Source organism: Pseudomonas sp. B12(2026) (assembly GCF_057767015.1).
Genome location: NZ_CM173430.1, coordinates 4,609,280 through 4,664,633, shown reverse-complemented (window position 1 = coordinate 4,664,633; position 55,354 = coordinate 4,609,280). Strand labels below are relative to the sequence as shown.

General features: G+C 66.3%; 56 protein-coding genes and 1 tRNA gene (2 of these 57 cut by a window edge). 35 read left to right on the top strand and 22 right to left on the bottom strand.

All coding sequences use genetic code 11. The features are described from left to right. Both AC3B6A_RS21750 and pcsA read left to right on the top strand, forming a co-directional pair. On the top strand, window positions 1-577 hold the 3' portion of the coding sequence (locus AC3B6A_RS21750; protein WP_488399175.1) for an amino acid ABC transporter ATP-binding protein. Its footprint begins 200 nt before the window's first position; the window shows 577 of its 777 coding nt (coding positions 201-777); its start codon lies off the left edge, out of view; its stop codon occupies window positions 575-577. 252 nt (window positions 578-829) lie between these two features. Continuing rightward, window positions 830-1,546, top strand: a complete 717-nt coding sequence (gene pcsA, locus AC3B6A_RS21745) for a phosphatidylcholine synthase (protein WP_488399174.1) — start codon at window positions 830-832, stop codon at window positions 1,544-1,546. A 135-nt stretch (window positions 1,547-1,681) separates the two neighbouring features. Here the strand turns inward: pcsA and AC3B6A_RS21740 are convergent, their stop codons facing one another. Beyond that, window positions 1,682-2,653, bottom strand: a complete 972-nt coding sequence (locus AC3B6A_RS21740; protein ID WP_488399173.1) for a GlxA family transcriptional regulator — start codon at window positions 2,651-2,653, stop codon at window positions 1,682-1,684. 112 nt (window positions 2,654-2,765) lie between these two features. On the opposite strand from AC3B6A_RS21740, the gene AC3B6A_RS21735 reads away from it, so the two are divergent. The 4 genes from AC3B6A_RS21735 (at window position 2,766) to AC3B6A_RS21720 (ending at window position 5,320) form a co-directional block, all read left to right on the top strand. Continuing rightward, window positions 2,766-3,248, top strand: coding sequence for a nuclear transport factor 2 family protein (locus AC3B6A_RS21735; protein ID WP_488399172.1), 483 nt, complete (start codon window positions 2,766-2,768; stop codon window positions 3,246-3,248). Between the two features lie 72 nt (window positions 3,249-3,320). Continuing rightward, entirely contained in the window at window positions 3,321-4,022 is a 702-nt protein-coding gene (locus tag AC3B6A_RS21730; protein WP_488399171.1) for a glutathione S-transferase C-terminal domain-containing protein, read from the top strand. Beyond that, window positions 4,019-4,321, top strand: coding sequence for a GIY-YIG nuclease family protein (locus AC3B6A_RS21725; protein ID WP_488399170.1), 303 nt, complete (start codon window positions 4,019-4,021; stop codon window positions 4,319-4,321). The genes AC3B6A_RS21730 and AC3B6A_RS21725 overlap by 4 nt, the downstream gene beginning before the upstream one ends. Window positions 4,322-4,384: 63 nt before the next feature. After that, a complete protein-coding gene (locus AC3B6A_RS21720; RefSeq protein ID WP_488399169.1) occupies window positions 4,385-5,320 on the top strand; it encodes a glutathione S-transferase family protein in 936 nt (311 codons plus the stop codon). Here AC3B6A_RS21720 and AC3B6A_RS21715 read toward each other — a convergent pair. From AC3B6A_RS21715 to AC3B6A_RS21695, 5 genes are all read right to left on the bottom strand, one after another. Further along, the gene (locus AC3B6A_RS21715) at window positions 5,301-6,221 is read right to left on the bottom strand and encodes a DUF4344 domain-containing metallopeptidase (RefSeq protein WP_488399168.1); all 921 of its coding nucleotides are present in this window, start codon (window positions 6,219-6,221) and stop codon (window positions 5,301-5,303) included. The genes AC3B6A_RS21720 and AC3B6A_RS21715 overlap by 20 nt on opposite strands. 336 nt (window positions 6,222-6,557) lie before the next feature. Beyond that, window positions 6,558-7,565 (bottom strand): nucleoid-associated protein YejK, encoded by a 1,008-nt coding sequence (gene yejK, locus AC3B6A_RS21710; protein ID WP_488399167.1) that lies wholly within the window; start codon window positions 7,563-7,565, stop codon window positions 6,558-6,560. A 109-nt stretch (window positions 7,566-7,674) separates the two neighbouring features. Beyond that, complete coding sequence (locus AC3B6A_RS21705; protein WP_488399166.1) at window positions 7,675-7,959, bottom strand: type II toxin-antitoxin system RelE/ParE family toxin; 285 nt, start codon at window positions 7,957-7,959, stop codon at window positions 7,675-7,677. Next, on the bottom strand, window positions 7,949-8,188 hold the full coding sequence (locus AC3B6A_RS21700) for a CopG family ribbon-helix-helix protein (RefSeq protein WP_488399165.1): 240 nt from the start codon (window positions 8,186-8,188) through the stop codon (window positions 7,949-7,951). The genes AC3B6A_RS21705 and AC3B6A_RS21700 overlap by 11 nt, the downstream gene beginning before the upstream one ends. Before the next feature lie 108 nt (window positions 8,189-8,296). After that, on the bottom strand, window positions 8,297-9,661 hold the full coding sequence (locus tag AC3B6A_RS21695) for a TAXI family TRAP transporter solute-binding subunit (RefSeq protein WP_488399164.1): 1,365 nt from the start codon (window positions 9,659-9,661) through the stop codon (window positions 8,297-8,299). 134 nt (window positions 9,662-9,795) lie between these two features. Between AC3B6A_RS21695 and sbcD the strand changes: the two genes are divergently transcribed. Both sbcD and AC3B6A_RS21685 read left to right on the top strand, forming a co-directional pair. Then, window positions 9,796-11,028 carry an exonuclease subunit SbcD gene (gene sbcD, locus AC3B6A_RS21690; RefSeq protein ID WP_488399163.1) on the top strand — a complete coding sequence of 411 codons (1,233 nt, stop codon included), beginning with the start codon at window positions 9,796-9,798 and terminating at the stop codon, window positions 11,026-11,028. Beyond that, window positions 11,025-14,474 (top strand): SbcC/MukB-like Walker B domain-containing protein, encoded by a 3,450-nt coding sequence (locus AC3B6A_RS21685; protein WP_488399162.1) that lies wholly within the window; start codon window positions 11,025-11,027, stop codon window positions 14,472-14,474. The genes sbcD and AC3B6A_RS21685 overlap by 4 nt, the downstream gene beginning before the upstream one ends. An 85-nt stretch (window positions 14,475-14,559) precedes the next feature. Here the strand turns inward: AC3B6A_RS21685 and AC3B6A_RS21680 are convergent, their stop codons facing one another. Next, window positions 14,560-14,829 (bottom strand): YheV family putative zinc ribbon protein, encoded by a 270-nt coding sequence (locus AC3B6A_RS21680; RefSeq protein WP_488399161.1) that lies wholly within the window; start codon window positions 14,827-14,829, stop codon window positions 14,560-14,562. After that, window positions 14,829-16,874 carry an oligopeptidase A gene (gene prlC / locus AC3B6A_RS21675; RefSeq protein ID WP_488399160.1) on the bottom strand — a complete coding sequence of 682 codons (2,046 nt, stop codon included), beginning with the start codon at window positions 16,872-16,874 and terminating at the stop codon, window positions 14,829-14,831. The genes AC3B6A_RS21680 and prlC overlap by 1 nt, the downstream gene beginning before the upstream one ends. 90 nt (window positions 16,875-16,964) lie before the next feature. Between prlC and AC3B6A_RS21670 the strand changes: the two genes are divergently transcribed. Both AC3B6A_RS21670 and AC3B6A_RS21665 read left to right on the top strand, forming a co-directional pair. Then, window positions 16,965-17,507 carry a gamma carbonic anhydrase family protein gene (locus AC3B6A_RS21670; protein WP_488399159.1) on the top strand — a complete coding sequence of 181 codons (543 nt, stop codon included), beginning with the start codon at window positions 16,965-16,967 and terminating at the stop codon, window positions 17,505-17,507. 33 nt (window positions 17,508-17,540) lie between these two features. After that, on the top strand, window positions 17,541-18,083 hold the full coding sequence (locus tag AC3B6A_RS21665) for a hydrolase (RefSeq protein ID WP_488399158.1): 543 nt from the start codon (window positions 17,541-17,543) through the stop codon (window positions 18,081-18,083). A gap of 3 nt (window positions 18,084-18,086) precedes the next feature. Here AC3B6A_RS21665 and rlmF read toward each other — a convergent pair whose 3' ends face one another. The 11 genes from rlmF to AC3B6A_RS21610 form a co-directional block, all read right to left on the bottom strand. Continuing rightward, entirely contained in the window at window positions 18,087-19,097 is a 1,011-nt protein-coding gene (rlmF, locus tag AC3B6A_RS21660; protein WP_488399157.1) for a 23S rRNA (adenine(1618)-N(6))-methyltransferase RlmF, read from the bottom strand. 59 nt (window positions 19,098-19,156) lie between these two features. Continuing rightward, window positions 19,157-19,735: a VTT domain-containing protein gene (locus AC3B6A_RS21655; protein WP_488399156.1), complete on the bottom strand. Its 579-nt coding sequence runs from the start codon at window positions 19,733-19,735 to the stop codon at window positions 19,157-19,159. Between the two features lie 9 nt (window positions 19,736-19,744). Beyond that, entirely contained in the window at window positions 19,745-20,041 is a 297-nt protein-coding gene (locus AC3B6A_RS21650) for a winged helix-turn-helix domain-containing protein (RefSeq protein ID WP_488399155.1), read from the bottom strand. Window positions 20,042-20,076: 35 nt separating this feature from the next. Further along, a complete protein-coding gene (locus tag AC3B6A_RS21645) occupies window positions 20,077-21,903 on the bottom strand; it encodes an SLC13 family permease (RefSeq protein WP_488399154.1) in 1,827 nt (608 codons plus the stop codon). 100 nt (window positions 21,904-22,003) lie between these two features. After that, a complete protein-coding gene (locus AC3B6A_RS21640) occupies window positions 22,004-23,665 on the bottom strand; it encodes a thiamine pyrophosphate-binding protein (protein ID WP_488399153.1) in 1,662 nt (553 codons plus the stop codon). Between the two features lie 219 nt (window positions 23,666-23,884). After that, window positions 23,885-24,238 (bottom strand): HepT-like ribonuclease domain-containing protein, encoded by a 354-nt coding sequence (locus AC3B6A_RS21635; protein ID WP_488399152.1) that lies wholly within the window; start codon window positions 24,236-24,238, stop codon window positions 23,885-23,887. After that, window positions 24,231-24,521, bottom strand: a complete 291-nt coding sequence (locus AC3B6A_RS21630; RefSeq protein WP_488399151.1) for a nucleotidyltransferase family protein — start codon at window positions 24,519-24,521, stop codon at window positions 24,231-24,233. Before AC3B6A_RS21630 ends, AC3B6A_RS21635 begins: the two co-directional genes overlap by 8 nt. A gap of 86 nt (window positions 24,522-24,607) precedes the next feature. Further along, the gene (locus AC3B6A_RS21625; protein ID WP_488399150.1) at window positions 24,608-27,457 is read right to left on the bottom strand and encodes a valine--tRNA ligase; all 2,850 of its coding nucleotides are present in this window, start codon (window positions 27,455-27,457) and stop codon (window positions 24,608-24,610) included. A 205-nt stretch (window positions 27,458-27,662) separates the two neighbouring features. Next, window positions 27,663-28,034, bottom strand: a complete 372-nt coding sequence (locus tag AC3B6A_RS21620) for a DNA polymerase III subunit chi (RefSeq protein WP_488399149.1) — start codon at window positions 28,032-28,034, stop codon at window positions 27,663-27,665. A gap of 19 nt (window positions 28,035-28,053) precedes the next feature. After that, window positions 28,054-28,482, bottom strand: a complete 429-nt coding sequence (locus AC3B6A_RS21615; RefSeq protein WP_488399148.1) for a DNA polymerase III subunit chi — start codon at window positions 28,480-28,482, stop codon at window positions 28,054-28,056. Between the two features lie 34 nt (window positions 28,483-28,516). Further along, on the bottom strand, window positions 28,517-30,004 hold the full coding sequence (locus AC3B6A_RS21610) for a leucyl aminopeptidase (protein WP_488399147.1): 1,488 nt from the start codon (window positions 30,002-30,004) through the stop codon (window positions 28,517-28,519). A 190-nt stretch (window positions 30,005-30,194) separates the two neighbouring features. On the opposite strand from AC3B6A_RS21610, the gene lptF reads away from it, so the two are divergent. After that, on the top strand, window positions 30,195-31,319 hold the full coding sequence (gene lptF, locus AC3B6A_RS21605) for an LPS export ABC transporter permease LptF (RefSeq protein WP_488399146.1): 1,125 nt from the start codon (window positions 30,195-30,197) through the stop codon (window positions 31,317-31,319). Further along, a complete protein-coding gene (lptG, locus tag AC3B6A_RS21600; protein ID WP_488399145.1) occupies window positions 31,312-32,379 on the top strand; it encodes an LPS export ABC transporter permease LptG in 1,068 nt (355 codons plus the stop codon). Before lptF ends, lptG begins: the two co-directional genes overlap by 8 nt. A gap of 67 nt (window positions 32,380-32,446) precedes the next feature. On the opposite strand, the gene AC3B6A_RS21595 is transcribed toward lptG, so the two are convergent. Continuing rightward, entirely contained in the window at window positions 32,447-32,959 is a 513-nt protein-coding gene (locus AC3B6A_RS21595) for an RDD family protein (RefSeq protein WP_488399144.1), read from the bottom strand. A gap of 696 nt (window positions 32,960-33,655) precedes the next feature. On the opposite strand from AC3B6A_RS21595, the gene AC3B6A_RS21590 reads away from it, so the two are divergent. Genes AC3B6A_RS21590 through AC3B6A_RS21565 form a run of 6 tightly spaced genes read left to right on the top strand, consistent with a single transcriptional unit; the run spans window position 33,656 to window position 39,794 of the window. Next, window positions 33,656-34,045, top strand: coding sequence for a type IV pilin protein (locus tag AC3B6A_RS21590; protein ID WP_488399143.1), 390 nt, complete (start codon window positions 33,656-33,658; stop codon window positions 34,043-34,045). 5 nt (window positions 34,046-34,050) lie between these two features. Further along, window positions 34,051-34,605: a type IV pilus modification protein PilV gene (pilV, locus tag AC3B6A_RS21585; RefSeq protein WP_488399142.1), complete on the top strand. Its 555-nt coding sequence runs from the start codon at window positions 34,051-34,053 to the stop codon at window positions 34,603-34,605. Further along, window positions 34,602-35,732 (top strand): PilW family protein, encoded by a 1,131-nt coding sequence (locus tag AC3B6A_RS21580; protein ID WP_488399140.1) that lies wholly within the window; start codon window positions 34,602-34,604, stop codon window positions 35,730-35,732. The genes pilV and AC3B6A_RS21580 overlap by 4 nt, the downstream gene beginning before the upstream one ends. Next, window positions 35,729-36,217 carry a hypothetical protein gene (locus tag AC3B6A_RS21575; RefSeq protein WP_488399139.1) on the top strand — a complete coding sequence of 163 codons (489 nt, stop codon included), beginning with the start codon at window positions 35,729-35,731 and terminating at the stop codon, window positions 36,215-36,217. Before AC3B6A_RS21580 ends, AC3B6A_RS21575 begins: the two co-directional genes overlap by 4 nt. Before the next feature lie 2 nt (window positions 36,218-36,219). Then, the gene (locus AC3B6A_RS21570) at window positions 36,220-39,285 is read left to right on the top strand and encodes a pilus assembly protein (RefSeq protein WP_488399138.1); all 3,066 of its coding nucleotides are present in this window, start codon (window positions 36,220-36,222) and stop codon (window positions 39,283-39,285) included. Between the two features lie 8 nt (window positions 39,286-39,293). Next, window positions 39,294-39,794, top strand: coding sequence for a GspH/FimT family pseudopilin (locus AC3B6A_RS21565; RefSeq protein ID WP_488399137.1), 501 nt, complete (start codon window positions 39,294-39,296; stop codon window positions 39,792-39,794). A gap of 399 nt (window positions 39,795-40,193) precedes the next feature. Here the strand turns inward: AC3B6A_RS21565 and AC3B6A_RS21560 are convergent. Further along, a tRNA-Leu gene (locus AC3B6A_RS21560) sits at window positions 40,194-40,280 on the bottom strand. A gap of 106 nt (window positions 40,281-40,386) precedes the next feature. Here AC3B6A_RS21560 and queA point away from each other — a divergent pair. The 6 genes from queA to AC3B6A_RS21530 all read left to right on the top strand — a co-directional run bounded on the left by queA (window position 40,387) and on the right by AC3B6A_RS21530 (window position 46,497). After that, the gene (gene queA / locus AC3B6A_RS21555) at window positions 40,387-41,430 is read left to right on the top strand and encodes a tRNA preQ1(34) S-adenosylmethionine ribosyltransferase-isomerase QueA (RefSeq protein WP_488399136.1); all 1,044 of its coding nucleotides are present in this window, start codon (window positions 40,387-40,389) and stop codon (window positions 41,428-41,430) included. 12 nt (window positions 41,431-41,442) lie between these two features. Further along, complete coding sequence (gene tgt, locus AC3B6A_RS21550; protein ID WP_488403664.1) at window positions 41,443-42,561, top strand: tRNA guanosine(34) transglycosylase Tgt; 1,119 nt, start codon at window positions 41,443-41,445, stop codon at window positions 42,559-42,561. A gap of 43 nt (window positions 42,562-42,604) precedes the next feature. Then, window positions 42,605-42,946 carry a preprotein translocase subunit YajC gene (yajC, locus tag AC3B6A_RS21545; RefSeq protein ID WP_488399135.1) on the top strand — a complete coding sequence of 114 codons (342 nt, stop codon included), beginning with the start codon at window positions 42,605-42,607 and terminating at the stop codon, window positions 42,944-42,946. 64 nt (window positions 42,947-43,010) lie between these two features. Then, window positions 43,011-44,873: a protein translocase subunit SecD gene (secD, locus tag AC3B6A_RS21540; protein WP_488399134.1), complete on the top strand. Its 1,863-nt coding sequence runs from the start codon at window positions 43,011-43,013 to the stop codon at window positions 44,871-44,873. A gap of 10 nt (window positions 44,874-44,883) precedes the next feature. After that, the gene (gene secF / locus AC3B6A_RS21535; RefSeq protein ID WP_488399133.1) at window positions 44,884-45,801 is read left to right on the top strand and encodes a protein translocase subunit SecF; all 918 of its coding nucleotides are present in this window, start codon (window positions 44,884-44,886) and stop codon (window positions 45,799-45,801) included. A 159-nt stretch (window positions 45,802-45,960) separates the two neighbouring features. Continuing rightward, window positions 45,961-46,497: a glycine zipper 2TM domain-containing protein gene (locus AC3B6A_RS21530; protein ID WP_488399132.1), complete on the top strand. Its 537-nt coding sequence runs from the start codon at window positions 45,961-45,963 to the stop codon at window positions 46,495-46,497. 208 nt (window positions 46,498-46,705) lie between these two features. On the opposite strand, the gene suhB is transcribed toward AC3B6A_RS21530, so the two are convergent. Then, window positions 46,706-47,521, bottom strand: a complete 816-nt coding sequence (gene suhB / locus AC3B6A_RS21525) for a type III secretion system regulator SuhB (protein ID WP_015478510.1) — start codon at window positions 47,519-47,521, stop codon at window positions 46,706-46,708. 148 nt (window positions 47,522-47,669) lie between these two features. On the opposite strand from suhB, the gene trmJ reads away from it, so the two are divergent. The 11 genes from trmJ to ndk form a co-directional block, all read left to right on the top strand. Next, on the top strand, window positions 47,670-48,449 hold the full coding sequence (gene trmJ / locus AC3B6A_RS21520; RefSeq protein WP_488399131.1) for a tRNA (cytosine(32)/uridine(32)-2'-O)-methyltransferase TrmJ: 780 nt from the start codon (window positions 47,670-47,672) through the stop codon (window positions 48,447-48,449). After that, window positions 48,442-49,221, top strand: a complete 780-nt coding sequence (cysE, locus tag AC3B6A_RS21515) for a serine O-acetyltransferase (RefSeq protein WP_488399130.1) — start codon at window positions 48,442-48,444, stop codon at window positions 49,219-49,221. Before trmJ ends, cysE begins: the two co-directional genes overlap by 8 nt. A gap of 140 nt (window positions 49,222-49,361) precedes the next feature. Then, window positions 49,362-49,853 (top strand): Fe-S cluster assembly transcriptional regulator IscR, encoded by a 492-nt coding sequence (iscR, locus tag AC3B6A_RS21510; protein ID WP_488399129.1) that lies wholly within the window; start codon window positions 49,362-49,364, stop codon window positions 49,851-49,853. A 28-nt stretch (window positions 49,854-49,881) separates the two neighbouring features. Next, window positions 49,882-51,096: an IscS subfamily cysteine desulfurase gene (locus AC3B6A_RS21505; RefSeq protein WP_488399128.1), complete on the top strand. Its 1,215-nt coding sequence runs from the start codon at window positions 49,882-49,884 to the stop codon at window positions 51,094-51,096. Window positions 51,097-51,123: 27 nt separating this feature from the next. Then, window positions 51,124-51,510: a Fe-S cluster assembly scaffold IscU gene (iscU, locus tag AC3B6A_RS21500; RefSeq protein WP_015478505.1), complete on the top strand. Its 387-nt coding sequence runs from the start codon at window positions 51,124-51,126 to the stop codon at window positions 51,508-51,510. Between the two features lie 26 nt (window positions 51,511-51,536). Next, the gene (iscA, locus tag AC3B6A_RS21495) at window positions 51,537-51,860 is read left to right on the top strand and encodes an iron-sulfur cluster assembly protein IscA (RefSeq protein WP_488399127.1); all 324 of its coding nucleotides are present in this window, start codon (window positions 51,537-51,539) and stop codon (window positions 51,858-51,860) included. 8 nt (window positions 51,861-51,868) lie between these two features. Next, on the top strand, window positions 51,869-52,390 hold the full coding sequence (gene hscB, locus AC3B6A_RS21490) for a co-chaperone HscB (RefSeq protein WP_488399126.1): 522 nt from the start codon (window positions 51,869-51,871) through the stop codon (window positions 52,388-52,390). 45 nt (window positions 52,391-52,435) lie between these two features. Continuing rightward, on the top strand, window positions 52,436-54,295 hold the full coding sequence (gene hscA / locus AC3B6A_RS21485; protein ID WP_488399125.1) for a Fe-S protein assembly chaperone HscA: 1,860 nt from the start codon (window positions 52,436-52,438) through the stop codon (window positions 54,293-54,295). Window positions 54,296-54,301: 6 nt separating this feature from the next. Further along, window positions 54,302-54,640: an ISC system 2Fe-2S type ferredoxin gene (gene fdx / locus AC3B6A_RS21480; RefSeq protein ID WP_488399124.1), complete on the top strand. Its 339-nt coding sequence runs from the start codon at window positions 54,302-54,304 to the stop codon at window positions 54,638-54,640. A 13-nt stretch (window positions 54,641-54,653) separates the two neighbouring features. Beyond that, the gene (gene iscX, locus AC3B6A_RS21475; RefSeq protein ID WP_488399123.1) at window positions 54,654-54,854 is read left to right on the top strand and encodes a Fe-S cluster assembly protein IscX; all 201 of its coding nucleotides are present in this window, start codon (window positions 54,654-54,656) and stop codon (window positions 54,852-54,854) included. Between the two features lie 250 nt (window positions 54,855-55,104). Next, window positions 55,105-55,354: the 5' portion of a nucleoside-diphosphate kinase gene (gene ndk / locus AC3B6A_RS21470; protein ID WP_488399122.1), read on the top strand. 182 nt of this gene lie beyond the right edge of the window; the window shows 250 of its 432 coding nt (coding positions 1-250); the start codon lies at window positions 55,105-55,107; its stop codon lies off the right edge, out of view.

Sequence of the window (55,354 nt, the reverse complement as noted above, 5' to 3'; positions counted from 1 at the left end):
GGAGGAACACCAGCAGGGCAGCATCGTGGTCGACGGCACCGAGCTGACCAACGACCTCAAGCAGATCGAGGCGATCCGCAGCGAAGTCGGCATGGTGTTCCAGCACTTCAACCTGTTCCCGCACCTGACCGTGCTGCAGAACTGCATCCTCGCGCCCATGTGGGTGCGCAAGCTGCCCAAGCGCCAGGCCGAGGAAATCGCCATGCATTACCTGGAGCGCGTGCGCATCCCGGAGCAGGCCAACAAGTACCCCGGGCAGCTCTCCGGCGGCCAGCAGCAGCGCGTGGCGATCGCCCGCGCGCTGTGCATGAAGCCGAAGATCATGCTGTTCGACGAACCGACCTCGGCACTCGACCCGGAGATGGTGAAGGAAGTGCTCGACACCATGATCGGCTTGGCGCAGAGCGGCATGACCATGCTCTGCGTGACCCACGAGATGGGCTTTGCCCGCACCGTGGCGAACCGGGTGATCTTCATGGACAAGGGCGAGATCGTCGAGCAGGCCCCGCCGGACCAGTTCTTCGACAACCCGCAGTCCGACCGCACCAAGCTGTTCCTCAGCCAGATCCTGCACTGAGGCACGAAGCCCCCTCTGCCGTCGCGGGGAGGGGGCCGTCGGCCTTTCGCCAACTCGCGCTCGTCTCCCCCGATGGTCCTGCGCCGCCGCGACGGCGTATGCTGGAAGGCTCCATTGCCGTCATGGCGGCATCGACGCGCGCGGGTTGAACCCGGGCGGCGCATCGGTGTTCCCATGTACAGTGCTTTGTCAGGGATGGGCTAAGGTTGGAAATAGCTCGCCTGCAACGCCGTCCGAAGGAAGAGAGCCGACGTGAACCTGATCCTGTCTCCACTGAACCTTAGCAAGGCCAAGGCCTGGAGCGCCCATGCGGTGACCTCCAGCGGTGTCATCCTCGCGCTGCTGGCGCTGCTGGCGCTGGTCGACAACCGCCCCCAGGCCTGCCTGCTGTGGCTGGGCGTGGCCCTGCTGGTGGATGGGCTGGACGGCACCCTGGCGCGCAAGTTCGACGTCAAGGCGGTGCTGCCGCACTTCGACGGCTCGACCCTGGACCTGGTGATCGACTACCTGACCTACGTGTTCATCCCGGCGATCTTCGTCTACCGCTACGTGCCGCTGCCGCTGCACACCGAACTGCTGGCGGTGGGCGTGATCCTGGTGTCCTCGCTGTTCTGCTTCTGCAACGTCAACATGAAGAGCAAGGACAACTACTTCGTCGGCTTCCCGGCCGCGTGGAACGTGGTCGCGGTGTACTTCTACGTGCTCGCCCCGCACCCCTGGGTGAGCTTCCTCACCGTGCTGGTGCTGGCCGCGCTGACCCTGACCCGGATGAAGTTCCTGCACCCTTTCCGCGTGCGCCAGTTCATGCCGCTGAACATCGCGGTGACCTTCGTCTGGATGCTCAGCAGCGCGCTGCTGATCCTCCAGCAGCCGGTGGACCAGCCCTGGCTGCTCGGCCTGTGGTTCGCTGCGTCGGCCTACTTCATCGGCGTCTGCGTGTGGCGCACGGCGATGGAGTGGTTCCACTGACCCTCGCGCAACCGCGGTTTTCTTCTGCGTAGGATGGGTGGAGCGCAGCGATACCCATCGATACCCGTGCCATGAGCTGCATGGGTATCGCAAGCTCCACCCATCCTGCGATCTGGTTCGCGAGCAAGCTCGCTCCTACAGGGCGCTCCCGTTCCCCTGCCGTCCCATCAGCCGCTGCCGGAAGGCGCCCGGCGTCTCCCCGCACAACTGCTTGAACAGCCGCGCGAAGCTGGCGCGGTCGGCGTAGCCGATATCGCTGGCGATGCGCTCCAGCGAGCGCGCCGGGTCGCCCAGCGCTTCCTGCGCCGAGGCGATGCGCAGGCGTTGCACGTAATCGTTCGGCGTCATCCCCAACTGCTCGCGGAAGCGCCGCAGCAGGGTGCGCGTCGAGCAGTGCACGCGCTGCGCCAGCGCGGCCAGGTCGAACGGCTCGGCGTAGTTGTCCTCCAGCCACTCCAGCAGCGGCGCCAGCGCCGAGTCTGCGGGCAGCGGTTCGGGCAGCAGCGGGGTGAAGCGCCGCTGCCGGCCCCGGCCATGCTCGAACACCAGGGTGGCCGCCGCGCGCCGGGCCAGCGCCGCGCCGGCGTGGCGTTCGATCAGGTACAGGCACAGGTCCAGGCCGGCCTGCGCGCCGCCGGAGCAGAGGCGACCGCCGTCCTCGGTGCACAGCGCGTCGATGTCCAGCTTCACCTGTGGATAACGCTCGCGGAAGGCCGCTTCCAGCGCCCAGTGGGTGGTGGCGCGGCGGCCGTCGAGCACGCCCGCCTCGGCGAGCAGGAAGGCGCTGCTGCACAGGCTGCCCAGCTGCAGGCCGGGCGGGCTGCGGCGCAGCCAGGCGAGCAGCGGCTGGTTGGCGAGGCAGGTGGCGGCCACGTCCGGGCCGGTGGCGGGGATCAGCAGCAGATCGCAATCCCCGGCGCGGTCGAGCGCGCCTTCCACCTCGATGCGCCCGAAGGACAGGGCGACCGGCGCACCGTCGGCGCTCACCCGCAGCACCTCGAACAGACGCCGGCCGGCGAGCCGGTTGGCCAGGTGGAAGGCATCCATGGCCAGGCCAAGACTGGAACACAGCGTTTGCGGGCAGACGAACAGGGCTATCCTGAACATGACGTCTCACTGCGACTTTGGCGTTATCGATCATAATTTTGTCGATAATGCCAATCGTGTCCAGTCGAAGCCTCACCGATACTGCGCTCGACCCCACCACGCGAGCGCCGCCATGGCCCATCCCAACGCCCAGTTGATCGAACGCTTCTACCAGGCCTTCCAGCGCCGCGACGGCGACGCCATGGCCGCCTGCTACAGCGCCGACGTGCGCTTCAGCGACCCGGTCTTCCCCGCCCTGCGCGGCGCCGAGGCCGGGGACATGTGGCGCATGCTCACCGCGCGCGCCGAGGGTTTCTCCCTGAGCTACGAAGGCGTCGAGGCGGACGAGCAGCGCGGGACGGCGCGCTGGGTGGCGTCCTACACCTTCAGCGGGACTGGCCGGCGGGTGGTCAATCGCATCCGCGCGCACTTCGAGTTCCGCGACGGCCTGATCTGCCGTCACGTCGATGAGTTCGACCTGTGGAAGTGGTCGCGCCAGGCCCTCGGCGCCAAGGGCATCCTGCTGGGCTGGACGCCGCCGGTGCAGGCGGCGATCCGCGCGCAGGCCGCCCGGGGCCTCGCGGCATACCGCACACAACGGGCCGCGAAGGCCTGATGTCACGGTGCCGGGCTCGCCCGCGCGGGGCGGATAGGCTTAAATGACAGGCGACTCCGACAGGATGCCGCCATGATCACTCTTTTTCAGTTCCCGCCCGCCTTCAACGTGCCCAACGTCAGCCCCTTCTGCCTGAAGCTGGAAACCTTCCTGCGCCTGGCCGGGCTGGAATACCAGGTCAAGCACGTGGTCGACCCGCGCAAGGGGCCCAAGGGCAAGCTGCCGTTCATCACCCTGGACGGCAAGGCCATCGCCGATACCGCGATCATCATGCGCATCCTGCAGCAGTACTACGAATTCGACCTCGACGCCGGCCTCGACGCCCGCGGCCGTGGCTGGGCGGTGTCGATCACCCGGCTGTGCGACGAGCATCTGGTGCCGCTGCTGGTGTACTTCCGCTGGCTTGACGAGCAGGGTTTCCGCCAGGTGCGGGACGTGATGCTGCGCAGCGTCCCGGCGCCGCTGCGCCCGGCGGTGGGCATGTTCATGCAGCGCAAGATCCGAGGCGACCTCGCCGGCCGCGGCCTGATCCGGCACAGCCGCGACGAGCTGCTGAGCTTCGCCCGCGACGACCTCGAAGCGCTGGACGGCATGCTCGGCGACCTGCCGTACTACGGCGGCGCCCAGCCCTGCAGCGCCGATGCCGCCGCCTACGGCGTGCTGGCCAACCTGATCCTGAGCACCCTGGAAACCCCGCTCAACGACATGGCGCGCGGCTACGAACGGCTGGTGGCCTACTGCGAGCGCATGCAGGCGCGGGTCTGGGCCTCGTGACCGACGCGCCACCCAAGCCCTGGTTCGTCTACCTGGTGCGCGCCGAGAATGGCGCGCTCTACTGCGGCATCAGCGACGACCCGCAGCGCCGCTTCGAGACCCACCGCAGCGGACGCGGCGCGCGCTTCTTCCACTCCAGCCCGGCGCAGGCGCTGGTCTACGTCGAAGCCTGCCCCGGCAAGGGCGACGCCCTGCGCCGCGAGCGGGCGATCAAGGCGCTGACCAAGCCGGCCAAGGAGCGCCTGGTGCGGGCCAGCCCGGCCATCACCGGCGTGGATGTCGCGCTATCCGAGGCGTGAGGTAGGCCGCCGCCGCCCCTCGGGTTAAGCTGCCAGTCCACTTTCCGTCCGCTGGAGCCCGTGATGTCCGAGCTGATCCTGCACCACTACCCGACCTCGCCCTTCGCCGAAAAGGCGCGCCTGATGCTGGGTTTCAAGCAGCTGTCGTGGCACTCGGTGAGCATCCCGCCGCTGATGCCCAAGCCGGACCTGATGGCCCTCACCGGCGGCTACCGCCGGACCCCGGTGCTGCAGGTCGGCGCCGACATCTACTGCGACACCGCGCTGATCGCCCGCCGCCTGGAGCAGGAGAAGGCGGTGCCGTCGCTGTTCCCCGAAGGCCAGGAGTTCACCGCCGCCAGCTTCGCCCAGTGGGCCGATTCGGTGATCTTCCAGCACGCCGTCAGCCTGGTGTTCCAGCCCGAATCCATCGCGGCGCGCTTCGCCCGGTTGCCGGAGGAATTCCTCAAGGCCTTCATCGCCGACCGCGGGCAGCTGTTCAGCGGCGGCAGCGCCAGCCGCCTGCCGGCCGAGCAGGCCCGGCACCAGTGGCCGGTGTTCATGGCGCGCATCGAACAGCAGCTGGCGCGGGAGGAGGGCGACTTCCTGTTCGGCGAGCCGTCGATCGCCGATTTCGCCCTGGCCCACTGCCTGTGGTTCCTCAAGGGCACGCCGGTGACCGCGCCGCTGGTGGACGATTACCCGGCAGCCAGCGCCTGGCTCGGCCGGGTGCTCGGCTTCGGCCACGGCTCCGCCAGCGAGATGAGCGCGGAGGCGGCCATCGCCGTCGCCCGCGACAGCCAGCCCGCCGCGTTGCCAGAGGATGATTTCGTCGATCCGAATGGCTTCGGCGCCGGCCAGCGGGTGGCGATCGCCGCCACCGACTATGGCGTCGACCCGGTGGAGGGCGAGTTGCTGCACGCCGGGCGCGAAAGCCTGGTCCTGCGCCGCGAGGACCCGCGCGCCGGCACCGTCCACGTGCACTTCCCGCGCCTGGGCTTCAGCATCCGGCCGGCCTGAGCCCGACAGGGCCCGGGCACTGCCGCATCACCGGGGTGCGCAGGCGCGGCAGGTTCTCGGCCATCTCGCGGAAGTGCTGCAGGCGCTCGTAGCAGAGCGTCAGCTCCCCGCCGTCGCTGTTGTACCAGGCGTCCGGCGCGCCGCAGCTGACCAGCCGCAGGGTCAGCGGCCGGGGCGGGCGGAGCTGCTGGAAGAGCGTATCGACCAGTTGCTGCAGGCGGTTTCCGTCGTGCAGCAGGGCGATCAGCGGGGCGGTGGCCTCGGCATCGATCTGCGGCGCCTCGAACTCCACCCTCACCTCGGGGCGATGCTGTATCGCCAGCGTGCGCCGGGCGTGGCGCACCCAGTGCAGGGCCTTGCTGGCCTGCTGGAATTCGCGGTCGCAATAGACGGCGCGCTCGTAGGGCAGCCCGATCAGCGACGGCAGCCAGTCCAGCCGCTCCATGTCGCTGCCGTACAGCAGGCAGGCGATGTTGTAGTAGCGCTGTTCGTCCAGCGGATGGCTGTCCCAGGCCTGCACCTGTTCCAGCGGCGGCTTGGGCGTCTGCCATTCCAGGCGCCAGTAGTCGGCGATGTCCAGCAGGCGCGCGTCGACCTCGTCGCGCGGCAGTTTCGCGTAGAGCTGGAACAGCAGGATGAAGCCCAACTGGTCGGCGGCGTCCTCCTCGCGGCCCAGCACCGGCAGGTCGTACTCGTCGATCAGCATGTGCCCCATCTCGTGCATCACGCTGAATTCGGCGTTGGCCAGCACGAAGCGCGCGACGTTGGGCGAAAGCGGCGGCGCGGGATCGGCGCAGGCGATGCCGGCGCAGAGCAGGAACAGCAGGACGAGGTACGAAGGGTGCGCCCGGGAGTGCCCGGAGAGCGGAGGAGCAGCGGCGGTGAGAGCCTGGTCGGACATGGCGGCCACCGTGGAACTGAGGCGCCTCAATTGACTCTAGCAGCCGCCGGCCGCTGGTTTGCGGCGGTCCGTCGGAACGGGTGATTCACTGCAGGAACGCGATGGGCGCTCTCTCGGCCCATGTCCGGTGTGGCGCGGTTTGCTTTCCGTAGGAGCGGCAAGCTCGGCGCAGGTTTCTATGTAGGAGCGGACCTTGTCCGCGAAGGGCTTCGCTTTCTGCCGGAGCCCCCGGATTGTGAGCGAACATTTCGCGGACAAGGTCCGCTCCTACGGGAATGGCGTTCCTCCGGACACAAAAAAGCCCATCTCGCGATGGGCTTTTTTCAGCGCCGCGCGTCAGTTCTTGCGCCGCTTGAGCTGGTCGTGCAGCTGGGTCGGCAGGCCGCGGATGATCAGCATGTCGCGCTCCTCGTCGTATTCCACCTTGCTGCCCAGCAGGTGCGCCTCGAAGCTGATCGACAGCCCCTCGGCGCGGCCGGTGAAGCGGCGGAACTGGTTGAGGGTGCGCTTGTCCGCCGGGATTTCCGGCGCCAGGCCGTAGTCCTTGTTGCGGATGTAGTCGTAGAAGGCGCGCGGCGCCTGGTCGTCCATCAGCTCGGAGAGCGCGTCCAGGGCCATCGGCTCGCCGATCTTCGCCTGGCTGGTGGCGTAGTCCACCAGCACGTCGGTCTTCTCCCGGGCCTGCTCTTCGGGCAGGTCCTCGCTTTCCACGAAGTCGCTGAAGGCCTTGAGCAGGGTGCGGGTCTCGCTCGGCGGGTCGACGCCCTCGGTGCAGCCGATGAAGTCGCGGAAGTAGTCCGAGACCTTCTTGCCGCCCTTGCCCTTGATGAAGGAGATGTACTGCCGCGAGGTCTTGTTGTTGCGCCACTCGGAGATGTTGATCCGCGCCGCCATGTGCAGCTGGCCGAGGTCCAGGTGGCGCGACGGGGTGACTTCCAGCGACTCGGTCACCGCCACGCCTTCGCTGTGGTGCAGCAGGGCGATGGCCAGGTAGTCGGTCATGCCCTGTTGGTAGTGGCAGAACAGCACGTGGCCGCCGGTGGAGAGGTTGGACTCCTCCATCAGCGTCTTCAGGTGCTCCACCGCCTGTTTGCTGAAGGCGACGAAGTCCTTGCCGTTGTCCAGGTAGTCGGTCAGCCAGCCGCTGAACGGGTAGGCCCCCGACTCGCCCTGGAACAGGCCCCAGGCCTTGTTCGGCTTGGCGTTGTAGCTTTCGTTGAGGTCGGCCATCAGGTTCTCGATGGCCTGGGAGTCGCCCAGCTCGGCATCGCGCGCGTGCAGCGTCGCGGGGTTGCCGTCGGGCTTCTTGTCGATCAGGTGGACGATGGCGTGGCGAATCGGCATGGCGGACCCGGTTGTTCAGTGCCGGCCCCGCTGCCTCTCGGGCGGCGGGACGGGCGGATGATGGGAAAGCGCCAGAGTTTACCCGACCCGGCGGCGGGATGCGCGTTGCCTACCACTGCGCCGGCGGCAGGCGCCGGGTATGAAAGATGCGCAGGACCTGCAGGCGTCCGTCACGGATGCGGTAGGGAATCAGGTATGGATGGCTGGTCATCGCCCATTCGCGGGTGCCGGCGATGCGGCCCTCCCTTCCCGCTGCGGGATTCAGCGACAGCCGCTCGACGCCGGCGAGTACGGCGCTGACGAACGCCCGCGCGGCGGCGGGGTTGTCCCGGGCAATGTAGGTGGCTTCATCATCGAGGTTGCGCAGTGCCGTGCGCAGCCACTCAATCCGCATCGCCTGCCCATTTGCCCAGGACGGACTTCACTTCGGCATCGCTGGCGAAGTCGCCGGCATCCGCTTCGGCGATGGCCTTCTGGATCTCGCCGATCTGCCAGGACTCGCGCACCAGGTATTCGTCCAGCGCCTGGGCGGCAAGGAAGTTCTTGCTGCGTCCGGTGGCCTGGGCCAGCTTGGCGAGCGTATCGGACTGGTCGTCCGACAGCCGCAGGGACATGACGGGCATGGAGCACCTCAGGTGTAGTGTGTTGCACTACAAGATACTACAGCTCACTACGGTTGCCGTATGCGCCCATCGGTCGAGACCCATTCCGAGCCAGACGTCCGAAAGTGCTCAGTCCGCCGCCGGCATCGCCTCACCGTCACGCTCGCGCCGGTTGCGGCGCAACTGGCGCAGGCGGCGGATCACGTAGTTCAGGTGCAGGTGCAGCTCGTACAGCTCGTTGTAGTAGGACAGCGGCACCTCGACCTTGGCCAGCTCCGCCTCCAGCTGCTCCAGGCGCTCGATCTCGCTGCTCAGCTCGGCGCTGCCGGTGCGTTCGTCGAGGCGCCGGTCGATCTCGCGCAGGTAGCGGTACCAGCGGTAGATGCGCGCGCGGATGCGCCAGCGGTACAGCGGGCCGATGGACTTGAGCAGCGGGATGAGGATGGCGATGAAGGGGATCAGCAGGATGATGTAGCGGTCCGCCAGGGAGGCGATGCGAAACGGCAGGAAGCGCTGCAGCAGCGGCGGGCCGCTCTTGTAGTAGCGCTCGGCGTCGGCCTGCAGGGCCAGGGTGCGCGGCTCGGCGCTGGGGAAGGCGCCGGCCGGGTCGAGCAGGCTGCCCTTGCGCATCACCCGCCGCGCGGCTTCGAGGATCAGCGGGGTGAGCGCCGGGTGGAAGTTGTCGTTGATCACCAGGGTGGCCACCGGCGACAGCGTGGCCAGGTCCTGTTCCGGAACGTTCTGCGCCAGGTTGAGCAGGCCCTCGCTCACCTCCACCCGCTTGAGGAACGGAATCCGCGCCTCGTAGGCGTGGGCGCGGCGGAAGCCGGCCAGCTTCAGTTGCGGGCTGGCCGCCAGGCGCTGGATCAGCGGGTTTTCCGCCGGGCCGACGAAGAAGGCCGCGTCCAGCGTGCCGGCCAGCAGCTCATTGGCCACCGCGTTGCCGCCGCGGGCCTGCCAGGTCGCCGGCAGCGGATCGGCGGGGATGTCGTTGGCCTTGAGGATGGCCTCGGTCACCGCCTCGGTGCCGCTGCCCGGCGTGCCGATGGCCAGCCGCAGCGGCAGCAGGTCGGCGATGCGGTCGATCTTCACCTCGCGGCGCTGGAACAGCCACAGGGGCTCCTGGAACATCGCCCCGAGGGTCTGCAGGCCGGCGCGCCGCCCGGGCTCCAGCTGCTGCTCCTGGCCGCTCTGCACCAGCCCGATGTTCACCCCGCTGCCCTCGTCCAGCAGCTTCTCCAGGTTCTGCCGCGAGCCGGCGGTGCGCACCAGCTTCAGCTCGAAGCCCTGATTGGCCAGTTCCTCCTTCAGGCGCTCGCCGAAGACCGCATAGCCGCCGCCCGGCGCGCCGGTGGCGAGGGTGGCGCTCATCGGCGGCGGCGGTGCGACGAAGTAGAAGACCGCGGCCACCAGCGCGGCCAGCACCGGCACCAGCCAGAGGTTGGCGCGGATGAGGATGGCGAGGTCCTTGAGCATGTTGACGAGGCGTTGCATGGAGGGTCCTTGTCGAGTCGTGCCTTCCTGAAAGATAGCCAGCCTGCGCGGCGGCGGCCGGCGAATCCGCCATGGCGGACGCGGAAGCCGCTATCATCCCAGCCTTTGGATCACGGCGGCGGACGTCACGCACCATGCGCATTCTCCACACCTCCGACTGGCACCTGGGCCAGCATTTCATGGGCAAGAGCCGCGAGGCCGAACACGCGGCGTTCTGCGCCTGGCTGGTCGGGCAGGTGCGCGAGCAGGGCGTGGACGCGCTGATCATCGCCGGCGACGTGTTCGACACCGGCGCGCCGCCCAGCTACGCCCGCGAGCTGTACAACCGCTTCATCGTCGAGCTGCGCGCGACCGGCGCGCGGCTGGTGGTGCTGGGCGGCAACCATGATTCGGTGGCCATGCTGGACGAATCCCGCGAGCTGCTGGCGTGCCTGGACACCCGGGTGATCGCCGCCGTCGGCACCGACCTGGATGCCCAGGTGCTGGTGCTGCCGCAGCGCGACGGCGAGCCCGGCGCGATCCTCTGCGCGATCCCCTTCATCCGCCCGCGCGACGTGCTCACCAGCCAGGCCGGGCAGAGCGCGCAGGACAAGCAGCAGGCGCTGCAACAGGCGATCCAGGCGCATTACCGGCAGCTGTTCGAGCGCGCCGAGGCGCAGCGCGAAGCCCTCGGCCGGCACCTGCCGATCATCGCCACCGGCCACCTCACCACGGTCGGGGCGAGCGCCAGCGAGTCGGTGCGGGAAATCTACGTCGGCACGCTGGAAGCCTTCCCCACCAGCGCCTTCCCGCCGGCGGACTACATCGCCCTCGGGCACATCCACCGCCCGCAGAAGGTCGGCGGGCTGGAGCACATCCGCTACTGCGGCTCGCCCATCGCCCTGAGTTTCGACGAGGCCGCGCAAGCCAAGCAGGTGCTGCTGGTGGACCTGGACGACAGCGGCCTGCGCAGCGTCGGCGCCTTGCCGGTGCCGTGCTTCCAGCCGCTGAAATCGGTGTCCGGCAGCCTCGCCAGCCTGCCCGCCGAACTGGCCCGCGCGGCCGAAGAAGGCAGTGCCGAGCAGCCGGTGTGGCTGGAGGTGCTGGTGCACACCGACGACTACCTCAGCGACATCCAGGTGCGCGTCGAGAAACTCTGCGAAGACCTGCCGGTGGTCGTCCTGCGCACCCGTCGCGAGCGCGGCACTGCCCAGGCGGCGCTGTTCAGCGAGGCGAAGGAAACCCTCGACGAGCTCAGCCCCGAGGACGTGTTCCGCCAGCGCCTGGACAGCGAGGAACTGGACGCGCCGCTGCGCGAGCGCCTGACCGGGCTGTACCGCGAGGTGGTCAGCGAATTGCAAGAACAGGATCAGGAGCAGCGGCCATGAGAATCCTCAGCCTGCGCCTGAAGAACCTCAACTCGCTGAAGGGCGAGTGGAAGATCGACTTCAGCGCCGAGCCCTTCGCCGGCAACGGCCTGTTCGCCATCACCGGCCCCACCGGCGCCGGCAAGACCACCCTGCTCGACGCCATCTGCCTCGCGCTGTACCACCGCACGCCGCGCATGAGCGTGCTGTCGCAGAGCGGCAACGAGCTGATGACCCGGCACACCGCCGACTGCCTCGCCGAGGTCGAGTTCGAGGTCAAGGGCCAGCCCTACCGCGCCTTCTGGAGCCAGCGCCGCGCCCGCGACAGGGCCGAAGGCGCGCTGCAGGCGCCGAAGGTGGAGCTGGTGCGCATCGACCGCGACAGCGGCGAGGGGGAAATCCTCACCGACAAGATCGGCGACAAGCTCCGGCAGACCGAAACCCTCACGGGCCTCGACTTCGAGCGCTTCACCAAATCCATGCTGCTGGCCCAGGGCGGCTTCGCCGCCTTCCTCGAAGCCAGCGCCAACCAGCGCGCCGAGCTGCTGGAGGAACTCACCGGCACGGAAATCTACGGGCTGATCTCGCAGCGCGTCTTCGAGCGCACCCGCGACGTGCGCGGCGCGCTCGACCAGCTGCGGGCCCGCGCCGAGGGCGTCGAACTGCTCAGCGCCGAGCAGCGCGAAGACCTTGAACAGCAGAACCACCAGGCGCTGTTGCAGGAAGCCTCGCTGCAGGGCCGCCAGGTGGTGCTGCAGACCCAGCGCCGCTGGCGCGAGGAACTCGTCCGCGCCGAGCAGCAGATGCAGCAGGCCGGCGAGCAGGAAGCCGGCGCCCGCCAGGCGCTCGACGCCGCGCAGCCGGATCTGCAGCGCCTGGCCGCCAGCGAACCCGCCGCGCGCCTGCAACCGCTGCACCAGGCCTGGCGCGCCAGCCACGACAGCCTGGCGCAGGACCGCGCCGCGCTGGAGGACAACCGCGCCGAGCAGGCCGCCAGCCGCGAACGGAGCGCCGAGGCGCTGTGGAGCGTCAGCCAGTTCGCCGCGCAATTGAGCGCCACCCGCGACGCGGAACTGGACGCCCTGGCCGGGCAACGCCAGGCCCTGGAAGCGCGCCTCGCCCAGCAGCCGCAACGGGCGCGGCTGGGCGAGCTGCTGGGCGGCTGGCGCGCGCAGTTCGCCCAGCGCACGCGCCTGCTGGCGGCCGGCGCGGAGTTGCAGCGCCAGTTCGAACAGGCCGAGCAGGCATTCCGCGAGGCCGGCACCCGCCGCGACGGGCTGCAAGGCGCCGTCAGCCACAGCGAACAGGCGCTCGGCGAGGCGCGCCAGAACGAATCCGCCGCCCGGCAGCAGCTGGAAGCAGCGCTCGCCGGGGCCACCGAAGCGCAACTGCGCGAGCGCGAGCAGCAGTTGCAGGCGCTCGGCCGTGGTTTCGACCGCCTGGAGCAGATCGCCCAGGCATGCACCCAGGCCGCCGCGCAACTCGCCCGCTGGCAGCCGGAGCTGCTCGCCCTGCGCCAGCGCAAGAGCGAGCGCGACGGCGCCATCGTCGACCTGCGCGAGCGCTACAAGGCGACGCAGCAGCAGGTCGCCGAGCGGGAAAAGCTCCTGCAGCAGGAGCAGCGCATCCACCAGCTCGAACACTGGCGCGCGCAATTGCAGCCGGGCGAAGCCTGCCCGCTCTGCGGCTCCCGGCAGCACCCGGCGGTGGACGCCTACCAGGCGCTGGATGTCTCGGCCACCCAGACGGCGCTGGAACAGAGCAGGCGCGCGCTGGCGGAACTGGAAAGCCAGGGCATCGCCCTGCGCGGCGAACTGGCCGAACTGGAAGCGCAGATTCAGCAGGGCCAGCGCCAGCTCGACGACGCCGAAGCGACGCTCCGCCAGCAGCAGGATGCCTGGCGGCAGCACTGCGCGGCGCAGGGCCTGCAACTGGAGGATGAACAGGCGCTGGCCGCCGAACGCCAGCGTCACGAGGCGGCGCTGGCCGGTCTGCAGCGGCAGTTGAAGGCACTGGAAGAACACAAGGCGCGCCTGCAGCAGAGCGTGCAGGCGCGGGTAGACGCCGAGCGCGTGCACAGCGAGGCGGCGCAGCAGCTGGCGCTGTTCGAGGGCGAGCAGCAGTTCGCCCGGCAGCGCCAGGACGAGCGGACCCAGCAGATCGCCAGCCAGCGCGCCGAGCTGCAACAGCAGGAAGACGCGCTGACCGCCGCCCTGGCGGAGCTGGGCTACGGCCTGCCGGAAGACGGCGAACGCTGGCTGGCCGAGCGCGGCGAGGAGTGGCAGCTCTGGCAGCGGGACCAGCAGCTCGGCCAGCAGCTGGCCACCGCCGAACGCGATGCCGCGCAGGCCGCGAGCGCGGCGCGGGAGGCCGCACGGCAGTGGCAGCAGCGCTGGCAGGACGCGGCGTTCGCGGCGCGGCCGGCGTTGCCGAAGGCTGAAGAGCCACAGCGGGCGCTGGACGAAGCCGAGGCCCGGCTCAGCGCCAGCCAGCGCCAGGCCGACGCCCTGAGCGTCCGCGAGCAGGCGCTGCAGGAACGCCTGGAGCAGGACCAGGCGCGCCTGGCGCAGAGCCTGGACGTCTGGCAACAGGCGCTGGAGCAGAGCCCGTTCGCCGACGAGTCCGCCTATCTCGGCGCGCTGCTGGACGACGCCCAGCGCGCGGAACTCAGCGCCCTCAGGCAGGCCCTGGACACCGCCATCACCGAGGCGGCGGCCCTGCGCGCCGCGGCGCTGCGGGACGTCGAGCGTCTGCGCGCCGAGCCGCACGGCGACCAGCCGCTGGAGGAGCTGAACCAGCAACTGCTCGCCCTCAACGCCGAACTGCGCGGGCTGGGCCAGCGTCAGGGCGAAATCCGCGCGCAGTTGCAGGCCGACGACGCGCGCCGCGCCAGCCAGCAGAGCCTGTTCGCGGAGATCGCCCGGCAGGAGCAGGAGCACGACCTCTGGCAGCGCCTCAACAGCCTGATCGGCTCCGCCGATGGCGCGCGCTACCGGCGCTTCGCCCAGGGCCTGACCCTCGACCATCTGGTGCACCTCGCCAACCGCCAGTTGCAGCGCCTGCACGGCCGCTACCAGCTGGCGCGGCGCAGCGACGGCGAACTGGAGCTGGAGGTGATCGACACCTGGCAGGGCGATACGGCGCGCGACTGCCGGACGCTGTCCGGCGGCGAGAGCTTCCTGGTCAGCCTGGCGCTGGCGCTGGCGTTGTCCGACCTGGTCAGCCACAAGACCAGCATCGACTCGCTGTTCCTCGACGAAGGCTTCGGCACCCTCGACGGCGAAACGCTGGAAGTGGCGCTGGACGCCCTGGACAGCCTCAACGCGACGGGCAAGACCATCGGCGTGATCAGCCACGTCGAGGCGCTGAAGGAACGCATCCCGGTGCAGCTCAAGGTGCACAAGGGCGTCGGCATGGGCTACAGCCAGCTCGACGCGTGCTTCCGCTTCACCCCGGAGCAGGGCTGACGCCCGCCTTGCGCGTTTACACGGGCGCATGAAAAAAGCCGTTTCTCCTCGGGGAGAAACGGCTTTTTTCATCGGCAGTGCAGACTTACTCGCCCGGCTTCTTCAGCTTCGGGTTGGGGAAGAACTGCACGTTCTGGACATTGGGATCGGCGGGCTTCTTCAGGGCGCTGACGTTGACCCGGGTGGCCAGTTCCTTCGGCACCGACTGGCCCTGCGCATTGAGGGTGTCGGCATAGCCGCAGGCCACGCACTCGCGGTGCGGCACGCCGTCCTCGTCCCACATGACGATCTTGTCCTGCTCGCTGCACGCCGGGCACACGGCGCCGGCGATGAAACGCTTCTTCACTTCGCTCATCAGGCTGCCTCCTCGCTCAGGCCGGAGTGGCGCAACAGGGCGTCGATGGACGGCTCGCGGCCACGGAAGGCCACGAACAGCGCCATCGGCTCCTGGGAACCGCCCCTGGCCAGGATCGCGTCGCGGAACGCCGCGCCGGTCGCCGGGTTGAGCACGCCTTCTTCCTCGAAGCGCGAGAAGGCGTCGGCGGACAGCACTTCGGCCCACTTGTAGCTGTAGTAACCGGCCGCGTAACCGCCGGCGAAGATGTGCGCGAAGCTGTTGGCGAAGCGGTTGTACGCCGGCGGGCGCATCACCGCGACCTCGTCGCGCACGGTTTCCAGCACGTCGAGTACGCTGCGGCCGTCGCCGTGGCTGGCGTGCAGCTCGAAGTCGAACAGCGAGAACTCCAGCTGGCGGACCATCATCAGGCCGGACTGGAAGTTCTTCGCCGCGAGCATCTTCTCCAGCAGGTCCTGCGGCAGCGCCGCGCCGGTCTCGTAGTGGCCGGAGATCAGGGCGAGGCCTTCCGGCTCCCAGCACCAGTTCTCCATGAACTGGCTGGGCAGCTCGACCGCGTCCCAGGCCACGCCGTTGATGCCCGAGGCGCCGGCGTGTTCGACGCGGGTCAGCAGGTGGTGCAGGCCGTGGCCGAACTCGTGGAACAGGGTGGTGACTTCATCGTGGGTCAGCAGCGCGGGCTTGCCGTTCACCGCCGGGGTGAAGTTGCACACGAGATAGGCCACCGGCGACTGCAGCTCGCCACCGGCGGTGCGGCGGCGGTCGCGGGCGCCGTCCATCCAGGCGCCGCCGCGCTTGTTGGCGCGGGCGTAGAGGTCGAAGTAGAAGCGGCCGACGTGCTGGCCGTTTTCCTCGATCTCGAACAGGCGCACGTCCGGGTGCCAGCGCTCGAAGTCGCTGAGCTCGCGGATCTGGATGCCGTAGAGCTTCTGCACGATGGCGAACAGGCCGGAGAGCACCTTGTCGATCGGGAAGTAGGCGCGCAGGGCTTCCTGGGACACGCTGTAGCGCGCCTCGCGCAGCTTCTCGCCGAAGTAGCTGGCGTCCCAGCTCGAAAGGTCCGCGCAGCCCTGCTCGGCGGCGTAGGCCTTGAGCTGCTCCAGGTCCTGGGCGGCGAAGGGCTTGCTGCGCACGGCGAGGTCGCGGAGGAAGTGCAGGACCTGCTCGGGGCTCTCGGCCATCTTGGTGGCCAGGGACAGCTCGGCGAAGTTCGCAAAGCCCAGCAGGCGCGACAGCTCCTGGCGCAGGTCGAGGATTTCCTGCATCACCGGGCCGTTGTCGTTCTGCCCGGCGTTCGGGCCCTGGTCGGAGGCGCGGGTGCAGTACGCGGCGTAGACCTCTTCGCGCAGGGCGCGATCTTCGGCGTAGGTCATCACGGCGTAGTAGCTGGGGAATTCCAGGCTGATCAGCCAGCCGTCCAGTTCCTTGGCCTGCGCGGCCTGCTGCATCTGCGCCTTGGCCGAGTCGGTCAGGCCGGCCAGCGCGGCTTCGTCGGTGACGTGCCTGGTCCAGGCCTGGGTGGCGTCCAGCAGCTGGTTGGAGAAGCGGCTGCCGAGCTCGGACAGGCGCGTCTGGATTTCGGCGTAGCGCTTCTGCTGCTCGGCTGGCAGGTCGATGCCCGACAGGCGGAAGTCGCGCAGGGCGTGTTCGAGGATGGTCTTCTGGGCGACGTCGAAGTCCTTCGACTCGGGGCTTTCGGCCAGCGCCTCGTAGACCTTGAACAGCTCGCGGTTCTGGCCCAGCTCGGTCCAGTAGGCGGACAGCAGCGGCAGGCAGCCTTCGTAGGCTTCGCGCAGTTCGGCGCTGTTGCACACCGCGTTGAGGTGGCTGACCGGACTCCAGGCCTTGCCCAGGCGGTCATGCAGTTCGTCCATGGCCAGCACCAGGCCGGCCCAGGTCGGGGTGCCGTTCTGCTCGGCGAGAATGCGCGCGATGGCGGCGCGGTTGTCGGCGAGGATCTGCTCGATGGCCGGCTTCACGTGTTCCGGACGGATGGACGAGAAGGGCGGCAGGTCGTAGCTCTGCAGAAGGGGATTCGCGCTCACGGTGGCACCTTGGTTGAAGAAACACCCGGCCATCTTAAATACAATCGGCGCTCACCGCAGCTTGCGGCTTACTTGAGGGGAGCAGCTATCGTGACCATTCGAACCTATCAGGGCAAAACGCCCGTTCTCGGCGAGCGCGCGTTCGTCGACGCCAGCGCCGTGGTCATCGGCGACGTGGAGCTCGGCGCCGACAGCTCGGTGTGGCCGCTGGTCACCATTCGCGGCGACATGCACCGCATCCGCATCGGCGCGCGCACCAGCGTGCAGGACGGCAGCGTGCTGCACATCACCCACGCCGGGCCGTTCAACCCGGACGGCTTCGCGCTGACCATCGGCGACGAGGTGACCGTCGGTCACAAGGTGTTGCTGCACGGCTGCACCATCGGCAGCCGCATCCTGCTGGGCATGGGCTCGATCGTCATGGACGGCGCGGTGATCGAGGACGAGGTGATCCTCGGCGCCGGCAGCCTGGTGCCGCCGGGCAAGGTGCTGGAGAGCGGCTACCTCTACGTCGGCAGCCCGGTGAAGAAGGCCCGCCCGCTGACCGACAAGGAGCGCGCCTTCTTCAGCTACAGCGCCGACAATTACGTGAAGCTCAAGGACCAGCACATCGCCGAGGGCTACGCCGGCTGAGCGACCCGCACGCCGACCAGAGGAGAACACGCCATGCTGCTACGCGCCCAGACGTCCACCCTGCTGCTCATCGATATCCAGGAGCGGCTGTTCCCGGCCATCCACGACGCCGAATCGGTGCTCGAACACAGCGCCTGGCTGCTGGCCATCGCCCAGCGCCTGGGCGTGCCGGCGCTGGCCACCGAGCAATACCCGAAGGGCCTCGGCCCGACCCTGCCGGCGTTGCGCGATGCGCTGCCGGCGGACGCGTTGCTGGAGAAGATCACCTTTTCCGCCGTGACCGACCCCGGCCTGCTGCAGATGCCCGGCGGCGAGCGCCGGCAGTTCGTGGTCTGCGGCACCGAGGCGCATGTCTGCGTGCTGCAGACGGTGCTGGGCCTGCTGGCCGAGGACCGCGAGGTGTTCGTGGTGGAGGAGGCCGTCGGCTCGCGCCGGCCGCGGGACAAGGCGCTGGCGCTGGAGCGCCTGCGTCAGGCCGGGGCGGTGATCGTCTCGCGGGAGATGGTCGCCTTCGAGTGGCTGGAGCGCGCCGGCACGGAAGTCTTCCGCGAGGTCAGCAGGCAGTTCATCCGTTGAGCGTCATTTCCACAGTGCGCGCCATTTGGCGCGCTGCTCCGGTTCGAGGAAGGTCCAGGCGACGAAGCGGCTCTGCTTCTGGCCCTGGGCCATGTCCACGGTGCGGACGCTGACGGCGCCGGCCTTCTTCAGGGCGCGGCGGAATTCGTCGAGGTTGCCGGCCTTGGATACCAGCGAGCTGAACCACAGCACCTGTTTGCCGACTTCCGCGCTTTCCGCCGCCAGCTTGCGCAGGAAGGCGATCTCGCCGCCCTCGCACCAGAGCTCGTTGCTCTGTCCGCCGAAGTTCAGCGTGGGCAGCTTGCGCGACGGGTCGAGCTTGCCGAGGTTCTTCCATTTGCGCCGGCTGCCGCTGCTGGCTTCCCCGGGGGAGGAATGGAAGGGCGGGTTGCACAGCGTGGCGTCGAAGCGTTCGTCGGCGCCGAGCAGGCCGTGGAAGATGTGCCGTGGGTCGTGTTGCTGGCGCAGTTCGATGGCTTCGTCGAGGCCCGGGTTGCCGTTGAGGATGGCGTGGGCGGAGGCCAGGGCGGCGGGCTCGATGTCCGAGCCGAGGAAGCGCCAGCCGTAGTCGCGGTGGCCGATCAGCGGGTAGATGCAGTTGGCGCCGACGCCGATGTCCAGCACGCGCACCTGCGGCCCGCGCGGGATGCGGCCGGCGTTCTCCTCGGCGAGCAGGTCGGCGAGGTAGTGCACGTAGTCCGCGCGGCCGGGGATCGGCGGGCAGAGGAAGCCGGCGGGGATGTCCCACTGGCCGATGCCGTACTGCGCCTTGAGCAGCGCGCGGTTGAACACCCGCACCGCCTCGGGATCGGCGAAGTCGATGCTCGGCTTGCCGTAGGGGTTGGTGATGAGGAAGCGGCCCAGCTCGGGGCAGCCCTCGATCAGCGCAGGAAAGTCGTAATGCCCCTGGTGCCGGTTGCGCGGGTGCAGCAGGTTCGGCCGCTTGGCGGCGGGGTCGCGCAGCGGTGCGGAGGCTTTGGAGGGCGCGGCGGGGCGTTTCGGCGGTTTCGGCATGACGGTGCGCGGGGCAGGGAAGCGGTGGGCGATTTTCCCACAGTTGCGCGCCGGGCGCCTCAGCCGAGCAGCGCGTGGCCCAGGCGGTCGAGCAGCACGGCGCAGAGCAGGACCGGCAGCGGCAGGCCGAGCAGGGTACCGAGCATGTACGGCGCGAAGCCGATGCCGGAGAGCGCAAGGCTGTAGTTCAGCATCGGCGCGCTGACGAAGAGGTGGCGCAGGAGGAACACGGTGCCCGCCGGGCGCTGGTCGAGGTGGCTGAACAGTGCGCGGGCCACCCGGTTGTCCAGCAGGCGCAGGCCGTTGCCGCCCACCGCGCGCACCACCAGGAAGGTGATGGCGCAGGAGAACAGCGCCGCCACGTAGGTGGCCAGGCCGCCCCACAGCGTGCCCAGGGTCAGCACGGCGGCGGTGAGGAACACCAGGCCGGGAATGTGCAGCAGGTTGCCCAGGGTGAACAGCCCGATGAACAGCAGCAGGCCGCCCAGGAGGTGCTCCTCCAGCTTGCCGCGCAGGTAGTCGAGGCTGAATTCGTCGTCCAGGCCGCTGGCGCGGTAGAGCGCGAACAGCAGCGCGGCGAAGGCGATCAGCAGGATCAGCCGGCGAAAACGCCAGATCAGCGGCGGGACGGTCAGCATGCGGGCGGCTCAGGGGTATTGGAGGACGGCCTTGATCTGCGCCAGGTGCCCGGCGATCCAGCGCGGATCGATGGCGCCCCAGTCGCGGATGCGGTAGTGCCCGGCGTTGTTGCGCTCGCCGTCGTGCTGCTCGAACACGCAGTCGATGTCCAGGTCGGCCAGTGCGGCCAGGGTGTCCTGGGCGGTGCGCCGCGGCATCCCGGTGGCTTCCATCAGCGCCGGCACGCTGCTGGCGGTGCCGCTGTCGATCAGCCAGGCGACGTAGAGGCGGCGATAGAAACTGCTTTTGGTCTTGCTCACGTCCATCGAGACATTCCTTGTTGTTCGGCTGCGTCACTCGGCTACAGCGGCAGCAGCCAGGGTACCAGTACAACGCTGACGATCATCACCAGAATCGTGAAGGGTACGCCAAGCCTGACGAAATCTCCGAAGCGATAGCGTCCGGGGCCGAGCACCAGGGTGTTCACCGGCGAGGAGATCGGCGTCATGAAGGCGGCCGAGGCGGCCAGCGCGACGATCATGGCGAAGGCCTGGGGCGAGGCGCCGAGGGCCTTCGCGGTGGCGATGGCGACCGGCGCCATGAGCACGGCGGTGGCGGTGTTGGAGATGAACAGGCCGATCAGCGCGGTGAGCGCGAACAGGCTGGCGAGGATCGCGTAGGGCCCGGCGCCGCCGAGCACGCCGACCAGCCCGTTGACCGCCAGGGCGATGCCGCCGGTCTTCTGCAGGGCGAGGGCGAAGGGCAGCATGCCGACGATCAGCAGCAGGCTCTGCCAGTGGATGGCGCGGTAGGCACTGTCCATGTCGATGCAGCGGAAGGCGCCCATCAGCAGGCAGGCGATCAGCGCGGCGAGCACGTTGGGCACCAGCCCGCTGACCATCAGGATCACCATCACCGCCAGGCTGAACAGCGCGTGGGGCGCCTGGCTGGCGGCGGGCGCGGCGTCGTCCACCTCGGCCGGCAGGCCGAGCACCAGGAAGTCGCGGCCGCGCGCCTGCAGGCGGCGGATGTCCTTCCAGGCGCCGATCACCAGCAGGGTGTCGCCGACCTTCAGGCGGGCTTCCAGCAAACCCTCCACCAGTGCCTCGCGGTTGCGCCGCAGGCCCACCACGTTGAGGCCGAACTGGCTGCGGAAACCCAGCTCCAGCACGCTCTTGCCCTGCAGCGCGGATTCCGGCGGCAGGGTCACTTCGGCCATGCCCACTTCGTTGGCGCGTTCGGTGAAGTAGTCGCCACGCAGGCTCAGCGGCTCCAGGCCGTATTGGTGATACAGGCCGAGCAGGTCGGTGCGCTCGCCGTAGACGTCCACCAGCACCACGTCGCCGGCCTGCAGGATGAGGTTGGCGTGGGGGCTGAGGAGCTTCGTGCGGAAGTGCACCAGGCGCTCAATGGCCACCACGTTGGTGCCGGCGCGGGCGCGCAGCTCCGCGTCGCTCAGGCTCATGCCCACCAGCGGCGAGTCGGCGCGGATGCGCAGGCGGCGTTCGCGGCCGGCCAGCTGGTAGTCGCGGATCAGGTCGCCGAGGGTGCGGCGCCGGACGTTCTGCCCGGCGTCGTCATCGTCGCCCAGCCAACGCCGCGCCAGCAGCATGTAGCCGATGCCCAGGACGAGGATCACCAGGCCGAAGGGGGTGAAGCTGAAGAAGCTGAAACCCCGGGAGCCGGCGCGCACCAGCTCGCTGTGGATCACCACGTTGGGCGCGGTGGCGACCAGGGTGAGCATGCCGCTGATCAGCCCGGCGAAGCTCAGCGGCATCATCAGCCGGCGCGGCGACACCTGCAGGCGCGCGGCGATGCTCAGCACCACGGGGATGAAGATCGCGACCACCCCGGTGGAGCTCATCACCGAACCCAGCCCGGCCACCGCCGTCATCAGCAGCACCAGCAGGCGCGTCTCGCTGGAGCCGGCGCGGCGGGTCAGCCATTCGCCGATGCGGAAGGCCACGCCGGTGCGCACCAGGCCCTCGCCGATGACGAACAGCACGGCGATCAGGACCACGTTGGGGTCGGCGAAGCCGGCCAGCGCCTCCTGCACGCTGAGCACCCCGGAAAGGGGCAGGGCGACCATCACCAGCAGGGCCACCACATCCATGCGCGGGCGGTTGATGACGAACAGCGCCACGGCGCTGGCGAGCAGGAACAGGACCCAGATCAGTTGCAGGCTCATGCGCTTCCCTAGCCGGTTTCCGCTGGCATTGTGCCCGCTGGGGCGGGCGCAGTGCCTTGACCCGGTGCAGCTTAGCGAAGTTCGTGGGGCCTTGCGGGCCTCAGGGCAGGCGCGCCACCGGGGTGATCTGCCGCGGGTCGGTGCGCAGTTCGATCAGCGCCGGCCTGCCGCTGGCCTGGGCGCGGGCGAAGGCGGCGGGGAAATCCTCGCTGCGTTCGACGAGCTCGCCATGGGCGCCGAAGGCCCGGGCCAGGGCGACGAAGTCGGGGTTGCGCAGCTCGGTCGCGCTGATGCGCCCCGGATACTCGCGCTCCTGGTGCATGCGGATGGTGCCGAGCATGCCGTTGTTGACCACGATGACGATCAGCGCGGCGCCGTATTGCACGGCGGTGGCCAGCTCCTGCGGGTACATCATGAAGCAGCCGTCGCCGGCGAAGCACACCACACTGCGCTGCGGGTCGCGCAGCTTGGCGGCGATCGCCGCGGGGAAGCCGTAGCCCATCGCGCCGTTGGTGGGCGCCAGCTGGCTGCGCGGGCTGCGGTAGCGGTAGAAACGGTGCACCCAGACCGCGTAGTTGCCGGCGCCGTTGCTGATCACGGCATCGTCCGGAAGGACCTCGTTGAGGTGCTCGACGACCTGCGCGAGGTCGACCCCTTGCGGCGGCTCGGCGTTCTGCGGCGGTGTGGCATAGGCCAGGTAGTCGGCGCGGGCGGCGGCGGTCCAGTCGGCCCAGGGTGTGTCGGTGTCGGTGACGGGGGCGAGGCCGGCGAGGGCGGCGGCGATTTCCGGCATGCCGGCCTGGATCGTCTGGTCGGCCTGGTAGACGCGGCCCAGTTCGTCGGCGTCGGCGTGCACGTGGATCATCGCCTGCAGCGGACGTGGGCTCTGCACCAGGGTGTAGCCGGCGGTGGGCGTTTCGCTCAGGCGCGAACCCAGCACCAGCAGCAGGTCGGCGTCCCGCACCCGCGCAGCCAGCGCCGGCGCGGCGCCGAAGCCGAGCTGGCCGGCGTACTGCGGGTCGCGGTTGTCGATCAGGTCCTGGCGGCGGAACGAGGCCACCAGCGGCAGGCGGTTGGCGCGGGCGAAGGCGCGTACCTGCGCGCAGGCCTCCGTCGTCCAGCCGGTGCCGCCGACGATCAGCAGCGGGCGCTCGGCCCGGGCCAGCCGCTCGCGCAGTTCGGCCAGCGCGGCGCTGGACGGCGTGGCGCGGGTGATGGGCGTCGGCTGGATATCGGCGACCGACGCCGAGCCGAACAGCACTTCCTCCGGCAGGCCGATCACCACCGGGCCGGGTCGCCCGGACTGGGCGACATGGAAGGCGCGGGCGACGATTTCAGGGATGCGGCGGATGTCGTCGATCTCCGTGGCCCACTTGGCCAGGCCGCCGAACATCTGCCGGTAGTCCACTTCCTGGAAGGCCTCGCGGCCCTTGAAGGCGCTTTCCACCTGGCCGACGAAGAGGATCATCGGCGTCGAATCCTGCCGGGCCGTGTGCACGCCGTTGGCCGCGTGGGTCGCACCCGGCCCGCGGGTGACGAAGCAGATGCCCGGCCGCCCGCTGAGCTTGCCGTAGGCGTCGGCCATGTTCGAGGCGGCGCCTTCGTGGCGGGTGACGATGGTGCGGATCGAGGGCGCGTCGTGCAGCGTGTCGAGCACCGGCAGGTAGCTCTCGCCGGGGATGCAGTAGACGGTATCGACCGCATTGCGCAGCAGGGCGTCGACGAGGATCTGGCCGCCAGTGCGGACGGGAAGGTCGGACATGGGTTTCGGGCTCCTTGGGCTGGCGCCGGGGCCGCTCCCGGAAGAGCGCCGACGAACCCCTGGAGCGGCCCGGCGTTGCGATCTTCGGCGCAAAGCGCGGCGGGCGCCAAGTGAGCATTCTTCGCGAGGTCATTCCGTGCCGGAATGACGGCGGTGACGGCCGTTCAGCCTAGGCGCGCGGAGTGCTGCGGAATGACGCGATGTACCTGGTGCGGACTGTTACGGTTGCTGCTGGCGCAAGGTGCGCAGTTGTGCCAGCAGGGCCGGCAGATCGTCGCGAACGATGCTCCACAGGGTGTCGTTATCGATGCCCAGGTAGCCATGGATCAGGCGGTTGCGCGTGGCCACCAGCATGCGCCAGGGAATCTGCGGATGGGTTTGCCGCACTTCCTGGGGAATGCGCGTCGCCGCCTCGCCGATGATTTCCAGGTTGCGCAGGGTGGCGTCGTAGACCAGGTGGTTATCGACGAATGCCTGCTGGTCCAGTCCTGCACAGTAAGCCAGGACTTTCTCCGCGCAGATCAGCATATCGTCGACGTAGAAGTACCAGACCCGCTCCGGCCGTTCAGACATTCACCGCCTCCGCTTCGATGAAGGGGCGCAGTTCCGGGCGCAGGGCTTTTTCGGTAACCAGGTCGACGTTGCTGCCCAGCAGGTCCTCGAGGAAGAACTGCACGCCGAAATAGCGCTCCGAGGTGGCGGGGCCGTCGAAGTCCACCAGGACGTCCACGTCGCTGTCGGGGCCTGCGGTGTCGCGTACGGTGGAGCCGAACAGGGCGAGCCGGACCACGCCGAAGCGTCGCGACAGCTCGGGCTTGCAGCTTTCCAGCAGGGTCAGGACGTTGTCGCGGTTCATGGCGGTGGCCGGGCTACAGGGTCATGCCTGAAGGTAGCACAAGGGAAAAGCACAAGGCCCGCATTGGCGGGCCTTGTGGATGACGCTTACAGGCTGGCGATCTTCTCGCGCTGCTGGATCAGGTTGGTCACCGCCTGCTCGGCTTCGGCCAGCTTGGCGCGCTCCTTCTCGATCACGTCGGCCGGGGCCTTGGCGACGAAGCCTTCGTTGGCCAGCTTGCCGCCAACCCGCTTCACTTCGCCTTCCAGGCGCTGGATTTCCTTGTCCAGGCGGGCCATTTCGGCGGTCTTGTCGATCAGTCCGGCCATCGGCACCAGCACCTGCAGTTCGCCGACCAGCGCGGTGGCGGACATCGGCGGCTCTTCGCCTGCGTCCAGCACGCGGATGGTTTCGAGCTTGGCCAGCTTCATCAGCAGCGGCTCGTTGTCGGCCAGGCGGCGGTGGTCTTCGGGGGAGGCGTTGTTCAGCACCAGGTCGATGCGCTTGGCCATGGAGATGTTCATCTCGCCGCGGATCTGGCGGATGCCCAGCATCAGCGCCTTGGCCCACTCGATGTCGCCTTCGGCGGCGGCGTCGATCTTCGCCTCGTCGGCGACCGGCCAGGGTTGCAGCATCAGGGTGTCGCCGGACTTGCCAGCGGAGGCCTTGATGCGCTGCCAGATTTCCTCGGTGATGAACGGCATGAACGGATGCGCCAGGCGCAGCGCGGTTTCCAGCACACGCGCCAGGGTGCGGCGGGTGCCGCGCTGGCGCTCGACGGGCGCGTTCTCGTCCCACAGCACCGGCTTGACCAGTTCCAGGTACCAGGCGCAGTACTCGTCCCAGATGAACTCGTAGAGGGCCTGGGTGGCCAGGTCGAAGCGGAAGGCGTCGAGCTGGCGGGCGACTTCGATCTCGGTGCGCTGCAGGGCGGAGATGATCCAGCGGTCCACCGAGGACAGCTCGACCGGCTCGCCATTCACGCCGGTGTCCTTGCCATCGGTATTCTCGATGACGAAGTTGGCGGCGTTCCACAGTTTGTTGCAGAAGTTGCGGTAGCCCTCGACGCGGCCCATGTCGAACTTGATGTCGCGGCCGGTGGAGGCCAGCGAGCAGAAGGTGAAGCGCAGGGCGTCGGTGCCGTAGCTGGCGATGCCTTCGGGGAACTCGGCTTTCGTCTGCTTGGCGATCTTCTCGGCGAGCTTGGGCTGCATCATGCCGCTGGTGCGTTTATCCAGCAGGGCGTCGAGGGTGATGCCGTCGACGATGTCCAGCGGGTCGAGCACGTTGCCCTTGGACTTGGACATCTTCTGGCCCTGGCCGTCGCGCACCAGACCGTGGACGTAGACGGTCTTGAACGGGATCTGCGCGGTGCCGTCGCCATTCTTGATCAGGTGCATGGTCAGCATGATCATGCGCGCGACCCAGAAGAAGATGATGTCGAAGCCGGTCACCAGCACGTCGGTGGGGTGGAAGGTCTTCAGGTATTCGGTCTGTTCCGGCCAGCCGAGGGTGGAGAAGGTCCACAGGCCCGAGCTGAACCAGGTGTCGAGGACGTCTTCGTCCTGGCGCAGGTTGGCGTCGCCGAGGTTGTACTTGGCGCGCACTTCGGCCTCGTTGCGGCCGACGTAGACGTTGCCGGCGTCGTCGTACCAGGCCGGGATGCGGTGGCCCCACCAGAGCTGGCGGCTGATGCACCAGTCCTGGATGTCGCGCATCCAGCTGAAGTACATGTTCTCGTACTGCTTGGGCACGAACTGGATGCGGCCGTCTTCCACGGCGGCGATGGCGGGTTCGGCCAGCGGCTTGGTGGAGACGTACCACTGGTCGGTCAGCCAGGGCTCGATGATGGTGCCGGAGCGGTCGCCCTTGGGCACTTTCAGCGCGTGGTCGTCGATCTTGTCGAGGAAGCCCGCGGCCTCCATGTCGGCGACGATCTGCTTGCGCGCGACGAAGCGGTCCAGGCCGGCGTAGGCGGCGGGCAGGCTGGCGTCCAGTTCGGGGTTGACGCTGCCGTCGAGCTTGAACACCTGGGCGCTGGCCAGGATGGCGGCGTCCTTGTCGAAGATGTTGATCAGTGGCAGGTCATGGCGCTTGCCGACTTCGTAGTCGTTGAAGTCGTGGGCCGGGGTGATCTTCACGCAGCCGGTGCCGAACTCGCGGTCGACGTAGTCGTCGGCGATGATCGGGATGCGCCGGCCCACCAGCGGCAGGTCGACGAAGGTGCCGATCAGCGCCTGGTAGCGCTCGTCTTCCGGGTGCACGGCGACCGCGCTGTCGCCGAGCAGGGTTTCCGGGCGGGTGGTGGCGACGATCAGGTGGTCCTTGCCGTCGGCGGTCCTGTGACCGTCGGCCAGCGGGTAGCGCAGGTGCCAGAGGTGGCCCTTCTCGTCGTGGTTCTCCACTTCCAGGTCGGAAATGGCGGTGTGGAACTTGGTGTCCCAGTTGACCAGGCGCTTGCCGCGGTAGATCAGGCCGTCGTCGTGCAGGCGCACGAAGGCTTCCTTGACCGCGTTGGACAGGCCTTCGTCCATGGTGAAGCGCTCGCGCGACCAGTCCACGGAGGAGCCCAGGCGGCGGATCTGGCGGGTGATGGTGCCGCCGGACTGCTCCTTCCACTCCCAGACCTTCTCCAGGAACTTCTCGCGGCCCAGGTCATGGCGGGCGATGCCTTGGGCGGCCAGCTGGCGCTCCACCACCATCTGGGTGGCGATGCCGGCGTGGTCGGTGCCCGGCTGCCACAGGGTGTTGCGGCCCTGCATGCGGCGGTAGCGGATCAGCGCGTCCATGATGGCGTTGTTGAAGCCGTGGCCCATGTGCAGGCTGCCGGTGACGTTCGGCGGCGGGATCATGATGGTGTACGGCTCGCCGGAGCCTTGCGGGGCGAAGTAGTTCTGCTGTTCCCACAGGGGGTACCAGTGGGATTCGATGGCGTGCGGCTGGTAGGTCTTGTCCATGTGCGCGGCGGGACCCTGATAAGGCTAGACGGAAAACCGGTGAGTATAACGGGGCGCGGGGCGCTCAGGCCACCAGGGCGGCAGGCCGGGTGTCCGGGGAGGTGTCTGTAGGAGCGAGCTTGCTCGCGAACCTGCCCCGGACGGCTAGGGCATCAGGCGGTTCGCGAGCAAGCTCGCTCCTACGAAAGGCGGCGTGGTGCGGGGATCAGTGCTTGCGCTGTGCCAGCAGCCGCTGCAGGCGGGCTTCCAGGCGGCGCTGCAGTTCGGCCTCGATCTGCGGCACGAAGTCGTCGATGACGTCCTGCAGGATCAACTGGGCGGCGGCGCGCAGCTCCAGGTCCAGACGGTTCAGCTCGCTGGCCTGGGGCGAGGCTTTCGGCTCGGCGGGCTCGGCGGCGGGGGGCTCCGGCGCACGCGGCGCGGGGGTGACGACGTCGGACAGCAGCGGGATGTTGTCCGGCTCGAAGGATTCGGTGAGCAGCGGTGGCTCGGTACCCGTCTCGTCCAGCAGCTCCTGGATCGATTCCAGGTCTTCCAGCAGGTGGTCGGGGTCGTGCGGGGGCTTGCGGCTGTCCATGGTCTTGGCTGAAGCGTTCTCAGGGGCGTGGCAGGCGGTGGTCCTGCAAAGGATAGCCCTGCTCGCGGTAGCGGCGGAAATTCTCCCGCGCGGCCTGACGAATCGCAGGTTCCTCGATCACCAGTTCGGCGACCCGGTTGAAGCGGTCGACGCAGTTGGGAATGGCCAGGGTCAGGTTGATCAGCAGGTCACGGTGGCTCTCCGGCGGTTCGCCCAGGGCGAGTACCACCGGCGAGTCGGCGTCTTCTTCCAGTGCATTGTGTGGGATGAAGGTTTCGCCGCGGAAGTTCCACAGCCGGGCATCCAGCGCTTCGCGCTGGGCCTCGCCATCGCACAGCACGAAGACGCGCATGCCCTGCCGCCAGGCCTTTTCGGCGAGGCGGCAGGCGATGGTCAGGCGTGCGTCGGGATCGGCGCTGGGGATGACATAGAAGTCGACCCGGGTCATGCGTTCGATCCCATCGGCAGGTTGCGCTGTGCCATTACTTCACGCGGTCCAGCAGGTACTGGGTCAGCAGCGGCACCGGGCGGCCGGTGGCGCCCTTGTCCTTGCCGCCGCTGATCCAGGCGGTGCCGGCGATGTCCAGGTGCGCCCAGTGGTATTTCTTGGCGAAGCGCGACAGGAAGCAGCCGGCGGTGATGGTGCCGGCCTTCGGGCCGCCGATGTTGGCGATGTCGGCGAAGGGGCTGTCCAGTTGCTCCTGGTACTCGTCGAACAGCGGCAGCTGCCAGGCGCGGTCGTCGGCCTGCTCGCCGGCCTTGAGCAACTGGCGGACCAGCGCGTCGTTGTTGCCCATCAGGCCCGAGGTGTTGGAGCCCAGGGCGACGATGCAGGCGCCGGTGAGGGTGGCGATGTCCACCACCGATTGCGGCTTGAAGCGTTCGGCGTAGGTCAGGGTATCGCACAGCACCAGGCGGCCTTCGGCGTCGGTGTTGAGGATCTCGACGGTCTGCCCGCTCATGGTGGTGACGATGTCGCCCGGGCGGGTGGCGCCGCCGCTGGGCATGTTCTCGGCACAGGCCATCAGGCCGACCAGGTTGATCGGCAGCTGCAGTTCGAGCACGGCGCGGAAGGTGCCGAACACGCTGGCGGCGCCGCACATGTCGAACTTCATCTCGTCCATGCCCAGGCCGGGCTTGAGGCTGATGCCGCCGGTGTCGAAGGTGATGCCCTTGCCGACCAGCACGTGGGGCGCCTCGTCCTTCTTGCCGCCGTTGTACTGCAGCACGATCAGGCGCGGCGGCTGGTCGCTGCCCTGGGCCACGGCGAGGAAGGAGCCCATGCCCAGCTCGCGCAGTTTCTTCTCGTCGAGGACTTCGACCTTCAGGCCCTTGTATTCCTTGCCCAGCGCCTTGGCCTGCTCGCCGAGGAAGCTCGGGTGGCAGAGGTTCGGCGGCAGGTTGCCGAGGTCGCGGGTCAGGGCCATGCCGTTGGCGATGGCCTGGGCTTCCCTGGCGCCCTGCTCGACGGCGGCGGCATCGGCCTTGTCGACCAGCAGGGTGATCTTCTTCAGCTTCGGCGCGTCGGCCTTCTGGCTCTTGAAGCGGTCGAAGACGTAGACGCCGTCGGCCAGGGTTTCCACCTGCAGGCGCGCCTTGCCGTGGGCGGTGCGGCCTTTCACGGCGAGGTCACCCAGGGCCAGGACGGCGTCGGCGCCGCCCAGGTTCTTCAGGGTGGAGAGCACCGAGGAAACCAGTTTGCGGTAGGCGCGGTCGGAGAGGTCACGCTCTTTGCCGGCGCCGACCAGCAGGACGCGCTCGGCCTTAAGATTCGGCAAATCCTGCAGGAGTAGGGTCTGTCCGACCTTGCCGGCCAGGTCACCGCGCTTGAGCAGGGCGCCGATGGCGCCGCCGGTGACTTCGTCGACGGCCTTGGCGGTGGCGCCGAGCTTGCGGCCTTCGCCGACGGCGATGACCAGGGTGGCGGTCTTCAGGGTTTCCGGACGTACGCTTTTTACGAGGAATTCCATGGCTGAGTGTCCCCAGGACAAAGAGCTTGAGTGGTCTGCGAAGAAGATGGACTGCGCAGTGACAGGTCTGGCGAATCGCAGGATAATGCCGGCTATTTTCGCCTGGGCCGCGCTTGCGCGGGCCGGCAAGGCTTCACGGCGGCTAGTTTGAGCGTAGCCGCGTGAGCGTGACAACCCTGGAGTGTCCGGTTTGATTGTCTTCCGTTATCTGTCCCGTGAAGTGCTGATCACCATGAGCGCGGTGAGCGCCGTGCTGCTGGTGATCATCATGAGCGGCCGTTTCATCAAGTACCTGGCGCAGGCCGCCCAAGGCATGCTCGACCCGGGCTCGCTGTTCATGATCATGGGCGTGCGCCTGCCGGGCTTCCTCCAGCTGATCCTGCCGCTGGGGCTGTTCCTGGGCATCCTGCTGGCGTACGGGCGGCTGTACCTGGACAGTGAGATGACCGTGCTGACCGCCACCGGCATGAGCCAGCAGCGCCTGCTGGCCTATACCCTGGCGCCGGCGCTGCTGGTGGCACTAGTCGTCGCTTGGCTGAGCCTGTTGCTGGCGCCGCAGGGCATCACCCGGATGCAGCTGCTGCTGAACAAGCAGGATGCGATGACCGAGTTCGACACCCTGGCACCGGGGCGTTTCCAGTCGATGCGCGATGGCTCGCGGGTCACCTACACCGAGACCCTGGCCAACGAGCGCACGCAGCTGGGCGGGGTGTTCATCTCCGACAAGAACCGGCCGCGCAACGGCAGGGACGGCGGCAATTCGGTGCTGGTGGCGAGCAGCGGCGAGCAGCAGATCCATGCCGATGGCAGCCGCTACCTGATCCTCAAGGACGGCTATCGCTACGACGGCACGCCGGGGCAGGCCGACTACCGGGCGATCAAGTACGACACCTATGGCGTGCTGCTGCCCAAGCCGGAAGTCAGCAGCGAGATCGATGACCGCGACGCGATCCCGACCAGCGAGCTGATCGGCAGCAAGGATCTGCGCATGCAGTCCGAACTGCAGTGGCGTCTCTCCATTCCGCTGCTGGTCTTCGTGGTCACCGTGCTGGCGGTGCCGCTGTCCCGGGTGAATCCGCGCCAGGGGCGTTTCCTCAAGCTGCTGCCGGCGGTCCTGCTGTACATGACCTACCTGGCGCTGCTGATCACCGGCCGGGGCATGCTCGACAAGGGCAGGATCCCGCTCGCACTGGGCCTGTGGTGGATCCATGCGCTGTTCCTGGCGATCGGACTGCTGTTGCTGTACTGGGAGTCGCTGAGGCTCAAGCTGGCCGCCATGCGGACCAAATCCGGGCGGGAGCCGAAGCATGCGTAAGCTGGACCGTTACATCGGCGTCACCGTTTTCGTCGCCATCCTCGCCGTGCTCGGGGTGATCCTCGGCCTGGCCGAACTGTTCTCCCTCGTCGACCAGTTGGGGCAACTGACCGACACCTATACCCTCGCGGATGCGCTCAGGTTCACCCTGCTCACCGCCCCCGGCCGCGCCTACGACATGCTGCCGATGGCGGCGCTGATCGGCTGCCTGGTGGGGCTCGGCTCCCTGGCCAGCAACAGCGAGCTGACCGTCATGCGCGCCGCCGGCGTGTCGCTGCAGCGCATCGTCTGGGCGGTCATGAAGCCGATGCTGGTGCTGATGTTCGCCGGCATCCTGCTGGGCGAATACGTGGTGCCCTACACCGAGACCATGGCCCAGACCGGCCGCGCCCTGGCCCAGAGCGCCGGCGGGGTGGAGAGCTCGAAGGCCGGTCTGTGGCATCGCCAGGGCCATGAGTTCATCCATATCAACGTGGTGCGCTCCGACGGCGTGCTGCTGGGCGTGACCCGCTATGGCTTCGACGACGCGCGCCGTTTGCAGACTGCCAGTTTCGCCAAAAAGGCCACCTACCAGAACAACCAGTGGGTCCTGGAAGGCGTGACCACCACGATGTTGCATGCCGATGAAAAGCGCAGCGAGGTGGTGAGCAAGCCCCGTGAGGTCTGGGATATCCAGCTCAGCCCGCAAACCTTGCACACCGTGGTGATGGAGCCGGAGGCCCTGTCGATCAGCGGTCTGTGGAACTACATCCATTACCTGCAGGAGCAGGGGTTGAGTTCCAACCGCTATTGGCTGGCGTTCTGGACCAAGGTCCTGCAGCCGGCGGTCACGGCGGCGCTGGTGCTGATGGCGATTTCCTTCATCTTCGGCCCGCTGCGCAGCGTGACGCTCGGCCAGCGCGTCTTCACCGGCGTCCTGGTGGGCTTCACCTTCCGCATCGCCCAGGACCTGCTCGGCCCGTCCAGCCAGGTGTTCAACTTCCCGCCGTTGCTGGCGGTGCTGGTGCCCGCGGCGATCTGCGCCTTCCTCGGCATGCTGCTGCTGCGAAGGGCCGGTTGAGCGGAGCTCTTCCGCGAGATCCACGAAAAAGCCGGCGATTGCCGGCTTTTTCGTGTCCGAAGCCGGATCAGCCCCGGCCCTGAGTCGCCTTGCGTACGTCCTTGGGAATCTGGATCACCACGCTTTCCGAGTAGCGGTCGTGCCAGGTGCGCTTGTCCTTGTCCCAGAGCATCCACAGGAAGCCCAGGCCCAGGCAGGCCCAGGAGCCGATGGAAATGACGAAGCGCAGCAGTGCCTGCAGCAGGCTGATCCGCGAGCCGTCGGCATTCTGCACGCGAATGCCCCAGACCTGCATGCCGAGGGTCTGGCCGCTGTGGGTCCAGAACTTGGCGAAGAAGGCGAACAGGCTGATGAACAGCAGGCTGGACAGCAGCGGATCGCCTGTCAGGCCGCCCTGGTCGGCCAGTTGCCTGAGCTTCTCGCTGCCGTAGATGAGCCGGAGGACGCCCTGCTGATAGATCAGCGTCACGACCATCATCAGCGCCACGCAGAGCAGGAAGTCATAGAACATGGCGGCGAGGCGGCGAATGAGCGGGGCAGGCGGGAAGTTTCCCGCGGGCTGGAGCTGCGGTTTGGACATGGCGTCTTCTATGGCGGGTCGTGGGTCGGCGGGGCGCTGCCCCGGATGAATGGGGCGGGATTATACGGTTTCCGGCCGGTTAGGTTCTCGGCTGGATGCCGCTTGCCTGGAGGCGAGGCGAACGGTCGCATGGCAGGGATGTCGTTGCGCGGCGATGCAGCGAGGGCGTTGGTCAGTTGGTTGGAGTCTGTTGGGCGGTTCTGTCATCGATTGGCAGGGCTTGCATAACCTGGCCGGCGAGCGCAGGGGAGCCGCGGCGAGTTTTTCTGGCGGCGTTACCGCTCTATGTCCTGCATCTAATCCCTGTGGAGCCGATAAATAAGAGTGGTATGTGATTCACACTTTCAAATTAAAGCAGTGTTTCTCTTAACAAATTTTTGACATTTGTTATTTGGTTTTAAGGGAGAGTTTCAGCCCACGGTCGTGCACGAATCAGGATTTTCTGATGGAAATTCGATCGCGGCAGCTGTCGCGAGGGCACTTGTCGTGATCGGGGCGTTTCGCTCTAATGGCGCGCCCTTGCGGGCCTCTTGCAGGTCGGCTTTTCAAGGATTGGATCCAGTGAATTATTCGTTGATTAACTTTTTATACAGCGATGGGCGACGACTGGTCTCAAATTGCTGGTCAGCGGAATGGCAGTCCGCCGTTTCACTAATAGAGTTGTCTGGGAAGGCTTTGGAACAAGAGTCTGAATAAATGCCTATTCGTTCCCGTGGATTCACCCTGATTGAATTGATGGTAGTTGCGGCGATCGTCGCCATTCTGGCTGCCATCGCCTATCCCAGCTATCAGCAGTACGTCATTCGCGGCAAACGCTCCGCCGCGCAGGCGCAGATGATGGACATCGCCAATCGCGAACAGCAGTACCTGCTGGCCAACCGCGCCTATGCGGACAAGACCGCACTGGAAGCGGGCGGTTACGCGTTGCCCAGCGAAGTGTCGGGCAGCTACAGCTACGACATCACCCTGGGCACCGGAACGCCGCCGACCTTCACCATCACCTTCACCGCGACTGGCGCACAAGCCAGCGACGGCAACCTGACCCTGAAAAGCGACGGCACCAAGACGCCGCCGGCCAAGTGGTGATCGATATGGACGCCCCCCGACAGCGTGGTTTGACCCTTATCGAGCTGCTGGTCAGCATCCTGATCATTTCCCTGGGCCTTCTCGGCTTGGCCAAGCTGCAGGCGCGTATGCAGCTTTCGGAGATGGAGTCCTACCAGCGCGCCCAGGCGCTGTTGCTGCTCAACGATATGTCCAGCCGGATGACGGCCAATCCGAACAGCTCTGGCAACTATGTCACTGGTAGTTCCAGTCCCGTCGGCGCGGGTATGAGTTGCCCAACCAGCACCGCCACGCGCGCGCAAGCGGACAAGGCCGACTGGTGCAACAGCTTGCAGGGTGCGGCCGAAGTCGGCGGTGGTAGCGTCAAGGCCGGAGCCATGCTGGGCGGGCGTGGCTGCATCGAGTCCCTGGGCAGCGGACAGTACCTGATCACCGTGGCCTGGCAAGGCATGAGCCCCATTTCGGCGCCTCCTGCCAGCGTGGCCTGTGGCAAGGATGATTACGATGGCGGCTCAGCAGAATGCAAAGATGATCTCTGTCGGCGTGTGGTTACCACTATCGTGAGGGTGGCCACGCTATGAGGCGTACTTTCCAGCAACGAGGCTTCACCCTGGTCGAGATGATGGTCGCGGTGACCATCGGGCTGCTGATCATGGTTGGCGTCCTGACGCTTTACCTCAATCTGCGCCGCACCAACGACGATATGGCCAACACCAACTCGCTGATCGAGAATGGGCGCTTCGCTGTTCAACTGCTGCAGGAAGACCTGGCCCACGCCGGCTTCTGGAATGGCTATATCCCGCAGTTCGACGATTTGACGTCGAGCAATATTCCGACTGATGTGCCTGCGGCATTGCCGCCGGTATGCGGCGATTTCTCGACGTGGACGGTGGATGACAAGACTGCCGCCTTGGGCATTGCCGTGCAGACTTACTCGGCGGCTCCCCCGGGATGCTCCGGAATCGTCACCGACCTGGCGGCTGATTCCGACGTGCTGGTGGTCCGGCATGTTGAAACCTGCGTGCCAGGTATCGGCAACTGCGAGTCTTTAACAGCCGGCAAAGTGTACTTCCAGGTGTCTTCTTGTGACACCGAGCCCACATCCTCCTATGTACTTGGCACCGGCGGATTCACTTTGCATCAGCGCGACTGCCTCACCCTGGCGGAGCGGCGCAAGTACATCACCGACCTCTATTACGTGCGCGATTATGCGGTGACCCCAGGCGATGGCATCCCCACGCTGATGCGCTCGCAGTTCGACTACACCGGTGGTGCCACTCCCAGCAACGGCCAGCAGACGGCGGTGCCGCTGATCGAGGGGGTCGAGGCGCTTCGTGTCGAGCTTGGCATCGACAACGTCAGCGATTCCGGCGGCGCCGTGCATAACGATCAAGCGGTCATCTGGGCTAATGAAGACAACAAGACATCACCTACCAACCGCGGAGACGGTTCGGCAGATGGCAGTTTCATTCATTGCGACGAGGAACCGCCTGCGGCTCCCTGCACCATAGACGCGCTGATCAATGTGGTGGAAGCCAAGCTCTACGTCCTGGTGCGCAGTCGTACGGCAACGCCGGGTTATACCTCGGACAAGGAGTACGTCCTGGGGGGAAGTACCCTGGGGCCGTTCACCGATGGCTACAAGCGGCACCTGTTCACCTCCAGCGCAGCGCTGGTGAACGTTTCCCGTAGGAGGCAGACGCCATGAGCATAAGTGGCAAGGCGGGTGAGCAGCGTGGTGCGACCCTGGTGGTCGTCCTGGTGATGCTGCTGATGTTGATGCTGATGGTGGGCAGTGCCTACACCTTGAGCGGAACCAACCTGAAGGCGGTGGGCAACATGCAATTCCGCAACGAGGCCATCGCTGCAGCAAACATCGGTATCCAGCGGGTGCTCGGTTCGGCGTTCACCACGGCTCCGCAGGGCGAGCCGCTGGATGTTGACATCAACAACGACGGTATCAGGGATTACGTGGTGCAGATGGCCACGCCGGTGTGCATGAGCGCCAGGCCGAGTGGCAATGAGTCGCTCTGTGGCCAGGGGACCAAGAGTATGTGCAGTCAGGACTGGAATACCGTCTGGGCGTTGAATGCCACGGTGACCGATGACATGAGCGGCGCTTCGGTCAAGGTGCGTTCGGGGGTGCGCGTACAGCTCACCGATACGCAGAAACGTGCAGTGTGCGGAGTATGAAGATGAAAGCTCAGGGCAATGTCTCGGTCTTCTGGCGAGTTCTTGCATTGTGCGCTCTGTGCGTCGCGCAGGTGACGGTTCATGCGGAGGATATCGACTTGTTCGTCGGTACACCTCCGAACGAAGCTGACGCGCCGAACGTGTTGATAGTCCTCGACAACACAGCCAACTGGGAGACGCCGTTCCTCAACGAGAAGGCTGCTTTGGTGTCGGTGATCAACGGGCTTCAGGCGAACAAGTTCCGTGTTGGCCTGATGATGTTTACCGAGAGCGGAAATGGGAACAAAGGTGATGACGGAGCCTATGTTCGTGCTGCCATCCGCCTGTTCGACGATGCCACGAAGACCACGTACCAGACGCTGATGAACAGCCTGGATGTGGGGGGCGACAAATCCAACGGCGGCAAGATCAGCAAGGCCATGGAAGAAGCCTGGCTGTACTACTCGGCTGGGGTGCCCAACTCCGGCAACCAGAAGGTCAAGACCGACTATTCCGGCAATACCTCGGGTACGGTGGCCTCGAATGCCATCTACGCGCTCGGCAATAACGCACTGCCGGCGAAGGACAGTGGTCGCTACAATAATCCCATCATTGCCGGCTGCGCCAAGAACTTCATTATCTATATCAGCAACGGCGCTGCGCAGGACAATACCAACGACATCGAGCAGGCCACCGCTGCGCTGACCACGGCGGGCGGCAACACCACTGCGATTCCGATTTCCCCCAGCGGCTCGCAGGACAACGTGGCCGACGAGTGGGCGCGCTTCATGAAGAAGAGCCGCCTGAACATCACTACCTATACGGTGGATATCAACAAGGTCACCACTGGTCAGGGGCCAGGGTGGACCGCTCTGCTCAAGAGCATGGCTAACGTCAGCAGTGGCAAGTATTTCGACGTCAGTTCCACCGGCACCGAGATCGCCGATGCGCTGAATTCTATTTTCTCCGAAATCCAGGCGACCAACAGCGTGTTCGCCTCCGTGACCTTGCCGGTCAGCGTCAATACCCAAAGCACCTATCTGAACCAGGTGTTCGTCGGTATGTTCCGCCCCGATTCGGATTCCTTCCCGCGTTGGGCGGGCAACCTTAAGCAGTACAAGTTGGGGATGGTCAACGACAAGTTGCAGACGGTGGATGCTGCTGACAAAAGTGCGATCAACAGCGCTACCGGCTTCGTCACTGAATGCGCGCGGAGTTTCTGGACGCCCAGCACTACGGACACCTACTGGACCAACAAGCCGCAAGGCAATTGCCTGACGGTGCCGGGCTCGGATGTCTCCAACTCTCCGGATGGAAATATCGTGGAGAAGGGGGCGCAGGCTTACATGTTGCGCCAGTCCACTACTCGTACGGTGAAGACCTGTGCCCCCACGGGATGCACTACGCTCACCAATTTCAATACCGGCAACGCGGCAATCACTTCGACGCTGTTGGGCGTGGCGGACGCGGATCGTGACAACGTGATCAACTGGGCTCGGGGTGCCAACAACAAAGGCGATGAGTTCAGAGACCCCGCCGAGGTGCGCCCCTCGGTGCACGGCGATATCGTGCATTCGCGTCCGGCAGCCATCAACTACGGAACGGAGTCTGATCCCCGGGTGGTGGTCTACTACGGCGGAAACGATGGCTTGCTGCATGCCATCAACGGTAACCGTACCGCCAGCATCGGCTCAGTGAGTGCTGGCAGCGAGTTCTGGTCGTTCATGCCGCCGGAGTTCTATCCGAGCATCAAACGACTGCGCGACAACAACGTGACCATCAGCTTCCCTGGGCATACGACCGCTACGCCGACGCCCCAGCCCAAGTCCTACGGCATGGATGGCTCCATTACGGCGGTGCGGCAGGGCACCAGCACCTGGATCTATGCGGCCATGCGGCGTGGTGGGCGGGCTATCTATTCATTCAACGTCACGGACCCTGAATCTCCGACGCTGAAATGGAAACTCGGCTGCCCCAACATGGGTGATGACAACGGCTGCAGCACCGGCTTCAGTGAGATCGGCCAGACCTGGGCCACACCGACTGCCTTCAAGGCGACAGGCTATGGCAGCGGGACTGAAACGATACTGGCAATGGGCGGTGGCTACGATGTTTGCGAGGACGGTGATCCCAATACCTGTACCTCCAGCGCCAAGGGCAACAAGATCTATCTGCTGAATGCCGATAGCGGGGCGCTGCTCAAGACCTTCACGACCGATCGTGGCGTCGTCGGTGATGTGACCATGCTGACCGATAGCAACGGTATGGCGAGCTACGGCTATGCCACGGACCTGGGCGGTAACATCTATCGCATTTCCGGACCTGTCTCGAATACTACTGGGGCCAGCCCCCTCGGAAATACCGCGCCGGCTAACTGGGTCATTACCAAGATTGCTGCGTTGGGCTGTAACACCGCTTCCAGTTGCTCGGCGAATCGCAAGTTCATGTATGGCCCAGAAGTGGCGGTGGCCAACGGCGAGTACGTGATCGTTGTCGGTTCGGGAGACCGGGAGAAACCTATCCGCAGTTATACCTCTGCCATGACTGTGGACAATCGGTTCTACAGTCTGCGTGACAAGCCGATCGATCCGACCTGGCTGACCACCGAGAACGATACCTGCAGCGCTGATGTGATCTGCAATAGTTCGCTGCTGGCCATTACCAGCACTGCAACGCCGCCGGCCAGCGATCTCGCTGCTCATCCAAAGGGGTGGTACCTGGAACTGCAATCGACGGAGCAGGTGGTAACCTCCGCGCTGCTGCTATTCGATACCATCATTTTCAGTACCCATGAGCCAGCAGTACCCAGTACTACCAGTTGCGCCAGTCTCGGGACGGCACGCAACTACAACATCAACTATAAGAATGCCGAAGGTTCCAACGGCGATCGCTTCTCGGTGATTGCAGGAGGCGGGTTGGCACCATCGCCGGTGGCTGGCGTCGTCATACTCGATGATGGGACGCAGAAGCCCTTCATCATCGGCGGTGGTGACTGTGCCACCGATTCTTCGCTGCAAGGTTGCGAAGCCAAGCCTCCGGCAGCAGGCATCCGGCCGAAGTCCTGGGTGTTCTGGAACATCGAGCGATAGGAGCGGGGATGGCAATGCACTCTCGTCGAGCGTCCAGTGGCTTCACCCTGCTCGAACTGATGGTCACGGTTGCGGTGGCGGCGATTCTGCTCTCCCTTGCAGTGCCGTCGTTCACCGACGCCACCTTGGCCGGCAAGCTCAGCGCCAGCGCCAACGATCTGGTGGCTGGCGTGGCGCTGGGGCGTAGCGAGGCGATCAAGCGCAACAAAGTGACCAAGATGTGTGTGTCCAGCGATGGCAGCACCTGCGGCTCAGGCGGCTGGGAGCAGGGCTGGATCATCCTCGTCGACACTACCGTGATCCAGAAGCACGCAGCGGCGCCGGCCGGCTTCAAGGTCACATCCGAAGTCACGCATATCGACTTCCAGCCGTCCGGTGTCGGCAATACCCAGGCGAGCCTCACCGTCTGCCGGGCTACGCCGACGGTGGGCGCGCAGGAGCGGGTAGTGGATGTCAGTGCGACTGGGCGAGCCTATGTCAGCAAGACCAGCACTGGAAGCTGCTCGTAAGGCTTGCCTGAGCGAGGTCGGTATCCTGTAGGCCTCAAGATCAGTGACACGCCGGAGCGGAGGGGGAAATTCTTCTACGCCCGGCGAGGCTGAAGCTGACCGGGCCGATAAGCTGGGGCAGTTCCTCGATGGCGGCGCTGGGGCTCTTTGCCCCAGTAGGAGGCGCTTTCAGTGCCTCTGAGGCCTTGCCTTCTCATGCGACCAGTTCTGGATATTCTCCATTTTTCGCGCTGTGCCGAGGCGGGGCTTACGCTTGCGCCGAAGGGAAGGGGAAGTCCGCTTTGCGCTACTTCCAGGCTCAAGGGCAGATTTGTGGCAGCGCATAAAATCGCAGGCAACAAAAAACCGGCTCAAAGGCCGGTTTTGCTGGTGTCCTGGCACTTCTCTCGAAGAGTCAGGTGGTGCCCCGGGAGAGACTCGAACTCTCACTCTGTCGCCAGAAACGGATTTTGAATCCGCCGCGTCTACCGATTCCGCCACCGAGGCAATGGCGGCGCAGTATAGGGATGCGCTCTGCGGCGGTCAATCCGCTCGATTGGTCAGAATTTGGCAATTCCAGTAAGATATGCGGCCCTTCGAGATAGCTCCCCCCATGCGTGTCGCCGACTTTCATTTCGATCTACCCGAGGCGCTGATCGCCCGCCATCCGCTTGCCGAACGCCGCGCCAGCCGCCTGCTGGTGCTGGATGGTCCGAGCGGCGAGCTCAGCCATCGGCAATTCGCCGACATCCTCGGCTTCCTCAAGCCGGGCGACCTGATGGTGTTCAACAACACCCGGGTGATTCCCGCCCGCCTGTTCGGCCAGAAGGCTTCCGGCGGCAAGCTGGAGATCCTCGTGGAGCGCGTGCTGGACAGCCATCGCGTGCTCGCCCACGTGCGTTCCAGCAAATCGCCCAAGCCGGGTTCGACGATCCTTGTCGACGGCGGTGGCGAAGCGGAAATGCTGCAGCGCCACGACGCGCTGTTCGAGCTGCGCTTCAGCGAGGAAGTGCTGCCGTTGCTGGAGCGTGTCGGCCACATGCCGCTGCCGCCCTATATCGACCGGCCTGACGAGGCTGCCGACCGCGAGCGCTACCAGACCGTCTACGCCGAGCGTGCCGGCGCCGTGGCCGCGCCCACGGCCGGCCTGCATTTCGACGAGGCGCTGCTGGAGGCGATCCGCGCCAGGGGCGTCGATACCGCCTTCGTCACCCTGCACGTGGGGGCCGGCACCTTCCAGCCGGTGCGGGTCGAGCGCATCGAGGACCACCACATGCACCACGAGTGGCTGGAGGTCGGCCAGGACGTGGTCGATGCCGTGGCTGCCTGCAAGGCGCGTGGCGGCCGGGTGATCGCCGTCGGCACAACCAGCGTGCGTTCGCTCGAGAGCGCCGCCCGCGATGGGCAGCTCAAGGTCTTCAGCGGCGATACCGACATCTTCATCTTCCCGGGGCGGCCCTTCCATGTGGTCGACGCCCTGGTGACCAACTTCCACCTGCCCGAATCCACGCTGCTGATGCTGGTTTCGGCCTTTGCCGGCTACCCGGAGACCATGGCCGCCTACGCGGCGGCGGTGGAGCAGGGCTATCGCTTCTTCAGCTACGGCGATGCCATGTTCATCACCCGCAATCCGGCACCGCGCGGCCCCGAGGACTGATCCATGAGCTTCATGAAATTCGAACTGCTGGCCACCGAGGGCAAGGCCCGCCGTGGCCGCCTGACTTTCCCGCGCGGCGTGGTGGAGACCCCGGCGTTCATGCCGGTGGGCACCTACGGCACCGTGAAGGGCATGCTCCCGCACGACATCGAGGGCATCGGCGCGCAGATCATCCTCGGCAACACCTTCCACCTGTGGCTGCGCCCGGGCACCGAGGTGATCCGCAAGCACGGCGACCTGCATGACTTCATGCAGTGGCAGGGGCCGATCCTCACCGATTCCGGCGGCTTCCAGGTGTTCAGCCTGGGCGCGCTGCGCAAGATCAAGGAGGAGGGCGTGTACTTTGCCTCGCCGGTGGACGGCGCCAAGGTCTTCATGGGCCCGGAAGAGTCCATGGCCGTGCAGCGCGCGCTGGGTTCGGACATCGTGATGATCTTCGACGAGTGCACGCCGTACCCGGCCGAGTTCGACGTGGCCAAGCGCTCCATGGAGCTGTCGCTGCGCTGGGCCAAGCGCTCGAAGATCGCCCACGGCGACAGCCCCTCGGCGTTGTTCGGCATCGTCCAGGGCGGCATGCACGAAGAGCTGCGCATGCGCTCGCTGGAAGGGCTGAACGAGATCGGCTTCGACGGCCTGGCCATCGGCGGCTTGTCGGTGGGCGAGCCCAAGGAGGAGATGATCCGCGTGCTGGACTTCCTGCCGCCGCACATGCCGGCCGACAAACCTCGTTACCTGATGGGAGTGGGCAAACCCGAGGACCTGGTGGAAGGTGTGCGCCGGGGCGTCGACATGTTCGATTGCGTCATGCCGACCCGCAATGCGCGCAATGGTCATCTTTTCGTCGACACCGGGGTGATCAAGATCCGCAATGCGGTGCACAAGCACGACGAATCGACGCTGGATCCGACCTGCGATTGCTACACCTGCAAGCACTTCTCCCGCGCCTATCTCTACCACCTGGACAAGTGCGGGGAAATGCTCGGCAGCATGCTCAATACCATCCATAACTTGCGGCATTATCAGCGGCTTATGGCTGGTTTGCGCGAGGCAATCCAACAGGGTACATTGGCGAACTTTGTCGACGCCTTCTACGCCAAGCGCGGACTTCCCACGCCGCCGCTGGCGGACTGACCTTTCTTCGAATCATCGAAAAGCCTTGTGACAGGAGTTTCCAATGAGCTTTCTAATTCCCGCTGCCTACGCTGACGCCGCAGCCCCCGCCGCCGCTGCCGGCCCGGTTGGCACCGGCTTCGAGTGGGTGTTCCTGGTCGGTTTCCTGGTCATCTTCTACCTGATGATCTGGCGTCCCCAGGCCAAGCGTTCCAAGGAGCACAAGAACCTGCTCGCCGGCCTGCAGAAGGGTGACGAAGTCGTCACTTCCGCTGGTATCGCTGGCAAGGTGATCAAGGTTGCCGACGATTTCGTCGTCGTCGAAGTTTCCGACAGCGTCGAGCTGAAGTTCCAGAAGGGCGCGATCGCCGCGACCCTGCCGAAAGGCACGCTGAAGGCCATCTGAGCCAACCAACAGAAACCCAATCGACGGGGCGCATGATGCGCCCCGCGTCATAACGGGCGGTGTCATGCTCAACAAGTATCCCCTGTGGAAGTATCTGCTGATCCTGGCGGTCCTAGCCGTCGGTTTCATCTATTCCGCACCCAACCTCTTCCCGGATGACCCGGCCGTGCAGATCAGTGGCGCGAGCACTGCGCTGCAGATCTCCCAGTCTGACCTGGACAAGGCCAGCAAGGCCCTGGCCGATGCGGGCATCGCCGTCAAGGCGGGCTCCCTGGGCAAGAACAGCGGTCTGATCCGCCTGACCCGGCAGGAAGACCAACTGCCGGCCAAGGACATCGTCCGCCGCGCGCTGGGTGACGATTTCGTGGTCGCTCTGAACCTGGCGCAGACCACGCCGAACTGGCTGCGCAGCATCGCTGCCCGCCCGATGAAGCTGGGTCTCGACCTGTCCGGTGGTGTGCACTTCCTGCTGGAAGTGGACATGGACAAGGCCGTCGATGCCCGCCTGAATGTCTACGAGAGCGAGATCAAGAGCGTCCTGCGCAAGGAGCGCGTGCGTTATCGCAGCCTGCCGGCGCAGGACGGCGGCATCCAGCTGGGCTTCACCGAAGAAGCCGATCTGGACAAGGCCAGGTCGCTGATCGCCAAGGACTACCGTGATTTCGAAGTCACCCAGAGCGAGCGTGCCGGCATGCAGGTGCTGCGTCTGGCGATGACCCCGGCGAAGCTGGTGGAAATCCGCGAGTACTCGATCAAGCAGAACCTCACCACCGTCCGCAACCGCGTGAACGAACTGGGCGTCTCCGAGCCGCTGGTGCAGCGCCAGGGCGCCAACCGCATCGTGGTCGAGCTGCCGGGCGTGCAGGACACCGCCGAGGCCAAGCGTATCCTCGGCAAGACCGCCAACCTGGAGTTCCGCCTGGCCGCCGAGCCGGATGCGATCAAGTCCGCCACCGAAACCTTCGAATTCCGCGAGCCGCGCCGTCCGCCGGCGACCCTGGAGCGTGGCGTGATCATCACCGGTGACCAGGTCACCGACGCCAGCGCCAGCTTCGACGAGAACGGCCGCCCGCAGGTGAATATCCGTCTGGATGGCCATGGCGGCGAGCTGATGAACCGCGCGACCCGCAACAACGTCGGCCGCAGCATGGCGGTGGTGTTCATCGAGCAGAAGCCGATCACCCGCTACGTCAAGCAGGTGGTCGACGGCGTCGAGCAGGAAGTCGCCGTTCCGGCGTTCAAGGAAGAGAAGAAGATCATCAGCCTGGCGACCATCCAGTCGCCGCTGGGCAACCAGTTCCGCATCACCGGCCTGGACGCTCCGGGCGAGTCCTCCGAGCTGGCCCTGCTGCTGCGCGCCGGCGGCCTGGCCGCGCCGATGTACTTCGCCGAGGAGCGCACCATCGGCCCGAGCCTGGGTGCGGACAACATTGCCAAGGGTGTCGATGCGTCGCTGTGGGGCATGCTCTTCGTATCCCTGTTCATCATCGTGATCTACCGCTTCTTCGGTGTGATCGCCACGGCCGCCCTGGGTCTGAACATGGTCATGCTGGTGGCGCTGATGTCGATCCTCGGCGCGACCCTGACCCTGCCGGGTATCGCGGGTATCGTGCTGACCATGGGTATGGCGGTGGACGCCAACGTGCTGATCTTCTCGCGGATACGCGAGGAGCTGGCGGCGGGCATGTCCGTGCAGCGGGCGATCCATGAAGGCTTCAACCGCGCCTTCACCGCGATCCTTGACGCCAACCTGACCTCGCTGCTGGTCGGCGGCATCCTCTATGCCATGGGCACCGGCCCGGTGAAGGGCTTCGCCGTGACCATGTCCCTCGGCATTATCACCTCGATGTTCACGGCCATCATGGTCACCCGCGCGATGGTCAACCTGATCTTCGGCGGCCGCGACTTCAAGAAGCTGTGGATCTAAGGGGCCTGAGATGAACATCAAGATCGGTACTATCAACTTCATGGGCGTACGCAACATTGCGTTCGCCGGCACCCTGATCCTGACCCTGATCGCCCTCGGCAGCTGGTTCGTCAAGGGCCTCAACTTCGGCCTCGACTTCACTGGCGGTACGCTGATCGAGTTGACCTACCAGGAGCCGGCCGACCTCGGTCATGTGCGCTCCCAATTGGTGAAGGCTGGTTTCGGCGAAGCCGTGGTGCAGAACTTCGGCGACGCCAGGGATGTTCTGGTGCGCATGCCCAGCGATGACCCGGAGCTGGGCAAGAAGGTCGCTGCCGCGCTGCAGCAGGCCGACGCCGCCAACCCGGCCAGCCTCAAGCGCGTCGAGTACGTCGGCCCGCAGGTGGGTGAAGAGCTGCGCGACCAGGGCGGCCTCGGCATGCTCCTGGCGCTGGGCGGCATCCTGCTGTACGTCGGCTTCCGCTTCCAGTGGAAGTTCGCCCTGGGGGCGATCCTCTCGCTGATCCACGACACCATCATCGTGATGGGCGTGCTGTCGTTCTTCCAGATCACCTTCGACCTGACCGTGCTGGCCGCGGTGCTGGCGGTGGTGGGCTACTCGCTGAACGACACCATCGTGATCTTCGACCGGGTGCGCGAGAACTTCCGCGTATTGCGCAAGGCCAATCTGATCGAGAACATCAACATCTCGACCAGCCAGACCCTGCTGCGGACCATCGCCACCTCGGTGTCGACCCTGCTGGCGATCGCCGCCCTGCTGTTCTTCGGCGGCGACAACCTGTTCGGCTTCTCCATCGCCCTGTTCGTCGGCGTGATGGCGGGTACCTACTCGTCTATCTATATCGCCAACGTGGTGCTGATCTGGCTGAACCTGTCCAGCGAGGATCTGATTCCGCCGCCGAGCAAGGAGGGCGACGAGCGCCCGTAACAGCGCGTTCCCAGGCCTCCAGAGAAAACTCCCGCTACGGCGGGAGTTTTCGTTTGTAGGTCGTGTGTCGTGGGTTCGTCGGAACTTTCTTGCAATCTGAACGCTCCAAGGCAAGGTGAAGGGCAGAGCCCGAATCGAGACGATAGACAGGAGGTTCATGTGAACAAGTCGTTGCTCATCGGTACCGTGCTGGGCGCAGTAGGCGTGACTGCCGGTGGCGCCGTGGCCACATACAGTCTGGTGGATCGCGGGCCTGAATATGCCGAAGTGCTCGCTGTCCAGCCGGTCAAGGAAACCATCAAGACGCCTCGTCAGGTCTGCAAGGACGTCACGGTGACTCACCAGCGTCCTGTGAAGGACACCCACCAGATCGCCGGTACGGCGATCGGCGCCATCGCTGGCGGCCTGCTGGGCAACCAGATCGGCAGCGGTAGCGGTCGGAAGATCGCCACCGTGGCAGGTGCCGTCGGCGGCGGTTATGCCGGCAACAAGGTGCAGGAGGGCATGCAGGAGCGTGACACCTATACCACCACCGAGAACCGCTGCAGCACCGTCGAAGACACCAGCGAGAAGGTCGTCGGCTACGACGTGAAATATCTGCTGGACGGCAAGCCTGGTCAGGTCCGCATGGATCGTGATCCGGGCTCGCAGATTCCGGTCGACAAGAGCGGTCGCCTGGTCCTGGGACAGCAATAAGCAGTTGCCAGGAGTGAACGGAAAAGGCGCCCATCGGGCGCCTTTTTCTATGCCCGGCTTTTCGTACAAGCGAGCTTGCTCGCGAACCGCTTGGCACTGGGGCGCCGGTAAAAATTGTTCGCGAGCAAGCTCGCTCCTACAAGAGGGGGATTCCGGCGGGCAAGAAAAAGCCCGGACATCGCCGGGCTTTTTCTTGCGTGGCTCGGGCTCAGCGCTTGAGCGACGGCGGCAGGTGCGGCTGGATGCTGGTCAGCAGCGCCTTGAAGCACTTGGTGTTGCCGGCGACGATCTGGCCCTTCTCGAGGAACTCGTGACCGCCGGTGAAATCGCTCACCAGGCCGCCCGCTTCCTGGATCAGCAGGGCGCCGGCTGCCATGTCCCACTCGGACAGGCCGAACTCCCAGAAGGCGTCGTAGCGGCCTGCGGCGACGTAGGCCAGGTCCAGGCTGGCGGCGCCGGCGCGGCGGATGCCGGCGGTCTGGCCGACCAGGCTACGGAACATGCCCAGGTAGGCGTCCAGGTTGTCCATCTGGCTGTCGCGGAACGGGAAGCCGGTGCCCAGCAGGGCGCCTTCCAGGCTCTTGCGGTTGCTCACGCGCAGGCGGCGGCCGTTCAGCGCGGCGCCACGGCCGCGGCTGGCGGTGAACTCTTCCTGGCGGACCGGATCGAGGACCACGGCGTGCTCGAGGCGGCCGCGGTATTTGCAGGCGATGCTGATGGCGAAGTGCGGGACGCCATGGATGAAGTTGGTGGTGCCGTCCAGCGGATCGATGATCCACAGGTAGTCGGCGCCTTCGCCGCTGCCTTCGAGCATGCCGCCTTCTTCGCCCATGATTCCGTGGTTCGGGTAGGCCTTGCGCAGGGCGGTGACGATGGAGAGTTCGGCGGCGCGGTCGACCTCGGTGACGTAGTCCTTGGCCTCTTTCTCGTTGACCGAGAGGGTGTCCAGGCGTTCGATGGAGCGGAAGATCAGTTCACCGGCGCTGCGAGCGGCGCGCAGGGCGATATTCAGCATAGGCTGCATGGATGGGTCACCTGGGTCGTTAAAGAAAGCCGGACATTCTAACAGAAAACAGCGGTGCTCATAGGGTGACCTGTCGCCTGCGTGGCGCAAGCCCCACCGCTGCGGTAGGATTCCCTCCCTTTTTCGCTTTTGTGTGGAGTCGCTGGCGTTGCTCGACAGAATTCGCGTGGTGCTGGTCAACACCAGTCACCCCGGCAATATCGGCGGTACGGCCCGTGCGATGAAGAACATGGGGTTGTCGCGCCTGGTGCTGGTCGATCCGATGGATTTCCCCAGCGGCGAGGCCCGTGCCCGCGCCTCCGGCGCCGATGACATCCTCGATGCGGCGCTGGTCGTGCCGACCCTGGAAGACGCCCTGGCCGGCTGCAGCCTGGTGCTTGGCACCAGTGCGCGCGACCGGCGCATTCCCTGGCCGCTGCTCGACCCCCGCGAGTGCGCCACCACCAGCCTGCAGCATGTGCAGCAGGGCGGCGAGGTGGCGCTAGTCTTCGGCCGCGAATACGCGGGCCTGACCAACGAGGAATTGCAGCGATGTCAATTCCATGTGCATATCCCGGCCAATTCCGAGTTCAGCTCGCTGAACCTGGCGACGGCGGTGCAGGTGCTGGTCTACGAGGTGCGCATGGCCTGGCTGGCCGCGCAGGGCCAGCCGACCAAGCAGGAGAAGGTGGAAACCACCGCGATGCTCAACAGTCTGCCGGTGACGGCGGACGAGCTGGAGCGCTTCTACGCGCATCTGGAGTCCACCCTGGTGGACATCGGTTTCCTCGATCCGCAGAAGCCGCGCCATCTCATGTCGCGCTTGCGCCGCTTGTACGGTCGCAGCGGCGTCAGCAAGCTGGAGATGAATATCCTGCGGGGTATTCTCACCGAAACCCAGAAGGCTGCCCGTGGGGAGCTTTCCAAGCGGAGTGATGAAGATGTTTGAGCGTGTACGCGAAGATATCCAGAGCGTATTTCATCGTGACCCGGCGGCGCGCAACGCTTTCGAAGTGCTGACCTGCTACCCAGGGCTGCACTCGGTATGGCTGCATCGCGTGGCGCATGCCCTGTGGACGTCCGGCTGGAAGTGGCTGGCGCGCATGGTGTCGAACTTCGGCCGCTGGTTGACCGGCATCGAGATCCATCCCGGCGCGAAGATCGGCCGGCGCTTCTTCATCGACCATGGCATGGGCATCGTCATCGGCGAGACCGCCGAGATCGGCGATGACGTGACCATCTACCAGGGCGTGACCCTGGGCGGCACCAGCTGGAACAAGGGCAAGCGTCACCCGACCCTGGCCGACGGCGTGGTAGTGGGGGCGGGCGCCAAGGTGCTCGGCCCGTTCACCGTGGGTGCCGGCGCGAAGGTCGGCTCCAATGCCGTGGTGACCAAGGAAGTGCCGCCGGGGGCGACCGTGGTCGGCATCCCGGGGCGGATCATCATGAAGGATGACGCCGAGCAGCAGGCCAAGCGCCAGGCGATGGCCGAGAAGCTGGGCTTCGATGCCTATGGCGTCAGCCAGGACATGCCCGACCCGGTGGCGCGTGCCATTGGTCAGTTGCTCGATCACCTGCAGGCGGTCGACGGCCGTCTCGAGGGCATGTGCAAGGCGCTGACCGCTCTGGGTAGCGACTATTGCGCGAAAGACCTTCCGGCCCTGCGCGAAGAGGACTTCGCCGGGGTGAAGGATGCCGAGGACAGCAAGTCGGCGCAGTGATGCGCCGATGCTGGCTTCCTGCTAAAATGCGCCGCCGCCCGCTGGTTAATTCCGACTAAAGTGATAGGACTTATAGTTGACCTAAATAGTCGGAAAAGAGCATACTTTCTCCAAACCAGCGATTCTTCCCGGAAGTCCCCATGCGATTGACCACCAAAGGCCGCTATGCCGTCACCGCCATGCTCGATCTGGCGTTGCACGCCCAGCGTGGCCCGGTTTCTCTCGCCGATATCTCCGAGCGCCAGGGTATCTCCCTGTCCTACCTGGAACAGCTGTTCGCCAAGTTGCGCCGTGGCAACCTGGTGGTCAGCGTGCGCGGCCCGGGCGGCGGTTATCAGCTGTCCCGGGACATGGCCGGCATCCACGTCGCCCAGGTGATCGATGCGGTCAACGAGTCGGTGGATGCCACCCGTTGCCAGGGCCAGGGCGACTGCCATTCCGGTGCTACCTGCCTGACCCACCACCTGTGGTGCGACCTCAGCCAGCAGATTCACGAGTTCCTCAGCGGCATCAGCCTGGCCGACCTGGTCGAGCGCCGCGAAGTTCAAGAGGTGGCCCAGCGCCAGGATGAGCGCCGCGGTACGGGCACGACGCCGCGCCTCGACAAGATTGAAGCGTCCGCCATCGATTGAGCGAACGCCCGCCTGTAGGAGTTACCTGATGAAATTGCCGATTTACCTCGATTACTCCGCCACCACCCCGGTGGATCCGCGTGTCGCTCAGAAGATGGCCGACTGCCTGCTGGTGGATGGCAATTTCGGCAACCCGGCCTCGCGCTCCCACGTCTTCGGCTGGAAGGCCGAGGAAGCGGTCGAGAATGCTCGTCGCCAGGTCGCCGAACTGGTCAATGCCGACCCCCGCGAGATCGTCTGGACCTCTGGCGCCACCGAGTCCGACAACCTGGCCATCAAGGGTGTCGCGCACTTCTACGCGACCAAGGGCAAGCACATCGTCACCTCGAAGATCGAGCACAAGGCGGTTCTGGACACCTGCCGCCAGCTGGAGCGCGAAGGCTTCGAGATCACCTATCTGGAGCCGACTCCCGAGGGCATCATCACCCTGGCGATGGTCGAGTCCGCCCTGCGTGAGGACACCATCCTGGTGTCGCTCATGCACGTGAACAACGAAGTCGGCAGTGTCAACGACATCGCTGCCATCGGCGAGCTGACCCGCTCCCGCGGCATCCTGCTGCACGTCGATGCCGCCCAGTCGGCCGGCAAGATCGACATCGACCTGGAGAAGCTCAAGGTCGACCTGATGTCCTTCTCCGCCCACAAGGTCTACGGTCCCAAGGGCATGGGCGCGCTGTACGTGCGCCGCAAGCCGCGCGTGCGCCTGGAAGCCCAGATGCACGGTGGCGGCCATGAGCGCGGCATGCGTTCGGGCACCCTGGCGACCCACCAGATCGTCGGCATGGGCGAGGCCTTCCGCATCGCCAAGGAAGAAATGCACCAGGAAATGGCCCGCATCGAAGGTCTGCGCAAGCGCTTCTTCGAGCAGGTCCAGGGCCTGGAAGAGCTGTACGTCAACGGCAGCGCCACGTCCTATGCGCCGAACATCCTCAACGTCAGCTTCAACTACGTCGAGGGCGAGTCGCTGATGATGTCGCTCAAGGACCTGGCCGTATCGTCCGGTTCCGCCTGCACCTCGGCCTCGCTGGAGCCGTCCTACGTGCTCCGCGCCCTGGGTCGCAACGACGAACTGGCGCACAGCTCCATCCGTTTCAGCTTCGGCCGCTTCACCACTGAGGAAGAGGTCGACTACGCCGCCCAGAAGGTGGTGGAAGCCGTTTCCAAGCTGCGTGAGCTCTCGCCGCTGTGGGATATGTTCAAAGAGGGTGTCGACCTGACCAAGGTCGAGTGGCAGGCCCACTGACCCGCCCCATAGAAGTGAGGATTAGCCATGGCATACAGTGACAAGGTCATCGACCACTACGAAAACCCGCGCAACGTCGGCAAGCTCAACGCCGAGGACCCGGACGTCGGCACCGGCATGGTCGGCGCCCCGGCCTGTGGTGACGTGATGCGCCTGCAGATCAAGGTCAACGAACAGGGCGTGATCGAAGACGCCAAGTTCAAGACCTACGGCTGCGGCTCGGCCATCGCCTCCAGCTCCCTCGCCACCGAGTGGATGAAGGGCAAGACCCTGGACGAGGCCGAATCCATCAAGAACACCACCATCGCCGAAGAGCTGGCCCTGCCGCCGGTGAAGATCCACTGCTCGGTGCTCGCCGAGGACGCCATCAAGGCGGCCGTACGCGACTACAAGCAGAAGAAAGGTCTGCTCTGACGCGACTCGTTGAGTAAGGAGTTCCCATGGCCATCAGCATGACCGAATCCGCCGCCGACCACGTTCGCCGCTCCCTCGAAGGGCGCGGCAAGGGCGAGGGCATTCGCCTTGGCGTGCGTACCACCGGGTGTTCCGGCCTGGCCTACGTGCTCGAGTTCGTCGACGAACTGGCAGCCGAGGACCTGGTCTACGAGAGCCACGGCGTGAAGGTCATCATCGACCCGAAAAGCCTGGTCTACCTCGACGGCACCGAGTTGGACTTCACCAAGGAAGGCCTCAACGAGGGCTTCAAGTTCAACAACCCGAACGTGCGCGGTGAGTGTGGCTGCGGCGAAAGCTTCAACGTCTGAGGTCGGGTGTGGGTAGTCCTTGTCACTTCGCGCTGTTCGACCTGCAGCCAAGCTTCAGCGTCGATCTGGAAGCCCTCGGCAATCGCTACCGCGAGCTGGTGCGCAACGTCCATCCGGACCGTTTCGCCGATGCCTCCGAGCGCGAGCAGCGGCTGGCGCTGGAAAAGGCCGCCGAGCTCAACGACGCGTACCAGACGCTCAAGAGCGCTCCGCGCCGCGCCCTGTACCTGCTGGCCCTGCGCGGCAATGCGCTGCCGCTGGAAGCCACGGTGCAGGACCCGGAGTTCCTCCTGCAGCAGATGCAACTGCGCGAGGAACTGGAAGACCTCCAGGACAGCGCCGATCTCGACGGCGTGGCGCAGTTCAAGCGCCAGCTGAAATCGGCCCAGCAGCAACTGGAGGCGGACTTCGCCGACTGTTGGGACGATGCCGCCCGACGCGATCTCGCCGAACGCCTGGTGCGGCGCATGCAGTTCCTCGACAAGCTGGCGCAGGAAGTGCGGCAGCTGGAAGAGCGACTCGACGATTAATCCGCGCGGCCCGTGTCGCGCCCGATAAGCCTGATTAGAAACCGCATGGTCCTACTGCAGATCGCCGAGCCCGGACAGAGTCCCCAGCCACACCAGCGTCGGCTGGCCGTGGGGATCGACCTGGGCACCACCAATTCCCTGGTCGCTGCCGTGCGCAGCGGCGTTGCCGCGCCGCTGCCCGATGAGCGCGGCGAGGTCATCCTGCCGTCGGCGGTGCGCTACCTCGCCGATCGCATCGAGGTGGGGGAGAGCGTGCGCGTCGGCGCCTCCCTGGACCCGCTGAACTCCATCATCTCGGTCAAGCGCCTGATGGGGCGCGGCCTGGAGGATGTGAAGCAGCTTGGTGGTCAGTTGCCGTACCGCTTCACCCAGGGCGAATCGCACATGCCCTTCATCGAGACCGTCCAGGGCGCCAAGAGCCCGGTGGAAGTCTCGGCGGAAATCCTGCGCACCCTGCGTCAGCGCGCCGAAACCACCCTGGGTGGCGAGCTGGTCGGCGCGGTGATCACGGTTCCGGCCTATTTCGACGACGCCCAGCGCCAGGCCACCAAGGACGCCGCGCGTCTGGCCGGCCTGCACGTGCTGCGCCTGCTCAACGAACCGACCGCGGCCGCCGTGGCCTATGGCCTGGACAAGAACGCCGAAGGCGTGGTCGCCATCTATGACCTGGGCGGCGGCACCTTCGACATTTCCATCCTGCGCCTGACCCGTGGCGTCTTCGAGGTCCTGGCCACCGGCGGCGACAGCGCCCTGGGCGGCGACGACTTCGACCATGCCATCGCCGACTGGATCATCCAGCAGGCCGGCCTCTGCGCCGACCTCGATCCGGGCGCCCAGCGCCGTCTGCTGCAGACCGCCTGCGCGGCCAAGGAAGCCCTGACCGACAACGCCAGCGTGCCAGTCGCCTACGAAGGCTGGAGTGGCAAGCTCGGCCGCGACCAGATGGAAGCGCTGATCGATCCGCTGATCGCCCGCAGCCTGAAGGCCTGCCGCCGCGCCGTGCGTGATTCCGGCGTGGAGCTGGAAGAAGTCAGCGCCGTGGTCATGGTTGGCGGTTCCACCCGCGTGCCGCGCGTCCGCGAAGTCGTGGGCGAGCTGTTCAGCCGCGAGCCGCTGACCGATATCGATCCGGACCAGGTGGTGGCCATCGGCGCCGCCATCCAGGCCGATGCCCTGGCCGGCAACAAGCGCGGCGAAGAGCTGCTGCTGCTGGACGTCATCCCTCTGTCGCTCGGCCTGGAAACCATGGGCGGGCTGATGGAGAAAGTGATCCCGCGCAACACCACCATCCCGGTGGCGCGTGCCCAGGAGTTCACCACCTACAAGGATGGCCAGACGGCCATGATGATTCACGTGCTGCAGGGCGAGCGCGAGCTGGTCAAGGACTGCCGGTCCCTGGCGCGCTTCGAACTGCGCGGCATTCCGCCGATGGTGGCCGGCGCGGCGAAGATCCGCGTCAGCTTCCAGGTCGACGCCGACGGCCTGCTGGGCGTATCCGCCCGCGAGCTGTCCTCGGGCGTCGAGGCGAGCATCCAGGTCAAGCCGTCCTACGGCCTGACCGATGGCGAGATCGCCCGCATGCTGCAGGACTCCTTCCAGTACGCCGGCGACGACATGGCCGCCCGCGCCCTGCGCGAGCAGCAGGTCGAGGCCCAGCGCCTGCTGGAGGCCGTGCAGTCGGCGCTGGACGCCGATGGCGAGCGCCTGCTGGACGCCGAGGAGCGCCTGGCCATCGAGGCCAGCATGGAGACCCTGCGCGAACTGGCCGCCGGCAGCGATACCGCCGCCATCGAACAGCAGGTCAAGCGCCTGTCCCAGGTGACCGACGCCTTTGCCGCGCGCCGTATGGACGCCAGCGTCAAGGCCGCACTGGCCGGTCGCCGGCTCAACGAAATCGAGGAATAAGCGAAGATGCCGCAGATCGTATTTCTGCCGAACGCCGAACACTGCCCGGAAGGTGCGGTGATCGAGGCCCAGCCGGGCGAAACCATCATGAAGGCGGCACTGCGCAACGGCATCGAGATCGAGCACGCGTGCGAAATGTCCTGCGCCTGCACCACCTGCCACGTGATCGTGCGCGAGGGCTTCAATTCCATGGAGCCGTCCGACGAACTGGAAGACGACATGCTGGACAAGGCCTGGGGTCTGGAACCGGACTCGCGCCTGTCCTGCCAGGCCGTGGTGGGCGACAAGGACCTGGTGGTGGAGATTCCGAAATACACCATCAACCAGGTTTCCGAAGGTCATTGAGCGGAGAGCGGGCATGAGCCTGAAATGGACTGATGTACTGGAAATCGCCATCCAGCTGGCCGAGAGCAAGCCCGATGTCGATCCGCACTACGTGAATTTCGTCGATCTGCACAGCTGGGTGCTGGCTTTGCCGGAGTTCAGCGACGATCCCGCGCGAGGCGGGGAGAAGGTCCTGGAGGCCATCCAGGCCGCCTGGATCGAAGAGCTCGACTGAAGGGCGCGGCTCGCCGGCCGCGTACCCATTTGTCATGAACCCGCGTATAATTCGCGGGTTTTATCTTTAGGTGAGCTGTCAAAAATTCCCCGAGGGAGTTTTCCGCACCGCCGGCCCTGTCGCCGTCGGGCCGGTCCCGCGACTGCCGCCCATCGGGCGCAGCGCGCGGCAAACCCTAGAATCGCAGGAGCTCCTGGTCATGCCAGGGGCTCCTTGGCATTACCAACCTTGCTTTTTCGGAGTTATTTCCATGGCCCTGCAACGTACCTTCTCCATCATCAAGCCCGACGCTGTCGCCAAGAACGTCATCGGCGAAATCCTGACCCGCTTCGAGAAAGCCGGTCTGCGCGTCGTCGCTTCCAAGATGGTTCAACTGTCCGAGCGCGAAGCCGGCGGCTTCTACGCCGAGCACAAAGAGCGCGGCTTCTTCAAGGACCTGGTTGCCTTCATGACTTCCGGCCCGGTCGTCGTCCAGGTTCTGGAAGGCGAAGACGCCATCC

Coding starts and splice junctions, on each gene's coding strand:
- AC3B6A_RS21740 (WP_488399173.1), bottom strand. CDS start 2,653: ATGTTCAGGATAGCCCTGTTCGTCTGCCCGCAAACGCTGTGTTCCAGT.
- AC3B6A_RS21735 (WP_488399172.1), top strand. CDS start 2,766: ATGGCCCATCCCAACGCCCAGTTGATCGAACGCTTCTACCAGGCCTTC.
- AC3B6A_RS21730 (WP_488399171.1), top strand. CDS start 3,321: ATGATCACTCTTTTTCAGTTCCCGCCCGCCTTCAACGTGCCCAACGTC.
- AC3B6A_RS21720 (WP_488399169.1), top strand. CDS start 4,385: ATGTCCGAGCTGATCCTGCACCACTACCCGACCTCGCCCTTCGCCGAA.
- AC3B6A_RS21715 (WP_488399168.1), bottom strand. CDS start 6,221: ATGTCCGACCAGGCTCTCACCGCCGCTGCTCCTCCGCTCTCCGGGCAC.
- yejK (WP_488399167.1), bottom strand. CDS start 7,565: ATGCCGATTCGCCACGCCATCGTCCACCTGATCGACAAGAAGCCCGAC.
- AC3B6A_RS21705 (WP_488399166.1), bottom strand. CDS start 7,959: ATGCGGATTGAGTGGCTGCGCACGGCACTGCGCAACCTCGATGATGAA.
- AC3B6A_RS21700 (WP_488399165.1), bottom strand. CDS start 8,188: ATGCCCGTCATGTCCCTGCGGCTGTCGGACGACCAGTCCGATACGCTC.
- AC3B6A_RS21695 (WP_488399164.1), bottom strand. CDS start 9,661: ATGCAACGCCTCGTCAACATGCTCAAGGACCTCGCCATCCTCATCCGC.
- sbcD (WP_488399163.1), top strand. CDS start 9,796: ATGCGCATTCTCCACACCTCCGACTGGCACCTGGGCCAGCATTTCATG.
- AC3B6A_RS21685 (WP_488399162.1), top strand. CDS start 11,025: ATGAGAATCCTCAGCCTGCGCCTGAAGAACCTCAACTCGCTGAAGGGC.
- AC3B6A_RS21680 (WP_488399161.1), bottom strand. CDS start 14,829: ATGAGCGAAGTGAAGAAGCGTTTCATCGCCGGCGCCGTGTGCCCGGCG.
- AC3B6A_RS21665 (WP_488399158.1), top strand. CDS start 17,541: ATGCTGCTACGCGCCCAGACGTCCACCCTGCTGCTCATCGATATCCAG.
- rlmF (WP_488399157.1), bottom strand. CDS start 19,097: ATGCCGAAACCGCCGAAACGCCCCGCCGCGCCCTCCAAAGCCTCCGCA.
- AC3B6A_RS21655 (WP_488399156.1), bottom strand. CDS start 19,735: ATGCTGACCGTCCCGCCGCTGATCTGGCGTTTTCGCCGGCTGATCCTG.
- AC3B6A_RS21650 (WP_488399155.1), bottom strand. CDS start 20,041: ATGGACGTGAGCAAGACCAAAAGCAGTTTCTATCGCCGCCTCTACGTC.
- AC3B6A_RS21645 (WP_488399154.1), bottom strand. CDS start 21,903: ATGAGCCTGCAACTGATCTGGGTCCTGTTCCTGCTCGCCAGCGCCGTG.
- AC3B6A_RS21640 (WP_488399153.1), bottom strand. CDS start 23,665: ATGTCCGACCTTCCCGTCCGCACTGGCGGCCAGATCCTCGTCGACGCC.
- AC3B6A_RS21635 (WP_488399152.1), bottom strand. CDS start 24,238: ATGTCTGAACGGCCGGAGCGGGTCTGGTACTTCTACGTCGACGATATG.
- AC3B6A_RS21630 (WP_488399151.1), bottom strand. CDS start 24,521: ATGAACCGCGACAACGTCCTGACCCTGCTGGAAAGCTGCAAGCCCGAG.
- AC3B6A_RS21625 (WP_488399150.1), bottom strand. CDS start 27,457: ATGGACAAGACCTACCAGCCGCACGCCATCGAATCCCACTGGTACCCC.
- AC3B6A_RS21620 (WP_488399149.1), bottom strand. CDS start 28,034: ATGGACAGCCGCAAGCCCCCGCACGACCCCGACCACCTGCTGGAAGAC.
- AC3B6A_RS21615 (WP_488399148.1), bottom strand. CDS start 28,482: ATGACCCGGGTCGACTTCTATGTCATCCCCAGCGCCGATCCCGACGCA.
- AC3B6A_RS21610 (WP_488399147.1), bottom strand. CDS start 30,004: ATGGAATTCCTCGTAAAAAGCGTACGTCCGGAAACCCTGAAGACCGCC.
- lptG (WP_488399145.1), top strand. CDS start 31,312: ATGCGTAAGCTGGACCGTTACATCGGCGTCACCGTTTTCGTCGCCATC.
- AC3B6A_RS21595 (WP_488399144.1), bottom strand. CDS start 32,959: ATGTCCAAACCGCAGCTCCAGCCCGCGGGAAACTTCCCGCCTGCCCCG.
- AC3B6A_RS21590 (WP_488399143.1), top strand. CDS start 33,656: ATGCCTATTCGTTCCCGTGGATTCACCCTGATTGAATTGATGGTAGTT.
- pilV (WP_488399142.1), top strand. CDS start 34,051: ATGGACGCCCCCCGACAGCGTGGTTTGACCCTTATCGAGCTGCTGGTC.
- AC3B6A_RS21580 (WP_488399140.1), top strand. CDS start 34,602: ATGAGGCGTACTTTCCAGCAACGAGGCTTCACCCTGGTCGAGATGATG.
- AC3B6A_RS21575 (WP_488399139.1), top strand. CDS start 35,729: ATGAGCATAAGTGGCAAGGCGGGTGAGCAGCGTGGTGCGACCCTGGTG.
- AC3B6A_RS21570 (WP_488399138.1), top strand. CDS start 36,220: ATGAAAGCTCAGGGCAATGTCTCGGTCTTCTGGCGAGTTCTTGCATTG.
- AC3B6A_RS21565 (WP_488399137.1), top strand. CDS start 39,294: ATGGCAATGCACTCTCGTCGAGCGTCCAGTGGCTTCACCCTGCTCGAA.
- queA (WP_488399136.1), top strand. CDS start 40,387: ATGCGTGTCGCCGACTTTCATTTCGATCTACCCGAGGCGCTGATCGCC.
- tgt (WP_488403664.1), top strand. CDS start 41,443: ATGAAATTCGAACTGCTGGCCACCGAGGGCAAGGCCCGCCGTGGCCGC.
- yajC (WP_488399135.1), top strand. CDS start 42,605: ATGAGCTTTCTAATTCCCGCTGCCTACGCTGACGCCGCAGCCCCCGCC.
- secD (WP_488399134.1), top strand. CDS start 43,011: ATGCTCAACAAGTATCCCCTGTGGAAGTATCTGCTGATCCTGGCGGTC.
- secF (WP_488399133.1), top strand. CDS start 44,884: ATGAACATCAAGATCGGTACTATCAACTTCATGGGCGTACGCAACATT.
- suhB (WP_015478510.1), bottom strand. CDS start 47,521: ATGCAGCCTATGCTGAATATCGCCCTGCGCGCCGCTCGCAGCGCCGGT.
- cysE (WP_488399130.1), top strand. CDS start 48,442: ATGTTTGAGCGTGTACGCGAAGATATCCAGAGCGTATTTCATCGTGAC.
- iscR (WP_488399129.1), top strand. CDS start 49,362: ATGCGATTGACCACCAAAGGCCGCTATGCCGTCACCGCCATGCTCGAT.
- AC3B6A_RS21505 (WP_488399128.1), top strand. CDS start 49,882: ATGAAATTGCCGATTTACCTCGATTACTCCGCCACCACCCCGGTGGAT.
- iscU (WP_015478505.1), top strand. CDS start 51,124: ATGGCATACAGTGACAAGGTCATCGACCACTACGAAAACCCGCGCAAC.
- iscA (WP_488399127.1), top strand. CDS start 51,537: ATGGCCATCAGCATGACCGAATCCGCCGCCGACCACGTTCGCCGCTCC.
- hscA (WP_488399125.1), top strand. CDS start 52,436: ATGGTCCTACTGCAGATCGCCGAGCCCGGACAGAGTCCCCAGCCACAC.
- fdx (WP_488399124.1), top strand. CDS start 54,302: ATGCCGCAGATCGTATTTCTGCCGAACGCCGAACACTGCCCGGAAGGT.
- iscX (WP_488399123.1), top strand. CDS start 54,654: ATGAGCCTGAAATGGACTGATGTACTGGAAATCGCCATCCAGCTGGCC.